The 55,745-nt window shown below is 71.1% G+C and carries 52 protein-coding genes (2 of these 52 running past the window's edge); 30 read left to right on the forward strand and 22 right to left on the reverse strand.

The annotated features are described in order from the left end of the window. Window positions 1-532, forward strand: partial view of a hypothetical protein gene (locus tag ACZ5XS_RS00830; protein WP_468647034.1) — the 3' portion only. It extends 77 nt beyond the left edge of the window; 532 of the gene's 609 nt are visible here — the last part of the coding sequence; the start codon falls outside the window, past its left edge; its stop codon occupies window positions 530-532. A 38-nt stretch (window positions 533-570) separates the two neighbouring features. On the opposite strand, the gene ACZ5XS_RS00835 is transcribed toward ACZ5XS_RS00830, so the two are convergent. Further along, window positions 571-1,065 carry a DUF1877 family protein gene (locus ACZ5XS_RS00835; RefSeq protein WP_468647036.1) on the reverse strand — a complete coding sequence of 165 codons (495 nt, stop codon included), beginning with the start codon at window positions 1,063-1,065 and terminating at the stop codon, window positions 571-573. A 176-nt stretch (window positions 1,066-1,241) separates the two neighbouring features. On the opposite strand from ACZ5XS_RS00835, the gene ACZ5XS_RS00840 reads away from it, so the two are divergent. Next, entirely contained in the window at window positions 1,242-1,637 is a 396-nt protein-coding gene (locus tag ACZ5XS_RS00840; RefSeq protein ID WP_468647037.1) for a hypothetical protein, read from the forward strand. Window positions 1,638-1,756: 119 nt separating this feature from the next. Here the strand turns inward: ACZ5XS_RS00840 and ACZ5XS_RS00845 are convergent, their stop codons facing one another. Continuing rightward, window positions 1,757-4,432 (reverse strand): N-acetylmuramoyl-L-alanine amidase, encoded by a 2,676-nt coding sequence (locus ACZ5XS_RS00845; RefSeq protein WP_468647039.1) that lies wholly within the window; start codon window positions 4,430-4,432, stop codon window positions 1,757-1,759. A 202-nt stretch (window positions 4,433-4,634) separates the two neighbouring features. Here ACZ5XS_RS00845 and ACZ5XS_RS00850 point away from each other — a divergent pair, with 202 nt between their 5' ends. The 5 genes from ACZ5XS_RS00850 to ACZ5XS_RS00870 all read left to right on the forward strand — a co-directional run bounded on the left by ACZ5XS_RS00850 (window position 4,635) and on the right by ACZ5XS_RS00870 (window position 8,915). Further along, complete coding sequence (locus ACZ5XS_RS00850; protein WP_468647041.1) at window positions 4,635-5,078, forward strand: hypothetical protein; 444 nt, start codon at window positions 4,635-4,637, stop codon at window positions 5,076-5,078. A gap of 160 nt (window positions 5,079-5,238) precedes the next feature. Further along, window positions 5,239-5,868: an RNA polymerase sigma factor gene (locus ACZ5XS_RS00855; RefSeq protein ID WP_468647043.1), complete on the forward strand. Its 630-nt coding sequence runs from the start codon at window positions 5,239-5,241 to the stop codon at window positions 5,866-5,868. After that, a complete protein-coding gene (locus ACZ5XS_RS00860) occupies window positions 5,865-6,692 on the forward strand; it encodes a hypothetical protein (protein ID WP_468647045.1) in 828 nt (275 codons plus the stop codon). Before ACZ5XS_RS00855 ends, ACZ5XS_RS00860 begins: the two co-directional genes overlap by 4 nt. A gap of 385 nt (window positions 6,693-7,077) precedes the next feature. Then, window positions 7,078-7,740: an RNA polymerase sigma factor gene (locus tag ACZ5XS_RS00865; RefSeq protein WP_468647047.1), complete on the forward strand. Its 663-nt coding sequence runs from the start codon at window positions 7,078-7,080 to the stop codon at window positions 7,738-7,740. After that, window positions 7,740-8,915, forward strand: a complete 1,176-nt coding sequence (locus tag ACZ5XS_RS00870; RefSeq protein ID WP_468647048.1) for a hypothetical protein — start codon at window positions 7,740-7,742, stop codon at window positions 8,913-8,915. Before ACZ5XS_RS00865 ends, ACZ5XS_RS00870 begins: the two co-directional genes overlap by 1 nt. Window positions 8,916-9,203: 288 nt before the next feature. Here the strand turns inward: ACZ5XS_RS00870 and ACZ5XS_RS00875 are convergent, their stop codons facing one another. Beyond that, complete coding sequence (locus tag ACZ5XS_RS00875; protein ID WP_468647050.1) at window positions 9,204-10,022, reverse strand: L,D-transpeptidase family protein; 819 nt, start codon at window positions 10,020-10,022, stop codon at window positions 9,204-9,206. Between the two features lie 246 nt (window positions 10,023-10,268). On the opposite strand from ACZ5XS_RS00875, the gene ACZ5XS_RS00880 reads away from it, so the two are divergent. Both ACZ5XS_RS00880 and leuE read left to right on the forward strand, forming a co-directional pair. After that, entirely contained in the window at window positions 10,269-11,849 is a 1,581-nt protein-coding gene (locus tag ACZ5XS_RS00880) for an acyl-CoA mutase large subunit family protein (protein WP_468647052.1), read from the forward strand. Between the two features lie 57 nt (window positions 11,850-11,906). Then, window positions 11,907-12,569 carry a leucine efflux protein LeuE gene (gene leuE / locus ACZ5XS_RS00885; RefSeq protein WP_468647054.1) on the forward strand — a complete coding sequence of 221 codons (663 nt, stop codon included), beginning with the start codon at window positions 11,907-11,909 and terminating at the stop codon, window positions 12,567-12,569. A 50-nt stretch (window positions 12,570-12,619) separates the two neighbouring features. On the opposite strand, the gene ACZ5XS_RS00890 is transcribed toward leuE, so the two are convergent. Beyond that, entirely contained in the window at window positions 12,620-13,735 is a 1,116-nt protein-coding gene (locus ACZ5XS_RS00890; RefSeq protein ID WP_468647501.1) for an acyltransferase family protein, read from the reverse strand. 225 nt (window positions 13,736-13,960) lie between these two features. Here ACZ5XS_RS00890 and ACZ5XS_RS00895 point away from each other — a divergent pair, with 225 nt between their 5' ends. Genes ACZ5XS_RS00895 through ACZ5XS_RS00905 form a run of 3 tightly spaced genes read left to right on the forward strand, consistent with a single transcriptional unit; the run spans window position 13,961 to window position 19,464 of the window. Beyond that, entirely contained in the window at window positions 13,961-15,430 is a 1,470-nt protein-coding gene (locus ACZ5XS_RS00895) for a glycosyltransferase family 29 protein (RefSeq protein WP_468647056.1), read from the forward strand. Then, window positions 15,427-17,760 (forward strand): glycosyltransferase, encoded by a 2,334-nt coding sequence (locus ACZ5XS_RS00900; RefSeq protein ID WP_468647058.1) that lies wholly within the window; start codon window positions 15,427-15,429, stop codon window positions 17,758-17,760. The genes ACZ5XS_RS00895 and ACZ5XS_RS00900 overlap by 4 nt, the downstream gene beginning before the upstream one ends. A gap of 3 nt (window positions 17,761-17,763) precedes the next feature. Continuing rightward, on the forward strand, window positions 17,764-19,464 hold the full coding sequence (locus tag ACZ5XS_RS00905; protein WP_468647060.1) for a hypothetical protein: 1,701 nt from the start codon (window positions 17,764-17,766) through the stop codon (window positions 19,462-19,464). Between the two features lie 9 nt (window positions 19,465-19,473). Here the strand turns inward: ACZ5XS_RS00905 and ACZ5XS_RS00910 are convergent, their stop codons facing one another. The 6 genes from ACZ5XS_RS00910 to ACZ5XS_RS00935 form a co-directional block, all read right to left on the reverse strand. After that, window positions 19,474-20,736 carry an NAD(P)/FAD-dependent oxidoreductase gene (locus ACZ5XS_RS00910; RefSeq protein WP_468647061.1) on the reverse strand — a complete coding sequence of 421 codons (1,263 nt, stop codon included), beginning with the start codon at window positions 20,734-20,736 and terminating at the stop codon, window positions 19,474-19,476. Further along, a complete protein-coding gene (locus ACZ5XS_RS00915) occupies window positions 20,733-21,152 on the reverse strand; it encodes a GtrA family protein (RefSeq protein ID WP_468647063.1) in 420 nt (139 codons plus the stop codon). Before ACZ5XS_RS00915 ends, ACZ5XS_RS00910 begins: the two co-directional genes overlap by 4 nt. Beyond that, on the reverse strand, window positions 21,145-22,170 hold the full coding sequence (locus tag ACZ5XS_RS00920) for a glycosyltransferase family 2 protein (RefSeq protein ID WP_468647065.1): 1,026 nt from the start codon (window positions 22,168-22,170) through the stop codon (window positions 21,145-21,147). The genes ACZ5XS_RS00915 and ACZ5XS_RS00920 overlap by 8 nt, the downstream gene beginning before the upstream one ends. Window positions 22,171-22,307: 137 nt before the next feature. After that, window positions 22,308-23,150 (reverse strand): FkbM family methyltransferase, encoded by an 843-nt coding sequence (locus ACZ5XS_RS00925; protein ID WP_217236872.1) that lies wholly within the window; start codon window positions 23,148-23,150, stop codon window positions 22,308-22,310. 133 nt (window positions 23,151-23,283) lie between these two features. Beyond that, entirely contained in the window at window positions 23,284-24,618 is a 1,335-nt protein-coding gene (locus tag ACZ5XS_RS00930) for an alpha-2,8-polysialyltransferase family protein (RefSeq protein ID WP_468647067.1), read from the reverse strand. After that, the gene (locus ACZ5XS_RS00935; protein WP_468647068.1) at window positions 24,618-25,604 is read right to left on the reverse strand and encodes a glycosyltransferase family 2 protein; all 987 of its coding nucleotides are present in this window, start codon (window positions 25,602-25,604) and stop codon (window positions 24,618-24,620) included. Before ACZ5XS_RS00935 ends, ACZ5XS_RS00930 begins: the two co-directional genes overlap by 1 nt. A 198-nt stretch (window positions 25,605-25,802) precedes the next feature. On the opposite strand from ACZ5XS_RS00935, the gene ACZ5XS_RS00940 reads away from it, so the two are divergent. From ACZ5XS_RS00940 to ACZ5XS_RS00955, 4 genes are read left to right on the forward strand one after another with little or no spacing between them, the layout of a single operon-like run. Then, window positions 25,803-27,161: a DUF6716 putative glycosyltransferase gene (locus ACZ5XS_RS00940; RefSeq protein ID WP_468647070.1), complete on the forward strand. Its 1,359-nt coding sequence runs from the start codon at window positions 25,803-25,805 to the stop codon at window positions 27,159-27,161. Window positions 27,162-27,184: 23 nt separating this feature from the next. Further along, window positions 27,185-28,429 carry a cytidylyltransferase domain-containing protein gene (locus ACZ5XS_RS00945; protein WP_468647072.1) on the forward strand — a complete coding sequence of 415 codons (1,245 nt, stop codon included), beginning with the start codon at window positions 27,185-27,187 and terminating at the stop codon, window positions 28,427-28,429. 14 nt (window positions 28,430-28,443) lie between these two features. Further along, window positions 28,444-29,382 (forward strand): N-acetylneuraminate synthase family protein, encoded by a 939-nt coding sequence (locus ACZ5XS_RS00950; protein WP_468647074.1) that lies wholly within the window; start codon window positions 28,444-28,446, stop codon window positions 29,380-29,382. A 55-nt stretch (window positions 29,383-29,437) separates the two neighbouring features. After that, window positions 29,438-30,535, forward strand: coding sequence for a hypothetical protein (locus ACZ5XS_RS00955; RefSeq protein WP_468647076.1), 1,098 nt, complete (start codon window positions 29,438-29,440; stop codon window positions 30,533-30,535). Between the two features lie 6 nt (window positions 30,536-30,541). On the opposite strand, the gene ACZ5XS_RS00960 is transcribed toward ACZ5XS_RS00955, so the two are convergent. After that, the gene (locus ACZ5XS_RS00960; RefSeq protein ID WP_468647077.1) at window positions 30,542-31,201 is read right to left on the reverse strand and encodes a class I SAM-dependent DNA methyltransferase; all 660 of its coding nucleotides are present in this window, start codon (window positions 31,199-31,201) and stop codon (window positions 30,542-30,544) included. Between the two features lie 267 nt (window positions 31,202-31,468). On the opposite strand from ACZ5XS_RS00960, the gene ACZ5XS_RS00965 reads away from it, so the two are divergent. The 8 genes from ACZ5XS_RS00965 (at window position 31,469) to ACZ5XS_RS01000 (ending at window position 41,436) form a co-directional block, all read left to right on the forward strand. Further along, the gene (locus ACZ5XS_RS00965; protein ID WP_468647079.1) at window positions 31,469-32,701 is read left to right on the forward strand and encodes an amidohydrolase; all 1,233 of its coding nucleotides are present in this window, start codon (window positions 31,469-31,471) and stop codon (window positions 32,699-32,701) included. Between the two features lie 302 nt (window positions 32,702-33,003). Then, complete coding sequence (locus ACZ5XS_RS00970; RefSeq protein ID WP_468647081.1) at window positions 33,004-34,056, forward strand: BMP family lipoprotein; 1,053 nt, start codon at window positions 33,004-33,006, stop codon at window positions 34,054-34,056. Window positions 34,057-34,427: 371 nt separating this feature from the next. Then, the gene (locus ACZ5XS_RS00975; RefSeq protein ID WP_468647083.1) at window positions 34,428-35,483 is read left to right on the forward strand and encodes a BMP family lipoprotein; all 1,056 of its coding nucleotides are present in this window, start codon (window positions 34,428-34,430) and stop codon (window positions 35,481-35,483) included. A 211-nt stretch (window positions 35,484-35,694) separates the two neighbouring features. Beyond that, the gene (locus tag ACZ5XS_RS00980; RefSeq protein WP_468647085.1) at window positions 35,695-37,290 is read left to right on the forward strand and encodes an ABC transporter ATP-binding protein; all 1,596 of its coding nucleotides are present in this window, start codon (window positions 35,695-35,697) and stop codon (window positions 37,288-37,290) included. Beyond that, window positions 37,290-38,414, forward strand: a complete 1,125-nt coding sequence (locus ACZ5XS_RS00985) for an ABC transporter permease (RefSeq protein WP_468647087.1) — start codon at window positions 37,290-37,292, stop codon at window positions 38,412-38,414. The genes ACZ5XS_RS00980 and ACZ5XS_RS00985 overlap by 1 nt, the downstream gene beginning before the upstream one ends. Further along, entirely contained in the window at window positions 38,411-39,676 is a 1,266-nt protein-coding gene (locus tag ACZ5XS_RS00990; protein WP_468647089.1) for an ABC transporter permease, read from the forward strand. The genes ACZ5XS_RS00985 and ACZ5XS_RS00990 overlap by 4 nt, the downstream gene beginning before the upstream one ends. Continuing rightward, window positions 39,673-40,065: a cytidine deaminase gene (locus ACZ5XS_RS00995; protein ID WP_468647091.1), complete on the forward strand. Its 393-nt coding sequence runs from the start codon at window positions 39,673-39,675 to the stop codon at window positions 40,063-40,065. Before ACZ5XS_RS00990 ends, ACZ5XS_RS00995 begins: the two co-directional genes overlap by 4 nt. A 93-nt stretch (window positions 40,066-40,158) precedes the next feature. Further along, window positions 40,159-41,436, forward strand: coding sequence for a thymidine phosphorylase (locus tag ACZ5XS_RS01000; RefSeq protein ID WP_468647502.1), 1,278 nt, complete (start codon window positions 40,159-40,161; stop codon window positions 41,434-41,436). A gap of 94 nt (window positions 41,437-41,530) precedes the next feature. Here ACZ5XS_RS01000 and ACZ5XS_RS01005 read toward each other — a convergent pair whose 3' ends face one another. Beyond that, the gene (locus ACZ5XS_RS01005) at window positions 41,531-42,454 is read right to left on the reverse strand and encodes an AEC family transporter (protein ID WP_217236857.1); all 924 of its coding nucleotides are present in this window, start codon (window positions 42,452-42,454) and stop codon (window positions 41,531-41,533) included. A 183-nt stretch (window positions 42,455-42,637) separates the two neighbouring features. Between ACZ5XS_RS01005 and ACZ5XS_RS01010 the strand changes: the two genes are divergently transcribed. Then, window positions 42,638-42,982 carry an STAS domain-containing protein gene (locus tag ACZ5XS_RS01010; RefSeq protein WP_468647092.1) on the forward strand — a complete coding sequence of 115 codons (345 nt, stop codon included), beginning with the start codon at window positions 42,638-42,640 and terminating at the stop codon, window positions 42,980-42,982. Here the strand turns inward: ACZ5XS_RS01010 and ACZ5XS_RS01015 are convergent. Continuing rightward, window positions 42,866-43,876, reverse strand: coding sequence for a sigma-70 family RNA polymerase sigma factor (locus ACZ5XS_RS01015; protein WP_468647094.1), 1,011 nt, complete (start codon window positions 43,874-43,876; stop codon window positions 42,866-42,868). The genes ACZ5XS_RS01010 and ACZ5XS_RS01015 overlap by 117 nt on opposite strands. A 148-nt stretch (window positions 43,877-44,024) precedes the next feature. Next, window positions 44,025-45,302 (reverse strand): MFS transporter, encoded by a 1,278-nt coding sequence (locus ACZ5XS_RS01020; protein ID WP_468647096.1) that lies wholly within the window; start codon window positions 45,300-45,302, stop codon window positions 44,025-44,027. A gap of 63 nt (window positions 45,303-45,365) precedes the next feature. Here ACZ5XS_RS01020 and ACZ5XS_RS01025 point away from each other — a divergent pair, with 63 nt between their 5' ends. After that, window positions 45,366-46,319 carry a LysR family transcriptional regulator gene (locus ACZ5XS_RS01025; RefSeq protein WP_468647098.1) on the forward strand — a complete coding sequence of 318 codons (954 nt, stop codon included), beginning with the start codon at window positions 45,366-45,368 and terminating at the stop codon, window positions 46,317-46,319. A gap of 86 nt (window positions 46,320-46,405) precedes the next feature. Here the strand turns inward: ACZ5XS_RS01025 and ACZ5XS_RS01030 are convergent, their stop codons facing one another. Further along, window positions 46,406-47,167, reverse strand: a complete 762-nt coding sequence (locus ACZ5XS_RS01030) for a prolyl oligopeptidase family serine peptidase (RefSeq protein ID WP_468647100.1) — start codon at window positions 47,165-47,167, stop codon at window positions 46,406-46,408. Window positions 47,168-47,280: 113 nt separating this feature from the next. On the opposite strand from ACZ5XS_RS01030, the gene ACZ5XS_RS01035 reads away from it, so the two are divergent. Continuing rightward, window positions 47,281-48,444 carry an adenosine deaminase gene (locus tag ACZ5XS_RS01035; protein WP_468647102.1) on the forward strand — a complete coding sequence of 388 codons (1,164 nt, stop codon included), beginning with the start codon at window positions 47,281-47,283 and terminating at the stop codon, window positions 48,442-48,444. A 138-nt stretch (window positions 48,445-48,582) separates the two neighbouring features. Further along, window positions 48,583-48,942: an ATP-binding protein gene (locus ACZ5XS_RS01040; protein ID WP_468647104.1), complete on the forward strand. Its 360-nt coding sequence runs from the start codon at window positions 48,583-48,585 to the stop codon at window positions 48,940-48,942. A gap of 79 nt (window positions 48,943-49,021) precedes the next feature. Here ACZ5XS_RS01040 and ACZ5XS_RS01045 read toward each other — a convergent pair whose 3' ends face one another. From ACZ5XS_RS01045 to afsQ1, 5 genes are all read right to left on the reverse strand, one after another. Further along, a complete protein-coding gene (locus tag ACZ5XS_RS01045) occupies window positions 49,022-49,225 on the reverse strand; it encodes a PspC domain-containing protein (protein WP_468647106.1) in 204 nt (67 codons plus the stop codon). 117 nt (window positions 49,226-49,342) lie between these two features. Further along, a complete protein-coding gene (locus ACZ5XS_RS01050; RefSeq protein WP_468647107.1) occupies window positions 49,343-49,894 on the reverse strand; it encodes a VanZ family protein in 552 nt (183 codons plus the stop codon). An 82-nt stretch (window positions 49,895-49,976) separates the two neighbouring features. Beyond that, window positions 49,977-50,579 (reverse strand): hypothetical protein, encoded by a 603-nt coding sequence (locus ACZ5XS_RS01055; RefSeq protein WP_468647108.1) that lies wholly within the window; start codon window positions 50,577-50,579, stop codon window positions 49,977-49,979. Continuing rightward, window positions 50,579-52,135: an ATP-binding protein gene (locus tag ACZ5XS_RS01060; protein WP_468647110.1), complete on the reverse strand. Its 1,557-nt coding sequence runs from the start codon at window positions 52,133-52,135 to the stop codon at window positions 50,579-50,581. Before ACZ5XS_RS01060 ends, ACZ5XS_RS01055 begins: the two co-directional genes overlap by 1 nt. After that, complete coding sequence (gene afsQ1 / locus ACZ5XS_RS01065; RefSeq protein WP_217236846.1) at window positions 52,132-52,809, reverse strand: two-component system response regulator AfsQ1; 678 nt, start codon at window positions 52,807-52,809, stop codon at window positions 52,132-52,134. Before afsQ1 ends, ACZ5XS_RS01060 begins: the two co-directional genes overlap by 4 nt. A 254-nt stretch (window positions 52,810-53,063) precedes the next feature. On the opposite strand from afsQ1, the gene ACZ5XS_RS01070 reads away from it, so the two are divergent. After that, a complete protein-coding gene (locus ACZ5XS_RS01070) occupies window positions 53,064-53,843 on the forward strand; it encodes a SigE family RNA polymerase sigma factor (protein ID WP_468647112.1) in 780 nt (259 codons plus the stop codon). Between the two features lie 214 nt (window positions 53,844-54,057). On the opposite strand, the gene ACZ5XS_RS01075 is transcribed toward ACZ5XS_RS01070, so the two are convergent. Next, window positions 54,058-54,768: a uridine kinase family protein gene (locus tag ACZ5XS_RS01075; protein WP_468647113.1), complete on the reverse strand. Its 711-nt coding sequence runs from the start codon at window positions 54,766-54,768 to the stop codon at window positions 54,058-54,060. 70 nt (window positions 54,769-54,838) lie between these two features. Here ACZ5XS_RS01075 and ACZ5XS_RS01080 point away from each other — a divergent pair, with 70 nt between their 5' ends. After that, the gene (locus ACZ5XS_RS01080; RefSeq protein WP_468647114.1) at window positions 54,839-55,246 is read left to right on the forward strand and encodes a hypothetical protein; all 408 of its coding nucleotides are present in this window, start codon (window positions 54,839-54,841) and stop codon (window positions 55,244-55,246) included. A 66-nt stretch (window positions 55,247-55,312) separates the two neighbouring features. On the opposite strand, the gene ACZ5XS_RS01085 is transcribed toward ACZ5XS_RS01080, so the two are convergent. After that, window positions 55,313-55,745, reverse strand: the end of a protein-coding gene (locus ACZ5XS_RS01085) for an aldehyde dehydrogenase family protein (protein ID WP_468647115.1). The gene runs 467 nt beyond the window's last position; the window shows 433 of its 900 coding nt (coding positions 468-900); its start codon lies off the right edge, out of view — the gene reads right to left on this strand; its stop codon occupies window positions 55,313-55,315.

Genomic DNA, 55,745 nt, shown 5'->3' on the forward strand with positions numbered 1-55,745 from the left:
TCTTCCCCTGCTGGGCGGTGACGACGAGGTGCTGCGTCCGCTGTGGGCGGGCCTCGCGGACGGCGGTGACGTCGACGACTGGGCCGCCCGCATCGCAGAGGTGCGCGGCAAGCTCGGCGACGGCGGTCCCGACGATCCTGCCGTCGCCGGTCCTGCCGACCCCACCGGTCCCGCCGGGTCCCCGGGGGACGAGGCCACGCTGCTGGCCAGACGGATGCTCGCCGCCGCACCGGCCGAGCGGTCCGCCGCCGAGGTGCGGGTGTGGGCCGACGCCTGCTCCGTCGCCTCCCTGCACATCCACCGCCTCCTCGACCCCCTGGCCGGCCGGGCGTCCTCGGTCGACGCCCGCCGCGAGGGCCGTACGGAGGGCATGTCACCCCTCGTCGCCGCCGAACTGCGCCGCCAGATCATCGTCCTGGAACTGCTCGCCGAGCACGGCGCGGGAGGCGTACGCCGGGCGCTGGAGGTGTCCACGGAGGGGCGCCGTGTGCTGCGCGCGGTGGTGGCGCGGCGCTCCCGGCGGCGCACCTGAGGGCCGTTCGTCCGTTCGGACGGGCTGAGCGTCGCCGCTCACCGCACCAGCCACTTCACCACCGCGTCCCCGTACAGGGCCGTCTGCGCGTAGAACGCGGTCAGGTCGCGGTGCGTGGACTCGAACATGCCGCGCGCTCCCGGTTCCGCGCCCGGCCCGCCGTACCTCGGCAGCAGTTCCTCGCGGGCGTCCCGCCACAGCGCCTCGAAGTCGGCCGACGTGAGGTAGTCGGCGACCTTGGCGGTCTGGGCGGCCGTCAGCACCAGGAACGGCGGATCGTCCGGTGCGGTGGCGGACACCGGGCCGCCGCCCAGGACGACGTGGGTCCGCGGGCCGTCCCCGGCGTGGTGCGGGGGAGCGCCGGCGTAGAGGAGTTCGTGACCGAGGTACCCCTTGTCGAGCACCTCCTCACGGCACCGGCCGATCCGTTCCCGCACGGTGTCCCAGTCGTCCTCGAACAGCCGTCGCAGCCAGGTCGCGCTGTTGCGCAGGGCCGAGGGCGGCACCGCGCGGAGATGGAAGTACAGGCTCATCACAGAGAGGAGCGCACGAGGGCGGGGAACTGTCACACCCGCGCCAAACCTCATTCCTGAGCAAGTCCTGTGACCGTGGTGGGGCGGCGGTGGGGCGGTCCTGCACCGGTTGCGGAAACCTCCCGGATCCGGGTGACGAAACGCTGCCCGGACACGCTTTCCCGGATGTGACGACTGTGACGACGCATCAGGAGACCAGGCCTTCGGCCGCGGCGAAGCCCGTGCGGTGGGCGGCGGACGTGGTGGCGACCCTGCGGGAGGGGGCGCGACTGCGGCTCGACTACTCGGCGCAGAGTCTGTGGAGCGTCGACCGGATGATCGACGAGATACGACGGGACGGGGCGCCGTACGCCGCCGTGGACGCGGTGCTGCGCGGGCTCGGGGCGTACGCCGGTGAGGTGATCGCCCGGCAGACCGGCGCCGAGTGGTGGGCGTCGGGCGGCGACCACTGGATCCGCACCCCCGACGGCCGGCTGTGGGACCCGATGGACGAGGCCCGGCGGTGCTTCGCGGGGGACGGGTCGCTGCGGCTGCTGTGCCGGGACGCCACGACGGCGGCGAGCACGTCGTAGCCGCTGACACCGGTGCGGTGACCCGGACCATCGCCGAGTGGGGCGAGGACATCGGCAGGGCGCCCTACCTGGCCTTCGGTTGCTCCGAAGCCGGGTAGAGCGCCCGTTTTCGTGCGGTTCTACGGCGTCAGCGTCTGCCCCAGCCGTCCGTCAGTCGGGGTGCCCAGCGTGGTCTTGCTGTAGATGACGGAGTCGGCGTAGCCGAGGCCCGTGCCGTTGCTCGGCAGGTACAGGAGGATGCCGTCGGTGCCGTCCTCGCCGTCGGCGCCGAACGTCAGGTCCGCGCGGCCGTAGCCGGACAGGTCCGCGAGGGTCGCGGACGAGCCGAGGCGGTCGCCGGTCTCCGTGGCGCCCGGGACGACGGACGTGTCCTGGGAGACGCCGGTCGAGCCGGAGCCGGTGAGGCCGGAGGCGCCGCCCTTGACGAGGATCGCGTCGCCCGCGTCGGCGCGGTTGACGCCGTCACGGGTGAGGTCCTCGCCGGGGGCGCCGGCGAGGGCGTCCGCGTAACCGTCGGCGTTGTGGTCGCCGACCGAGACCGAGGTGCCGAAGGCGTCGCCGGACTCGTTGCCGCCGGGGACGCCCGTCGTGTCCTGGTGGACCGTCGTCATGCCGGTCGTCGTGAAGCCCGTCGACGTGCCCGGGACCATGGTGATCTGGCCGCCCGAGATGCCGCCCGACTCGGAGGCGACCGGCTGGCCGATGACGATGTCGTCGTAGCCGTTGCCGTTGACGTCGCCCGCGGCGAGGGAGCGGCCGCCCTTCACGGAGATCACCCCGGCCTTGGTCAGGCCGGTCGCCGAGCCCGCGAAGCGGACCACGCGGCCGATGCCGCCGGTGTCGCGGTAGTTGAGGGCGACGTCCGCGTAGCCGTCCCGGTTGAAGTCGCCGGTGGCGGCGTCCAGGTAGGCGACCGAGCCGGTGGCGGAGGTGAGCGCGCCGTACTGGTACCTGCCGCTGCCCAGCCGGACGTTCCAGTTGCCGCCCTTGCCGGTGCCGGCCGCGAAGACGTCCGCCTTGCCGTCGGCGTTGAAGTCGCCGACGGTGACCGTGGAGCCGAGTCTGGCGCCGGCCGCCGTGATCCCCGAGGTGCTGTAGGAGAAGCCGGTGTCGAGGGCCGGGCCGTACATGACGGCGACCTGGCCGCGGTCGGTGCCGCTGGTGTCGTCCTCGCCGGGGGAGCCGACGGCGAGGTCGGCGTAGCCGTCGCCGTTGACGTCGCCCCATGCGGTGGAGGTGCCGAAGGCGTCACCGGTCTCGGTGGCGCCGGGGACGCCGGGGCTGTTCTGGGTGAGCGTGATCCTCGCGGCGGGGACCGGCCCGTCGACGCCGCCGGGGATCACCTTCACCGCGTTCGCCTTCGGAACACCCGCCGCCAGGTCGGTGACACCGTCCCGGTTGACGTCGGAGGTGGCCAGGGCGTGTGAGACGCCCGGCGTCTTCGCGAGCGCGGCGATCAGGGAGAGCTTCGGGTAGAGGTTGGCGCCCGGGCAGGCCGTGGCGTTGGTGTCCCGGTGGCCGAAGACGCGCGGCAGCGTGACCTGCCCGCCCAGCGGGATCCTGTTGCCGCTGTAGCCCTGTTCCGCGCCGGAGGTCAGTGTCACCTTGCCGGTCGGGTCGATGCCGTACATCCCGAACTTCCAGGCCACGACCCGGGCGATCGCGTCGAGGGCGGCCCTGCTCGGCTTGGCCGACTCGAAGTTGCCGATGTAGGAGATGCCGAGCGTGTTGGTGTTGAAGCCGGCGTCGTGCGCGCCGATCACCGGCAGGTCCATGCCGCCGCTGCGGCCCTCGAAGATCTGGCCGCACCTGTCGACGACGAAGTTGTAGCCGATGTCGAAGTAGCCGCGGGCGAAGTGGTCCTGCTGGATGGACCGCAGCCGGGCGGCGGACTTCGCGCAGGACAGGGTGTTGTCGCTGTCCACGCCGGTGTGGTGGATGACGGCGGCCTTGATCTCGGCGCCGTACTCCGGCGTGCCGTCGTAGTCCGTCGAGGCGCCCCACTGGGCCTGCGTGATGACCGGCGGCTTGACGACGGTCGAGGGGCGGGGGGCCGGGACCGTGGAGGTGGGGGTCGGGGAGGCCGTCACCGACGGGGAGGCCGAGGCCGAGGCCGACGCCGAGGTCGAGGTCGATGCCGACGCCGACGGGGACGTGGAGTCGGTGGGTGTGACGGTCGCCGTCGGCGTCGGGGAATCTGTCGGCGTCGGCGTCGTGGTCTCCGCCGCGAAAGCGGCCGGCTCCAGTTCGGAGCCCGCGGTCCGCTCCGGACCGGTCCCGGGATCCAGCAGCCTGACGTCCATGCCGGCCGGCTGCCCGCCCGCCTCCGTGCCGTCCGCCGTCACGACGCGCACCTCGATGCCGTCGGCGTCACCGGTCCACATCGATTCCGTGCCGCCGCGCAGGACCGCCCGCTCGCCCTCCGCGCCGTCCGCCTGGCTCGGCTCGACCGTCAGCTTCTGCCAGCCGGACCACGTGCCGGTCGTCAGGTCCCGGGTGCGCACCTCGGGCGTGCCCTTGGCGCCGGCCTCCGGGTCGTCCCAGGTCACCAGGACCGCGCTGAACCGGTCCGTCCCCCGCTTGGCCAGGCCCTTGCGGCCCCCGCCCTCGCTCCTGAGCTTCAGGGTGTGGACGGCCGGTGCACGGCCCTGGCCCTTGGCGTCGGACCGCGCGGGCGGGTCGGCCATCGCGTACGTGACGACGCCCGCACCGCTCAGCAGGACGGCTCCGACCGTCAGCCAGGCTCTTCGGCGAAGACTCAGCGGTCTGTACGCATGGGTCTTGCGAGGACTCAACTACCCCACCCCTACACAAAAATGGACACGAAAAAGGCACCTGTCACACAGGTCGCACTCACTCAGCGCACAGATCCCGTCGGACGTCACCGAACAGGCGAGACGGAAGAGGTCAGTGATGTTTGTGAGGCGGTATCCGCTGGGTCAATCGGGGGGAGTGGCCGGAGGCGGGAGCTCCCGAGACCGACCGAAGGGGGCCGACATGGACAAGAGAACGGACACGACGGACGAACCCGGGCCGTGCGCGCGGGAGATGCGGCCGTACGCGACGGCCTTCGTCGCCCGCGTCACCGCACGCAACCGACTGCCGCTGGACTACTCCGTGGCCAGCCTGCGCGTCGTCGACTTCCTGATCGACGGGCTGCGCAAGGGCGGCGCCGACCGGGAGCGGGCGCGCGGGACGCTGCTCGGGCTCGGGGCGTACGTCGGTGAGGTGCTGGTGCGTCGCGCGGGGGCGGTGTGGGTGGACCTGGACGCCGACCAGCGCGGGTACTTCGCCCAGCCGGTCGGCGTACGCATGCCGGACGGGCGGGTCTGGAACCCGCTCGGCAAGGTCCACAACCGTTTCGACACCGGCGGTCCCGAGGAGTCGCTGCGGACCTTCTACCTCACGCTGCACGGCCGGCCACGGCGGGTCGTGGCGTGACATGCCCGCACCACCTGGGCCGCTGAGGGCCGTGGGGCGCGGGGGCGGCTGTGACACTTCGGTGCGGCCCGGCGCTGATCACCGTGGGGGGCAGGTACAAGGGCGGCCGGACCGGCTCCATACGGATCCGCCGCCGACCGGGTACGGACGAGGACGGTTCTTGGGCCAAGGAGGGGAACCCCGCCGGGTGCAGGCATACGACGGGGAACTGGGCGCGGCCGTCGCGCGGGCCCAGCAGGGTGACGAGGCCGCCTTCGCGGTCGCCTACCGGCTGGTCCAGCCCGGCCTGCTCGGGTATGTGCGCGGTCTCGTCGGCGACGACGCCGAGGACGTGGCGTCCGACGCCTGGCTGGAGATCTCTAGGGACCTCGGCCGGTTCAAGGGCGACGGGGCCGGGTTCCGCGGCTGGAGCGCGACCATCGCCCGGCACCGGGCACTGGACCATCTGCGCCGCCAGAAGGTACGGCCCCGGCCGTCGGCGCTCGAGCAGGACGTACTGGATCTGCCCGGTCCGCACAGCACCCACGACCAGGCGCTGGAGTCCATCTCCACGGAGTACGCCCTGGAACTGGTCCGAGGGCTGCCGCGCGACCAGGCCGAGGCCGTACTGCTGCGGGTCGTCGTCGGACTCGACGGCCCCGCGGCCGCCCGCGTCCTCGGCAAACGCCCCGGCGCGGTGCGCACCGCCGCCTACCGGGGGCTGAAGCGGCTGGCCCGCCAGCTGGGCGGCGAGGACGCGGGCGAAGGTGTGACGGATGACGGGCCCCGGACGCTGGGGGAGTCGACATGACGGGCGACGGTGACAACAAGGCGCCGGACGGCCCGAACCGGTGGGACGGTCCGGGCGGACCGGACGGGAACGGACACGGTATGGGTGAGCGGCAGAACGGCAGCGGGGTCCCCGACCGCCGACGCGTACGCCCTGGCGATCGGGTTCCGGACGGCCCTACGGCAGACACCGCCGCGCTGGAGACCCTGCTCGCCACCACCATGCGTGCGGGCGCGGTCGACGCCGACGCCGAGCAGCGGGCCGTGATCGCCTTCCGGGCGGCCCGGGACGCGGGTGTGCACCGGGCGCGTACCCGGCGCCGGGACGACTGGCGGCCCCGGGAGCAGCGGAGTGCGGCGCGTTCGCTGAGGACCACGCTGTCGGTGTTCCTCGCCAGCCTCGCGCTGGGCGGTGTCGCGGTCGCCGCGATCGGCACGGCCGGTTCCTCCTCGGGCGGCTCCGATGACGACCGCGGTCGTGCCCCCGCCACCGCGAGCACCGGGGCCCGGCCGGGCGGTCCGTCCGCCGCACCGGGTTCCGGCCCGGAGGACCGCCCGGACACCGCGGCGGACACCGAGGCCCACTGCCGTGCGTACGAGCGCGTCGCGGGCCGGGGCGCGGCACTCGACTCGGCGGCCTGGCAGCGGCTGGTCACGGCCGCGGGCGGGGAGGCGAACGTACGTGCCTACTGCGCCGAGCAGTTGGCGCGGGCGAAGGACGAGAGCAAGCCGGGCAAGACGGTCGGGCCGGGCAGGACCGCGAAGCCCGACGAGCGCGGCAGGCCGGATGAAGATCCCGGCAGAAGTCAGGAAAAGGCCGACGAGGCCCAGGGGAAGAAGAACTAGGGCCTGTCCGGCGGATCAGGTCACAGGACATGCGCGGCGCCTCATCGACGCAGATCGGCGTGCCGGGCCTCGCGTCTGCGGCATGATCCGCCGGACAGGCCCTGGCCGCCGCGGCAACGGCCGGGGCCGCCACCCCCCACAGGAGAGGCCCCGGCCGTCGCGCGGCACGGGCCGCGCGGCGGCCCGTATTTCCTACAGCGCCGGTCGTGCGTTTTCTGTCACACCCCGCCGGGTCCCTCACGGCATCGGAGGGTGGTTGCATTTTGTACGGACATGGACGAGCAGTGGTTTCAGGTCGTAACGTGCCTTTCGCGCCGGGCGCGGAGTTGCATGATCATCGCAACCATCGGCGGCTCGAAGCCGCGACCATCGACTGAGGAACACTGTGCTGGGGGACGACGCGGAGCTGACGGCCGCCGTGCTTGCTGCACAGGACGGGAACGAGACCGCGTTCCGGACTGTGTATCGCACGGTGCACCCGCGCCTGCTCGGGTACGTGCGGACGCTGGTCGGCGATCCCGACGCCGAGGACGTGGCGTCCGAGGCATGGCTGCAGATAGCCCGAGACCTGGAGCGGTTCAGCGGCGACGCGGACCGTTTCCGCGGCTGGGCCGCCCGGATAGCGAGAAACCGCGCGCTGGACCACATCCGCATGCGCGGCCGCCGCCCCGCCGTCGGCGGCGACGAGACCGAGCTGACCGGCAGGCCCGCCGAATCCGACACCGCGGGCGAGGCCATGGAGGCCCTGGCCACCGACAGCACCCTCTCCCTCATCGCCCGGCTCCCGCAGGACCAGGCCGAGGCGGTCGTCCTGCGGGTGGTCGTGGGCCTGGACGCCAAGACCGCCGCCGAGACGCTCGGCAAGCGGCCGGGAGCCGTCCGGACGGCCGCGCACCGCGGTCTGAAACGGCTCGCCGAACTCCTCGACGGCGATCCGGAATCCTCGGGCGCGCTCGACGCCCTGCCGCCCCAGCGAGAACCGCACGGACGCGCGGTGACGTCCGCGAGTGTGACGGATACGCGTACGCGGACGCAGAAGGACATGTGATGGCCGACGAGCGCTGTGTCTTCCCGGAGGACGCGGATTCCTCCAGCGGCTCCGCCGAGGCCCGGACCCCCGACCGGTGGCTGGACCACGAAACGGCGGAGCTTCTGCTGCGCGGAGAGTCCCTCGACGCCGTCGACGTGGCCGACCGCGACCAGGCCGAACGGCTCGCCAAGACCCTCGGCGCGCTCTGTGCGGACGCGCCCGCCGATACCGAACTGCCTGGTGAGGCCGCCGCGTTGGCGGCCTTCCGCGAGGCGCGCACGGACCGCGCGGACGACCGGGCCGGTGAGCGGGCCGGTGAAACGGCCGGAGGCGGGGCCGAGGGGCGGGCCTCACGGGGCCGGCGCTCCCGCGGCCGTGGCTCCGACGCCGGGCTCGTCCGCATCGGCGGGCCGGGACCGGACGCGCCGCCCCGCCGACGAGCCCGCCCGGTGCACTTCGGGATGGCCGCCGCGCTGGCCGTCGGCATGATCGGCGGAGTCGCCTTCGCGGCCGGAACCGGAGCGCTGCCGTTCGGCGAGTCGGAACCGGAACCCGCCGCCTCCGTCTCGGCCGCGGTGACACCGGACCACCCGAGGGCGACGCCCTCGCCGAGCGCGCGCGGGAGCGAGCCCGCCCCGGACGGCGCCACCGGCGACACCGGTCAGGGCTCCCCGCGTGACACCGCGCGCGGCGGCTCGGCCACGCCGGACGACGGAACCGGCGCCGACGGCCGGAAGGGCGGCTCCGGCGACTCGTGGAGCGGGGCCGCTTCGGCGTGCCGTGCCGTGCGCGACGGCAAGGAGCTCAGCGCCGACCGCAGGCGCACCCTGGAGGGCGAGGCCGGCGGCTCCGCCCGGGTGTGGAAGTACTGCAAGGGCGTGCTGACCGCCGGCTCCTCGGACGAGGACGCCGGCAACGGCGGCAAGGGCGCCACGGACGACCAGCACGGCGAGGACGGCCGGAACGGCCGGGAAGACAACGAAGTCAAGGACGACCGGGGCGGCAAGGGCGAGGGCGACACCGGCAGCCGGAACGGTTCCGGCGACGCCTCCTCCGGCGGCAACCACCACGACGCGAACGGCGGCTTCGGCACGCCGTCGGCATCCGCGTCCACCGCGCCCCTCGCAGCGCAGCGGGCGCCGGCCTCGTACGGGCCGGCGCCCGGCCCGAGTCCGACGTACACCGCGCTCTGACCGGGACGAGCCAACCGGGACGAACCGACCGGTACGAACTGCCTGGTGCCTGCCTGCCATCCCCTGCTGACCTGGGGTTTCGCCGGCCGCGCGGACTCCGTCGAAATTCTTCCGCGGTGAGTGTGACGTTTTCGGCCGCCACAGCGCAGTAATGAGTGTGCCGACTGGTCATCGGCCGTAGCACAGAGCCGGGGTTCCCCCCGTACTCACGGCTCGTGCACCTTGGCGCGGGCGGGACACGTTCCCCCGGTCCCGCCCGCGCCCCGCACGTATCTCTCTCCCCGCGCGTCACCAGTGGACGACGACCTTGTCGCCGTTCCTCACCTGCGCGAACAGATCCGCGATGGCCGGTTCGTCCCGTACGTTGACGCAGCCGTGCGAGGCACCCGCGTATCCGCGGGCCGCGAAGTCGGACGAGTAGTGCACCGCCTGGCCGCCGCTGAAGAACATCGCGTACGGCATCGGGGAGTCGTACAGCGTCGACACGTGGTGGCGGGACTTCCAGTAGACGCTGAAGACGCCTTCGCGGGTGGGCGTGTACTGCGAGCCGAAGCGAACCGAGACCGTGCTGACCGTCCGCCCGTCGATCATCCAGCGCAGGGTCCGGCTCGTCTTGCTGATGCACAGCACCCGCCCGGTCAGGCAGCGCGGATCCGGGGTGTCGGCCGGCTGGCCGCCCATCAGGTACAGGTCCCACCGGCCCGGCTCGCGCGTCATCTTCAGCAGCCGCTGCCAGGTGACCGTGTCGGTCTCGCCGGTCTTCGGCAGCCCGCGCTTGCCCTGGAAGCCCGTGACCGCCTGTTCGGTCAGATCGTCGTAGGACCCCGTCGGCCCGTCGAAGAGCCAGGCCACCTGCCGCAGCCGGGCCTGGAGCTCACGCACGTCCCGGCCGGAGTCGCCCCTGGACCACAGGACCACGGGGGCCGGCTCGCTCTTCTTCGGCGTGGGCGTCGAGCTCGGCTTGTCGTCCGCGGGGGCGGACGAGGGGCTCTTGCCGGGGAGCTCGACACGCACCGGCGAGCGCTGCTCGCCCTCCCCGTCGGCGGCCTGCACCGTGCAACCGCTCAGCGCGGCCACGGCCAGCAGCGCGGCGATCCGTCTCCCCATGCCCTCAGTACGCATTCCGACCCCCGTCGTCTCACGGATGTGCACCGATGCCACCTGAGATGTCTGCCCCCGGATGACTGGTTGCGAACGGCGCGGCATTGTTGTGACCGGGACCTCGAAAGGGCTGTGAGCAAGGTCCCAGCGTGCTTCCCTCCACGGGGTGCACGCCCGCCGCTACAGTCCGTCGAAGGGTCGGACCGTACCAGCTGGTAACCGGCGAGTAACCTCAGCGGGAGGCAACACACCATGGCGCGCGAGTCGGAATCGGGACTGCCCATCGAGCCGGTGTACGGGCCGGAGGCCCTGGCGGGCTGGGACCCGGCCGAGAAGCTGGGGGAGCCGGGGTCGTACCCCTTCACCCGCGGTGTCTACCCGTCGATGTACACCGGCCGCCCGTGGACGATGCGCCAGTACGCCGGTTTCGGTACGGCCGCCGAGTCCAACGCCCGCTACAAGCAGCTGATCGCCAACGGCACCATGGGTCTGTCGGTCGCCTTCGACCTGCCCACCCAGATGGGCCACGACTCCGACGCGCCGATCGCGAGCGGCGAGGTCGGCAAGGTGGGCGTGGCGATCGACTCGGTCGAGGACATGCGGCTGCTGTTCGGCGGGATCCCGCTGGACAAGGTGTCGACGTCGATGACGATCAACGCCCCCGCGGCCCTGCTGCTGCTCATGTACCAGCTGGTGGGCGAGGAGCAGGGCGTCACCGCCTCCCAGCTCACGGGCACGATCCAGAACGACGTGCTGAAGGAGTACATCGCCCGCGGGACGTACATCTTCCCGCCGAAGCCGTCCCTGCGCCTGATCGCGGACATCTTCAAGTACTGCCAGGCCGAGATCCCGAAGTGGAACACCATCTCGATCTCCGGCTACCACATGGCCGAGGCGGGCGCCACGCCCGCGCAGGAGATCGCCTTCACCCTCGCGGACGGCATCGAGTACGTGCGCACGGCGGTCGCGGCGGGCATGGACGTCGACGACTTCGCGCCCCGCCTGTCCTTCTTCTTCGTGGCCCGTACGACCATCCTGGAGGAGGTCGCCAAGTTCCGTGCCGCGCGGCGGATCTGGGCGAAGGTGATGCGGGAGGAGTTCGGCGCGAAGAACCCCAAGTCGCTGATGCTGCGCTTCCACACCCAGACGGCCGGTGTCCAGCTGACGGCCCAGCAGCCCGAGGTGAACCTGGTCCGCGTCGCCGTCCAGGGCCTGGCCGCGGTGCTGGGCGGCACGCAGTCGCTGCACACCAACTCCTTCGACGAGGCCATCGCGCTGCCGACCGACAAGAGCGCGCGGCTGGCGCTGCGCACCCAGCAGGTCCTCGCCTACGAGACCGACGTCACGGCGACGGTCGACCCCTTCGCCGGGTCGTACGTCGTGGAGAAGATGACCGACGAGGTGGAGGCGGTGGCCATCGAGCTGATGGCCAAGGTCGAGGAGCTCGGCGGCGCGGTCTCGGCCATCGAACACGGCTTCCAGAAGGGCGAGATCGAGCGCAGCGCCTACCGCATCGCCCAGGAGACCGACTCCGGCGAGCGGGTCGTCGTCGGCGTCAACCGCTACCAGCTCGACATCGAGGAGCCGTACGAGCCCCTGCGCGTCGACCCCGCCATCGAGGCCCAGCAGGCCGAGCGGCTGGCGAAGCTGCGGGCCGAGCGGGACCAGGCGGCGGTGGACTCGGCCCTTGCTGCCCTGAAGAAGGCGGCCGAGGGCGAGGACAACGTCCTCTACCCGATGAAGGACGCGCTGCGGGCCCGGGCGACGGTCGGCGAGGTGTGCAACGCGCTGCGGGAGATCTGGGGGACCTACGTGCCGTCGGACGCCTTCTGAACAGCGGTTTCACCATGGACTGAGGGAGTGTCGTACCCGCGTGCGACACTCCTTTTCATGTTCGGAGTCATCGATCTCTCCACCTATCTGGCAGGACTCGTCCTGATCGTCCTGCTGCCGGGTCCCAACTCCCTGTACGTCCTGTCCGTCGCCGCCCGGCGCGGGGTGCGGGCCGGGTACACGGCCGCGGCCGGGGTCTGGTGCGGGGACGCCGTGCTGATGACCCTGTCGGCCGCCGGGGTCGCCTCGCTGCTCCAGGCGAACGCCGTGCTGTTCGGGATCGTGAAGTACGCCGGGGCCGGGTACCTGACCTGGCTGGCGATCGGGATGCTGCGGGCCGCGTGGGGGATGTGGCGGGACCGACGGGAGCGGGCCGGCGTCGAGGAGACCTCCGCCTCCGCCTCCGCCTCAGCCGCCGACGAGCGGCCGTATCGGCGGGCGCTGGTCATCAGCCTGTTCAACCCGAAGGCGATCCTGTTCTTCGTCGCCTTCTTCGTGCAGTTCGTCGACCCGGGATACGCCTACCCGGCGCTCTCCTTCGTGGTCCTCGGCACGTTCGCCCAGCTGGCCAGCTTCCTGTATCTCAGCGCGCTGATATTCAGCGGTACGAAACTGGCGGCGGCGTTCCGGCGTCGCAGGCGGCTGTCGGCGGGGGCCACTTCGGCGGCGGGGGCGTTGTTCCTGGGGTTCGCGGTGAAGCTGTCCTTGGCGAGTTCGTGAGGCGGTGGGGCCCCGTGCCGCGGTACGCCACCGCGCGTACGAAGCGGAGTTCAGCGCACCCGGGCCAGCGCCGCCCGCAGTCTGGGCGTCAACGGCTTCTCCACGTACCGGTTCAGCAGCCAGGCCAGCAGCAGCATCGAGGCGACGGTCAGCAGGAAGGTCTCCGCCGACGGCAGGCCGAGGCTGATGTGCAGGGCATGGATCACCACCCAGCCGAGGTGCTCGTGGACCAGGTAGAACGGGTACGTCAGCGCCCCGGCCACCGTCAGCCAGCGCCAGTCGGCCCAGTTCAGCCAGCCGAGCGCGATCGCCGCGACCGCCAGGAACCCGACGGCGACGACGAGGACGATGCCGAGTGAGGAGCGGTGGGCGAAGGCGTTCGGGTCGGACGCGTTCCACAGGCTGCGTACCGCGTAGTGCTGCCCGATCAGGAAGCTCACCGCCACGATGCCCCAGCCGTAGACGTCCCGCCGGTCGCGGTGGACGAGGTAGAGGCCGACTCCGCCGATGAAGAAGGGGGCGTACTCCGGCATCAGCACGACGTCGAGCAGCGGTTGGCGGGCGGCCTGCGCGAGCGCCGCCGCCAGCGTCCAGCCCGCGCAGAACAGGATCACGCGCCGCCGCGAAGCCCCGGGCAGGACGACACACAGCGCGAACAGCGCGTAGAAGCGGACCTCCGCCCACAGCGTCCAGCACACGCCCAGCACCCGGTCGACGCCCAACGGCTGTTGCAGCATGGTCAGGTTGACCAGGGTGTCGCTCGGTGACAGCGCCTCGTAGGCGACCATCGGCAGCGCGAACACGGCCGACACGATCAGGACCGCCGCCCAGTAGGCGGGCAGCAGCCGTGCGGCGCGGGACGCGAAGAACGACTTCAGGGGACGGCCCCAGCCGCTCATGCAGATCACGAATCCGCTGATCACGAAAAAGACCTGGACGCCGAGGCAGCCGTAAGCGAAATAGCCGTGCAGGGTGGGGAACTGCTCTTTCGGTGAACTTCCCCAGGCCCGGGTGATCTCGCCGCCCCGGCCGCCGTAGTGATAGGCCGCCACCATCAGCGCCGCGATCAGCCGCAGTCCGTCGAGAGCGCGCAGCCGGGATTCGCGGCGGGCCGGCCGGTCCGGCCGAGGAGGTGCGGGCGCGTCGGGCACCGGCCGGACGGTCATGCTGGTCACGAAATTCCCCTTGGTCGACGCGCGGCACTCCTGCGGTACTCGCGGCACATTAGTCCGAATCACAGGGAGGTCCCGGGCTGCGGGGAGACGGTTGTCCAGGTGGTCTCTGCGAATTCATCTGGAATTTTCCTTCGTTTCCTAACTTTCTCTCGACCTCCCCCCACGTGCTAATAAAGAGCAATCGCGCAACACAGCTGCGGCAAAATCAGGAGTGCCATGACGAGGGTCCAGAACAGACGGGCACGTGTGCGCGGAGGGGGGCTGGACGACTGCTTGCGCGCCTGCGCGGCGCACAGCGGCAAACTCGTCGGCAGCATCGACCGCCGCCGCGTCGAACTCGCCGAGCAGCTGCGGAAGTTGCTGGTCGTGTGGGGCACCACCGCGGCCGTCGCCCCCGCACCCGCCCCGGCCGGCGCCACCGCCCTGCTCAAGCGGGCGGTCAAGGGCGCCGCGGCCCCCTCCGCCGGCCTCGGCAACGAACTCCTCGACGCCCTGCTCGCCGTCGCCAACAAGGCCCTGGAGTGCGGCTACGACGACGAGTTGAACCTCGCGCTCGTCATCAGCGACACCGTCCTCGCCCAGCGCAAGAACTCCCGGGCCGGCTGGCGCCTGCGCGCCCGCCTCCTGGAGGCCCTCGGTGAGGACAAGGAGGCAGTGGAGGCGTACGAGCGGTATCTCGCCCTCACCGACGACGACGGCTTCGGCGTCCGCGCCCGGATCACCGGTATGCGCGCGGCGGCGGAGAAGGCGCGGGAGCTGCTGAGCCTGCTCCGGAGGCAGTGCCCGCGCGCCGAGCAGTACGCCCGCGGCCCCGCCACCGACACATGGGCCGAAGGCCTTGCCGCGCACGCCGTCGGTGACTGGCAGGCCGCCGAACCCCGGCTCGTGGGAGCGCTCCTGTGCCTCGCCGCCGAGGACGCCCCGGCCACCGACCGGCAGGAACTCCTCAGCCAGTACCTCGACCTGCGCACCGCCGAGGCCACCGCGAGCGGGGACCTGCCCGCGCTCACCGAGGCGATCGCCCTCTACGCCGAGCAGCGCCGCACCCGGATGCGCGGCCCGGTCGACGACCCCACCGTCGGCGGGGTGCAGTGGATCAGCCTCGGCGAGTTCCGCAACCGGATCGCCGGCAAGTCGGTCTGCATGATCGCCAACTCCGGCCGGGCCGGCGCCAGTTCGCTGGGCGCGGAGATCGACGCGTACGACCTCGTGGTGCGCTTCAACTCGTACAGGATCGAGCCGAAGCACACCGGCAGCCGTACCGACATCCACGCCACGATCCACAAGCACGGCTTCAACTGGGACAAGCCGGTCGACACCCGGCTCGTCTTCGGCGGTGTCTCGGGCGACTGGAAGCACTCACTGCGCAACCGCCTGGTCCCCGGCGCGCAGACCCACCTCGGGGACGAGTCCCTGCGCTGGCCCGTACGCAACATCGGCAAGCTCGGCACCGACGTCTGGTCCGGCATCCCGACCACCGGCTTCAACATGCTGTTCCTGCTGGACTTCCTCGACGTCAGCCCGACCCTCGACCTGATCGGCTTCGACTTCTACGAGAGTGGCGCCTACCGCGTCCAGGAAGCGATGAAGCTGCCCATCACGTCCGTGCACGAATACACCAGCGAGAAGGCATGGGTCATGCAGCGGGCCCAGAGCGTGACCGACCTGAGGATATCCCTGCGATGACCACGACCTCCCCGGCCCCGGCCGCCGCCCCCCAGGCCCCGGCGACCGACGCGCACGCCCTCACCGGCAAGCGCCGCATCGCCTTCGCCAGCTACGTCGACGAGAACTACCTGCCCGGCTTCCTCGTCCTGCTGCGCAGCCTGGCCCTGTCCAACCCCGGCGTGTGCGAGGACTTCGTCGTTCTCTACGACGACCTGCGCCCCGGTTCGATCGCCAAGATCCGTGACCTGCACCCGCGGATCGTGCTGCGCCGGGTGAACGCCGAGCACTACGACGCGTACAAGAAGGGCGACCAGGACAACTACCTGGTCCGCAAGGCGTACTTCATCCTCGACGTCTTCCGGCTGCGCGAGTACGACACCGTCATCACCCTCGACACCGACATGGTCGTCCTCGGTGATCTCGGCGAACTGCTGCGGCTGCGTGAGGGGCTCGCGGCCGTGTCGCAGTTCTTCTACGGGCAGCACAAGCTCAACTCCGGTCTGCTGGTCATCCAGCGCGAGTACCTGAGCGACGAGTTCTGCGCCAAGCTGGACCGTTGTGGCCGCAGCGGCGACTACGAGCTCGACAAGCACGACCAGGGCATCCTGAACGCGGTCCTCGACGGCGACTTCATCCGCCTCGACGCGCGCTACAACTTCGTCAAGCGGCGCCTGTCCGGCGACCTCCCGGTCCCCGAGGACACCGCGATCCTGCACTTCACCGGCCGCCACAAGCCCTGGCAGGGCGGCGAGGCCGGCTACAGCCAGGCCGAGGACCGCTGGCGCGAGTTCGAGCTGGACGACGCCGACTTCCACGCCGCGTACCTCTCGAAGTCGGGCGGCCTCCACCACGACCTGCTCGTCCACTTCGGCACCCCGCACGTGAGGCGCACCGGTGACGTCGAGGCCGCCCGCAAGGTCGCCGCCGCGCACATCTCGACCGGCGACTACCAGGACGCCGTCGACATCCTCAGCAGTGTGAAGATCCCGCTGGACGCGGCCTGGCCGCACGAGGTGCTCGGCCACGCCCTGATGAGCGTCTCGCGCCACGACGAGGCCAAGGCCCAGCTGCTGCTCGCCACCGCCGCCCCCAACCGGGCCGCCACCGCCTACGCCCGCCTCGCCCAGATGGCCTGGGTGCACGGCGACAACACCGCGGCCCACAAGTACGCCACCGCCGGCCTGTCCGTCGACATCACCCACCGCTCCAGCCGGCTGTGGGCGCAGCGCGCCTCCGGCCTGCCCGCCCAGGAGCAGGGCGCCGCCGAGGAACAGCTCGCGCACGTCGCCTTCTACATGGACCGGCAGGGCAACGCGGGCGACAAACTCCTCCCGGAGACCGTCCGCCTCGCCTTCGACCCCGACACCGGCTCCCGCCGCTGGCACTCCGTACACGCCCACCGCCTGTTCGACGAGGCGGCCCTGGAACGCGTGAACGCCCGGCGCGGCCTGGTCATCGGCGGCGGCGGCCTGTTCATCCCGGACACCATGCCCAACGGCAACAGCGCCTGGCAGTGGAACGTCCCGGACGAACTGCTGAATCGTATCGACGTGCCGATCGCGGTCTTCGCCGTGGGCTTCAACGCCTTCGACGGCCAGTCGTACCGGGCGGGCCGGTTCCGGGAGTCGCTGCGTCTGCTGGTCGAGAAGTCCTCCTTCTTCGGGCTGCGCAACCACGGTTCGATCGAGAAGGTGCGGGCCATGATCCCGGCGCACCTGCACGACAGGGTGCGCTTCCAGCCGTGTCCCACCACGGTGATGCGCCAGCTCGTCGACGGCTGGCATGACCCGCTGACGCGCGACGACACCATCCTGGTCAACGCCGCCTACGACCGCGCGGGCCTGCGCTTCGGCCACGACTACGACTACTTCCTGGCCCAGATGGCCCAGGCGGTACGCGACCTCGGCGAGCTCGCCGAGGTGAAGTGCGTGGCGCACTCGCTCGACGACGAGAAGATCGCCTTCGACCTGCGGCGCGAGCACGGCATCTCGATGCCCGTCATCCCGATGTACGACTTCGACAACGACGAGATCCGCGAGCTGTACGCCCGCACCAAGCTGGTGATCGGCATGCGCGGCCACGCCGGCATGATCCCGTTCGGCGTCGGCACGCCCATCATCAGCCTGATCTCGCACCCGAAGATGGCGTACTTCCTGCGCGACATCGAGCGCCCCGAGTGGGGCGTCTCCGTGCACGACCGGCACCTCGCCGCCCGTCTGGTGGAGCGCGCGAAGGACCTCCTCGCGGACCACGCCAAGACCGTCGCCGACGTGCACGGCCGGCAGCAGGAGCTGTGGAAGGTCACCGAGGCGAACGCGGCCGACCTGCGCGTCCTCCTGGGTGGCTGACGGATGGCGACCGTCCTGGCCGACGAGGCCGCCCCGGCGGCACAGCCGCGCCGGGGCGGCCGCCGGTCACCGTACTGGTGGCCGCTGGTCGCCCTGCCCGCCGCGGCCGTCGTGGTGTACACCGTGCTCACCCGGCGCCTCACCGGCGACCTGCACTACGTCCTCGGCGCGCTGCGCACCGGCCGCGCGGCAGGCTACTCACCGTCGGAGATCTTCACCCACCGGCCGTACTTCTACCGGTGGTTCATCGCCGGCCTCGACCGGCTCACCTTCGGCGGGACGACGGTCCGCGAGGCCCTGATGGGAGCGGTGGGCGTCCTGCTCGCCGCCGCGGCCGCCCACACGCTGTACGTCGTGCTCCGGCGACGGCTCACCGGCCGTGAGGCGGCCCTCACCGCGGGCGCCACCGGGCTCGCCCTGGCCCTGGCACCCCGCAACGACTTCCTCCAGCCGGAGTGGGCGGCCGTGGTCCTGACGGTGTTCGCCGTCGCCGCCGCGCTCGGCCCGTCCCGGCCCTGGCCGGCGGCCCTGCTCGCCGCGCTGCCCTTCGGGCTCGCGGTCATGATGAAGTACTCCACCGCCGCCACGGCCGCCATCGGCGTCCTGCTCGTGTACGCCGCCGACCGGGGCCGGGCCGTACGGCTCGCCCTCGTCGGGGTGCCCGCCGCGGTGGCCCTGTTCGGGCTGAGTCTGCTCGGCGGGTCGCACGAGTGGCAGTGGACCGAGGACATGCCGCAGATCAACCAGTCGGCGCTGAGCCGCACCGGCATCCACCCGTCCTTCATCCTCGACCGCTCCGTGGAGTTCCTGGCCGACCGGGCCGTGCAGAGCCCGGTCCTGCTCCTGCTACCGGGCGCGCTGCTGCTGGTCCTGTCCCGGGTCCAGGGGCGCGGCCGACGGCTCGAACTGCTCCTGGTCGCCCTGACCATCGGCTTCGGCGCCCAGGCGGTCGTGGTCGTGCAGGGCAACTGGTTCCTCTACCACGGCGCCCAGATGCCCGTCCTCGCCGCCATGCTGTGGGGCCTCGCCGTGGGCGGCGCCCGGCGCTCGCCGCCGTGGTGCTTCGGGGCCGTGTCACTGCTGTACGGCGCGCTGCCCGTGCTGTACGCGCAGGCGCCGGTGGACTGGCAGCGTACGTATGTGGCATGGGTGTTCGGGCTGGTGGCCCTGCTCGCCGCCGTGGTGGACGTCCTGCGCGCGCCGGCCACGGCAGGGCATCCGGCGCGGCTGCTGTGGCCGGTCGCCCTGGCCGGTGTGGTGTGCCTGGCCGCGAGCATCTGGCCCGGCTCCCCGCACCTCGTCCAGTACGGCAAGGTCAGGATGACCGGCACCGAGTACCTGGCCGGGATGCGGAACAGCGAGGCGGAGGCCGACCGGCTGCGGGCGCGGATGCCGGCCGGTGCACCCGTGCTGTACCTCGCCTTCGGCGACACCACGTACTACGTCGACCACCCGGCCCGCTGCCGCTACCCGATCGCCACGTTCCTCCAGCGCACCCGCTACCTCGCGGACGTCACCGAGCTGAAGTCCTACCGTGAGAACGCCGACTGCATCGACCACGGCACCGCCCCGTACGCGATCCTCGACCGGGCCTGGTTCCGGCCCGCCAAGGTCGACCCGGCACTGTGGCGGCGTATCACCGCCGCCTACGACTGCCCGCCGTCGAGCGCCGGCACGATGACGGTGCTGTGCCGGCGCAAGTAGGGCCGAGGGTCACCGCAGCCCGAGTGCCGCGGTGACCTTCCTGGCCAGCGCCACCGAGTAGCTCTGCCCCCGGTCCTGCGGGTAGATCTGCGCCATCGTCACCAGCGTGACCCGGCTCATCGGCGTCTCGTGGGGCGGGATCAGCGCCCGGTACTCGGGCGTCACGACGGGCTGCGCGAACCCGGCCTTCGAGAAGTGCCAGTCCTTGATCCAGGACTCGTCGAAGTCCGGATTGACCCGCCGCAGATACGGCAGGAACTTCCGCAGCAGCTCGGCCGGTTCGGTGGTGAACCGCCAGTCCTCGCGCTCCACGTAGTTGCCGACGTAGAGGACGTGCCGGCCGCCGTACACCGACGGGTCGATCATCTTCGTGTGCTCGACCACGGCGAGGAACGGGAAGTCCGGCTCGTTGATGTTGAGCCAGTAGTACGGGATCACGCTGCGGTCCAGTTCCAGCACGAAGCAGGTCGCGCCCAGGTACTGGTTCCTCCACACCGTGTCCTCGGACGGCAGCCCGGCCGCCTTGGCGAAGGCGGGCTGCGGAGTGGTGACGAGCAGCCGGTCGAACGCGTACGTCGAACCGTCCGCGCACCGAACCACCGCCTCGTCGCCGTCCTGCCGGATCGACTCGACCGCCTTGCCGAACTCCACCTTGCCGCCGCGCTCCTCGACACCGTCCCGCAGCGCCGCGTACACCCGCTCGAACCCGCCGTCCACATAGCCGAGCTCGAACGTCCGGCAGTGGATACGGGCCCACAGCCAGGCCATCGACACCTGCTCGGCCCGGTCGCCGAACTTGCCCCGCAGCAGCGGCTCCCAGATCGCGCCGGTCGCCTTCCTGCCCGCCCAGCGGCGCAACCAGGCGAGCGCGGTCAGGTCGCTGAACCGCTCGCCGTTGCGGATCGCCTTCAGCGCCGCCGACGATCCGGCGAACCGCACCGCGTCGACGGGGGAGAACTCCGGGAAGCGCAGCATGTCGATCGGGGTGGTGAAGTCGATGAGCCTCCCGCCCCGGTAGATGCCCGTGGTCGGCTTGTGGAAGCGCAGCGCGTCGCCGAGGCCCAGCTCCTCGATCAGGGCGATCATCGCCTTGTCGCTGCGGAAGATGTGGTGGTAGAAGCGCTCCAGCGGAACGCCTCCCACCTCCAGCGAGGCGGCGAGGCCGCCCAGTTCGTCGGCCGCCTCCAGGACGGTGACCCGGTGGCCGGCGCGTACGGCGTCCCAGGCGGCGGTGAGGCCGGTGGCACCCGCGCCGATGATGCCGAGGTTCATGCGAAGCTCCACTTTCTGTTGAGCACGAACTGGAGCGCCAGGACCAGCGGCAGCGAACCCGCCTTGACCAGGTTGGCGTCGATCCCCAGTCCGTCGGTGAAGACGAGGAAGAGCAGGTTGGTCAGGACGATGCCGGTCAGCCCTACGGCGTAGAAGCGCAGGAAGCGCAGGACGATCCGGTCACGCCGCTCGAAGGTGAACAGCGCGTTGAGCACGAAGTTGTTGGCGATGCCGAGGGTGGTGCTGAGCGCGTTGGCGAGCTGCTCGTCCATCCCGGTGAGGTTGTGCAGGAGCAGGAAGACGACGAAGTCGAGGGCGACACCGCTGCCGCCGATGAGGGTGTAGCTCAGAAGCTGGCGCAGGGTGCGGTGCTGCTTTTCGGGAGCGGCGCCGATCGTGGCGGTGGTCTCAGTCATCGTCGCCCGGACCGCCTGTCACCTCGCGCACCAGGTACAGCGGCCGCCCCTGCGTCTCGCTGTATATCCGCCCTATGTACGCCCCGATCACGCCCAGCGACAGCATCTGGGTGCCGCCGAGGAACAGCACGACACACATCAGCATCGTCCAGCCGGAAACGGTGATGTCGGGCCGGAAGAACTTCATCGCCAGGGCGTAGAGGATGCCGACGAGCGACAGCGCGAGCACCACGAAACCGAGCCGGGTGATCATCTTCAGGGGTGCGGTGGAGAAGCTGGTGACCCCGTCGACGGCCAGCCGGGCCATCTTGCGCAGCGGGTACTTGGTCTCGCCCGCGAACCGTTCGTCGCGGTCGAAGGCCACCTCGGTCTGCCGGTAGCCCATCGAGGCGACGATGCCGCGGACGAAGCGACTGCGCTCACGGTATCGGCGCAGTTCGGCGGCGACCTTGCGGTCCAGCAGCCGGAAGTCGCCGGTGTCCAGCGGGATGTCCACGTCGGTGGAGGCGCGCAGCACGCGGTAGTACAGGTGCGCGGTGGCCCGCTTGAACGCGCTGTCCTGCCGGCTGCGCCGGCGCGCGTGCACGATGTCGGCGCCCTCGCGCCAGGCGTCCACCAGTTCCAGGCTGACCTGGGGCGGGTCCTGGAGGTCGGTGTCCATCACGATCACCGCGTCGCCCCCGGCGACGTCGAGCCCGGCCGTGATGGCGATCTGGTGCCCGAAGTTACGGGCGAGGTCGACCACCCGGACGCGCGGATCCTGGCGTGCGAGGCCCGTGAGGATCGCGAACGACCCGTCGCTGGACCCGTCGTTGACGTACACCAGCTCGAAGTCGAGCTCGGGGCGCCCGGCGAGGGCGGCGGTCAGCTCGGCGTGGAAGGCGGCGATGCCGTCCCGCTCGTTGTAGACCGGGAGCACATACGAGATCAACGGCCGGCGGGCCGGTCCCGGCTCGACCGCCGCGGGCGCGACGGGAGCCGGGACGTGGGCGGGCGGCCGGGTGTCCTGCTGGGTCATCTCCGCCGGCCCCCGGCGCCGTACGGGATGAACGTGAACGCTGTTGGCAGCATTTGGGGAAGCTATGCGCGTTCAGTGAACCCGCCCCGAACGCGTCGCGTCCGGGAGCTGTCTTCCCCGTTTCGCTTGAACCCGGCTCACTCGTGCGGAGTGAAGAGCAGATTCCGTGTCCTGGGCGGACGAGGCGCGTACCACGGGAGAAGAGTCCCGTCGTGTTCGGTGACCCAGTGGCAGTCGTAGCCGAGGGGGTCGAACTCGGCGAGGAGGGTGTCCAGCGGCGCGTCCCGCAGCGCTTCGAGCATCACGGTCGGCCGGTCGCGCTTGAGCACCTGCCGGGCCCCTTGCAGGACCGCCATCTCGTGGCCCTCGACGTCGATCTTGACGAGGTCCAGCCTGGTGTCGGCGAAGACCTCGTCGAGGGGCAGCAGTTGGATGCGCTTCAGCTGGGCGTCGGCGGCGGCGTGCTCCAGGGTCGAACCGGTCGAGAGCAGGTTTCCCGAGAAGCGGACGCTGATGTCGGCCCAGCCGGCGCTGCTGGACACCCCGGCCTGGTAGAGCCGCACGTTCTGGACGTTGTTCGAGCGGATGTTCACCGAGAGACGGGCGTGGACCTGGTCCACCGGCTCGAAGGCGTGCACCTTGGCGTTCGGGTTGGCGAGCGCCGCGATCAGCGAGAAGTACCCGACGTGCGCGCCGACGTCGGCGATGGTCGCGCTGTTCGCGGCGAGGCGGGCCCAGGTGCCGAGGCTGCCGGGCTCGTAGCCGAACGCCCCGTTCCACAGGGTGTCGAGGGCGACCGCGTCGTCGTTCACGCAGAACATGACGAACGGCGGGCCGTAGGGGGAGTCGATCTCGGCGAAGCCCCGGTACGGGAACTTCTTGCGGTGGGTGCGGATGATGTCGCCCGTGGAGACCGGCCGGACGGATGGTGCGTGGGCCAGCATGCGGGCATTGGCTTGTTCGAGCTGGGGGATACGCATCACGCGATGGTAGAGCCGCGGTCATGGCCTGTCACAGGTTCCGCACCTCCCGGAAAGACCAGATCGCAGGCGTGTGACCTGGCCTTTCCCGGAGGGACACCACCAGGTACCCCCTGGTTCACCCCTGCTTCGCTCAGCGCTTCACGGCCTTCTTCAGCGCCCGTGCCCGCCGCACCACCCGGCGTGCCGTCGCACTGTGCGGCAGGAACGCCAGCCGCTCCGGAATGCCGCCGGGAAGCCCGAGCGAGGTGAGCCGCTTGCGCTTGAAGTACCGGCGGGTGCGCGGGCCGAAGTGCTTGGCGAGGTAGCGCTCCGCGGCCGGGCGCAGGCCCGGGTGGATCTGCGGCTGCATGGTGAAGCCGACGGCGGTGACCAGGCCGTTCAGGTCCCCGGTGGGGACCGGGTCCTCGCCGCCGCGCGACTCCACGTCCGGCAGCACCGCGTCGGCCAGCACCGCCGGGACCCGGTTGCTGTTCTGGTACGGCGTCAGCCGGTCCAGCAGCGGCTCGGTGCCGATGCGGGCGACGGGAAGGTCGTAGAACGCGGACGCCGTGAACAGGGCCGTGGAGAAGCAGCCGACGACCAGGGCCGGTCGCGCCTTCTCGAACAGCACCTCGGCGAGGACGGGCGTGTCCAGCACCGTGAGGTCCACGCCCAGCTTTCCGGCCTCCGCCTCCAGGGCACGGCTGTAGCGGGCCGGCGCGGTGGGGTGCGGTTTGAAGACGACCGTGCGGTGCCCGCGCTCGACCGCGCCCCGCATCATCCGTACGTGCAGGTCCTCCTCCTCGGCGGGGGAGAGGATGTTCAGCGCGGACAGGTACTGGCCGAGCAGCAGTGCCGAACCGTCCGGCAGTACCGGCAACCCGGGCACCGACACGGCGAGTTCGTTCATCACCTTCAGGAAGGCCGACGTCGGCACCACCTGCGCCGGCACCTCGAACTCGGTCAGCAGCATCGGCGTGAGCCCCGGCACCAGGTCCAGGTGCAGCAGCCGGCGCACCCGGGTGCCGACCAGCGGGTCGAGCTTGTTGCGGGTGGGGCCGTAACTCATCAGCCCGTCCGCGTAGACGTCGACGGGCGCGCCGGTGAACAGCTGGGCCACCGTGAGGGCCGGGGTGACCTGGATGGACTCCAGGACCAGCTCCACGCGGTCGTCGCCGAGACCCCACAGCAGCCGCAGATAGCGCTCGAACAGCGGGACGTCGTCGGGGCGCGGGGTCCAGGAACCCGGGTGGAAGGGGCTGATGGCCTCGTTCCAGGACAGGACGTCGTCGAAGTGGCTGCGCAGCGGCTCGAAGCCCGGCATCTCGTCGAGCGCCGGCGTGGTCTCCGGGTTGGTCGAGTTGTTGAAGACCAGCAGCACCCGGCGGTCCGGCTCGGCGAACAGGTCGGAGTCGACCGCGGCGGCCAGGGTGGCGGCGCCGTACAGCGTCGAGGCGCAGAAGATCTGCACGGTACGGGAGGACATCAGGCGGCCGCCTTCGCTGTGGTGACCCGGCGCCGCAGCCGCCGCAGCGCGGAGGAGCGGCGCATGTCCATGGTCTCGAGTACGTCACCGAGCGCGTCCTGCGGCATGCGCTGTATCGCCGCCGCGCTCATCGCCCGCAGCTGCTTGGCCACGGCCGGCTCCCACTTGGACTCGTCCGAGAGATGGTGGGCGATGATCGCGCAGTAGGTGCGCACCGCCTTCGGGAGCAGCCGGTCGGCGTCCGGGTCCGCCGCCGTCTCCTCGATCACCTGGTCGAAGGCGCGGATGAAGTCGAGCTGCCGGGCGTCGCCGATCTGGGTCAGCGAGGAGGCGACCCCGCGCCGGTAGAACACGCCCAGCAGGCTCACCACGGCGAACGACTCGGCCTCGCGGTGCAGTTTCCAGATCCACGGCCGGTCCTCGGCCGTGCGCAGCCCGTCGGTGAAGTGCAGCAGCCCCTTGTCGAGCAGACGGCGGTGGTACGCGCCGGCCCAGGCGTAGGCGTAGTCCACCGAGGTCGTCCGGTCCGCGGGCAGGATCGCCTCACGCGGGTCCAGCGCCTCGCCGCGTCTGCCGACCGGGGCCCGGTGCACGGTCCGGGCGCGGGCGGTGGCCTGCACATGGTCGGTGCGGACGAAGTCGCAGCCCGACCCCTCGATCGCCGACACCAGTTCGGTGAGGTAACCGCGGGCCAGCCAGTCGTCGCCGTCCAGGAACGTCAGATACTCGCCCTGCGCGGCATCCAGGCCGGTGTTGCGCGCGGTGGCGAGCCCGCCGTTTCGTTCATGTCGGATATAACGCACCTCGGCGACATCCGAGAGCTGGTCGGCAGCGCGTTCGAGAATGGCCGGGGTTTCGTCCGTCGATTTGTCGTCGACCAGCACGAACTCGAAGTCGGGCCGGGCGTTCATTCGAAGGCTTCTGAGAGTGTCCGGGGCGAATTGCTGGACGTTGTAGAACGGCACGATCACGGAAAGCTTTGGCACCTGCAAAACCCTAGGAGCCGGTCCGGCAGCAGAACCGTACGGTGCACGTACGGGGGGTGAACTCCATGTGTCGGAATGGTGCATCCCCGCTACTTTTCCCTATTCCACGGGCCAGTTCGGCTCTCGGTGGGCTGTTGTTAACTTTTCGTTGATTCCCGGTTGGGCCGCACCTAGAAATTGCTTCCTAGCGTCTTCCTCGTGCCACCACGTACAAGGAACACCCCGCGAATCGCCGTCCTCGCGGACTCGGACACCCGCTGGAAATGGGGTGCGCTGACCGCGGACCGCATCACGCCGGGTCCGTCCATGGAAGCCGCATCGCGCGACGACGCGCAAGCCGGCCCCGCCCTGAGCGGATTCCTGCTGCGCGGCCGGGCCACGCCCACGCCCCGCCAGCTGGAGGAAGTGGGGGTGCGCGCCGACTCGCTGCGCGAGGTCACCGCGGTCGAGTTCCTGCGCGCCATGGCCGAGGAGGAGTACGACGTCGTCGTCATCGCCCTCGTCGGCGGCGGCGTCCAGGCGATGCTGCATGGCCTGGGGCGGGTCTGGGAGGGCCGGGAGAAGCGTCCCGTCGTCGTCACCGGCTACGTCGGTGTCGTCTACGAGAAGCTCGCCGACGGCCTCCTGCTGCGGCACGGCGCCGACCTCGTCCTCGCCAACTCCCGCCAGGACGCCGAGCGTTTCCGCGCGGTGTACGAGGGCGTGGGCGCCGACGCCTCGTCGGTGACCGAGGTGGCACTCCCGTTCCTCGGCGGAGCCCCCTACACGGGCGAGCACGACCCCTACACCGTGGTCTTCGCCGCCCAGCCCTCCGTCCCGGACAGCCGCAAGGACCGTACGTACCTGCTGGACCGGCTCGTCCGGCACGCCCGGACGCATCCCGACCGCGAGGTGGTGCTGAAGCTGCGCTCCAAGCCGGGCGAACACACCACGCACCTCGAGGAGTTGCCGTACCAGAAGCTGGCGCAGCGCACCGGCCTGCCGCCCAACTTCCGTCTGGTCTACGGCCACATGGGCGAAGTGCTCGACCGCACCGACCTGCTGGTCACCGTCAGCTCGACCGCCGCCCTGGAATCACTGCACCGCCGCATCCCCACCGTGGTGCTCACCGACCTCGGCGTCCGCGAAGTGCTCGGCAACCACCACTTCGTCGGCTCCGGCTGCCTCGCCTCCTGGGACCAGCTCGACGCCGGCCACCGCCCGGCGCCCGACGAGGAGTGGGTGGCCCGGCAGGGCGTCGCGGCCGCGGATTCCTCCGGGGCCGGCTCGTACGCCCACGCCTTCGACGCGGCGCGGGAGCGGATCGCCAAGCTGCTGGCCGCGCCCGAACTGCCCCCGCTGACCCCGTACTACACCCCCGCGACCGCGCCCGGCTACCTGCCCGGCATCCTCGCCCGCCACCACCTCGGCCCGGACGGCAGCCCGTTGCCCGGCGCGCCGGCCGCCGACAAGGAGCCGGGCCCGGTCCGGCAGATCGTGCGCCGGGCGGCGCGCGGCGCCTACCGGCACGGGGTGCAGCGGGTGGCTCCCGTCATCCGGCGGATGGGGGAGCTGTGACCTCTCTTCAAGGAGTAGACCCCATGTCCCACCCGGCAGCGGGCCAAGGCGCCTCGGTGCGCCGCGTGCTCGCGGTGATCCCCGCGCGCGGCGGCTCCAAGGGCGTGCCCGCGAAGAACCTCGCCCCCGTCGGCGGTGTCCCGCTGGTGGCGCGAGCGGTGCGCGAGTGCCGTGCGACCCGGCTGGTCACGGACGTGGTCGTCTCCACCGACGACCAGGCCATCGCGGCCGCCGCCCGCCAGGCCGGTGCGGAGGTCGTGCTGCGGCCGGCCGCCATCGCCGGTGACCTGGCCACCTCGGAGGCCGCGGTCCTGCACGCGATGGAGGCCCACGAGGCCCTGCACGGCGCCGCCGTCGAGGTGGTCCTGCTCGTGCAGTGCACCAGCCCGTTCATCACCCGCGAGGACGTCGAGGGCGTCGCCGCCGCCGTCGTCGAGAACGGGGCGGACACCGCGGTGACCGTGGCGCCGTTCCACGGGTTCGTCTGGCGCGAAGCGGACCAGGCGGCCGGCTCCGCCGACGGGAGCGGCGGTCACGGCGTCAACCACGACAAGTCCTACCGCCCTCGCCGCCAGGACCGTCCCCAGGACTTCCTGGAGACGGGCGCCGCCTACGCGATGGACGCGGCGGGCTTCCGCAAGCACCGGCACCGCTTCTTCGGCCACACCGAACTGGTCCGCACGGACCCGGCCCGCGTGCTGGAGATCGACGACCCGCACGACCTGGCCCGCGCCCGCGCGCTGGCCCCCCTCTTCGACGCGGACCGTCCCGGCGCCCTTCCCGCCGCCGACGACATCGACGCGGTCGTACTGGACTTCGACGGCACCCAGACCGACGACCGGGTGCTGATCGACGCCGATGGAAAGGAGTTCGTCTCCGTGCACCGCGGAGACGGCCTCGGCATCGCCGCGCTGCACAACAGCGGCCTGAAGATGTTGATCCTCTCCACGGAGCAGAACCCGGTCGTCGCCGCCCGGGCCCGGAAGCTCAAGATCCCGGTCCTGCACGGCATCGACCGCAAGGACCTCGCACTGAAGCAGTGGTGCGAGGAGCAGGGCATCGCGCCCGAGCGCGTGCTCTACGTCGGCAACGACGTCAACGACCTCCCGTGCTTCGCCCTCGTGGGCTGGCCCGTGGCGGTCGCGAGCGCCCACGACGTGGTGCGCGGCGCCGCACGCGCGGTCACCACCGTCCCCGGTGGCGACGGCGCGATCCGAGAGATCGCCAGCTGGATCCTCGGCCCTTCTCTCGACTCCCTCAACAGTTAAGGAACGTTCCTGCCATGAGCACCAACTCCCGTCTGCGCACGTTCGGTTCGAAGACCGCCGGCCCGGGGCACCCCGTCTACATCACCGGCGAGATCGGCATCAACCACAACGGCGAGCTGGAGAACGCCTTCAAGCTCATCGACGCCGCCGCCGAAGCCGGCTGCGACGCGGTCAAGTTCCAGAAGCGCACCCCCGAGATCTGCACCCCGCGCGACCAGTGGGACATCGAGCGCGACACGCCCTGGGGCCGGATGACGTACATCGACTACCGCCACCGCGTGGAGTTCGGCGAGGACGAGTACCGCCAGATCGACGAGTACTGCAAGACCAAGAACATCGACTGGTTCGCCTCCCCGTGGGACAACGAGGCCGTCGCCTTCCTGGAGAAGTTCGACGTCCCCGCCCACAAGGTGGCCTCCGCCTCCCTGACCGACGACGAACTGCTGCGCGAGCTGCGCGCCACCGGCCGCACCGTCATCCTCTCCACCGGCATGTCCACCCCGAAGCAGATCCGCCACGCGGTCGAGGTCCTCGGCTCGGACAACATCCTGCTGTGCCACGCCACCTCGACCTACCCGGCGAAGGCCGAGGAGCTCAACCTCCGGGTGATCAACACCCTGGAGAAGGAGTACCCGAACGTCCCGATCGGCTACTCCGGCCACGAGACCGGCCTGCAGACCACCCTCGCAGCCGTCGCCCTCGGCGCCGCCTTCGTCGAGCGCCACATCACCCTCGACCGCGCGATGTGGGGCTCCGACCAGGCCGCCTCCGTCGAGCCGCAGGGCCTCACCCGCCTCGTCCGTGACATCCGCACCATCGAGGCCTCGCTGGGCGACGGCGTCAAGAAGGTCTACGAGTCCGAGCTCGGCCCGATGAAGAAGCTGCGCCGCGTCAGCGGTGTCGTCGCCGAGGCGGAGATCGCGGCGGCGGCGGGCGAGCCGGTCTCGGTCTGAGCCCCGGCACCCACACCCCCCACAGAATCAGTTACGACGGGACGGTCGTACGTAGATGAGCCGCCGCGCCGGGTCCGCCGGCCCCCGCACTCTCGCCTTCGTGGAGAGTCCGGTACAGCTGCTGAACGTGCTGGAGTGGGCGCACACGCGTGTGCGGACCCCCGGGCACGACGAGCACGAGCAGGCGCCCGGCGCGGGGCTCACCCTCGTCGTCCTGTCCCCGATCGACCCCATGACCCGCGGCCAGCTGCGCCGCATGTCCGAGCTCGCCCGCGAGGAGGGCCACCAGGTCCGCTGGGAGGAGGCGCGGGGCGGTCCCATGGCCCCGTTCCAGACCATAGGCGGCCTCACCGGGATGCTCCGCCGGGCCGACCGGGTGGTCCTCGGCGACCCCTTCTCGCGGTACGTGCAACTGCTGCTGACCATCACCCGGGCCCGTGACCTCGTCGTCGTCGACGACGGCACCGCCACGATGGAGTTCGTCGCCCAGCTCGCCGGCGGCGAACGCCTGGTGCGCTGGCACCGCAAGGGCGGCCGGCCCGGCGCCCGTGACCTGGTCTTCGCGCCGGTGTCGTCCGTGGCCCGGCGCCGGCTGACGCCGAGCGGGAACCGGACCGTGGAGATCTTCTCCTCCATGCCGATGGAGGAGACCCCGGCGGGCGTCACGGTCACCGCGAACGCCTTCGCCTGGACCCGCTCCCGCTTCGGCCCGCCCCGCATCACCAAGGGCGCCGACCTGGTCGGCACCTCGCTGGTGGAGACGGGCGTCGTCGACGGCGACCGCTACCTGGAGGCCGTCCGCTCCCTGGCCAAGGCCCACGGCGCGACCCGCTACTTCGCCCACCGCCGGGAAGCCACCGACAAACTCCACCGCCTCGCCGTGGAGACCGGCCTGGAGATCGTCCGCCCCGACCTCCCCCTGGAGCTGATCGCCCGCCGCGGCCCGGTCGGCCGTACGATCGTCAGCTTCCCCTCGACCGTCGTCCACACCCTCCCGCTCGCCCTCGTCGGCACGGACGTACGCGTCGCGGTCTGTGACATCGACCCCGAATGGCTCACCCGGAACGCCTCACCACGCGCGCAGGGCTTCCTGTCGGGTGTGACGGGCTCCGCGCCGGACGTGACCCGGCTGTCGGCGGTCACCGCGGTGTGACTTTTCCTACGCCGGCTTTCTTGCCAGCAGGAACGCCCGCGGCCGCGTCTCCTCCTCGTACGGCTCCCGCACCATCCGGACCTGGAGGCGCAGGCCCGCCGCGGTGAGGTGGCCGGCGACCGTCTCCGGCGTACGCCAGTAGTAGTCCAGCGAGATCTCCTGGCCAAACCGCTCCGCCAGGTGCAGCCGCCCCTCCTCCTGTCCGGACTGGAAGGCGAGCAGCACGTGTCCGCCGGGCACCAGCACACGGTGGAACTCGGCGAACGCCGTCGGCAGCTCCTCGTCGGGCACGTGGATGATCGAGTACAGGGCGACGATCCCGCCCACCGTCCCGTCCGGCAGGTCCAGGGACGTGAGGGATCCCACATGGAAGCGCAGACCGGGGTGGGCCCGGCGGGCCAGCTCCACCATCCGGGGCGAGAGGTCGACCCCGAAGACCGGCAGCCCGAGCGCCCGCAGCCGGGCGGTGACATGGCCGGGGCCGCTGCCGAGATCGGCGACCGGCGCGGACCCGTTGCCACGCACCAACTCCGCGAAGGCGGCGACCTGTGCGCGGTCCACCGGTCTGCCGGCGAGGCCGTCGGCGTATCGTTCGCTGTAGACGTCGGCGATCTTGTCGTACGACGTTCGGGTGGCCCGCAGGTGGTCCAGCGTCTCGGCACTCACGCTGCCGCACCCTACTGACCCGGCGTCCCGGCCGTAGGCCGATTCGCCGGTCCGACAGGTGAACAGACCGGCCTCTTCCGGGCAAGGCGTGGTATCCGTGGAGAAGAGGATGGGTGCCAAGCACGTCCGCTCGGCCGGAAAGACCGGCGAGTTTACCCATCTCGAACGGTACATATACGTCCGGCGATCAGATTTTCTTCCCCTTTCGGGTTGATCTTTTGTTGATCGAGGGTCAGCAGACCGTCCGGGCGTCCTACCCTTCAGAGGGTGAAGCAATTGACGTCCCTAGAGTCCGAGGCCGATTCCGCCGGGGAAGCGCTGCTTCCCGGTGTGCTGCCCGAGGCGCTCCGTGCCGAACTCGTCGCCTTCCGCCGCGACCTGCACATGCACCCCGAGCTCGGCAACCAGGAGTTCCGCACCACGGCGGCGATCAAGGAACGGCTCGAGAAGGCCGGCCTGAAGCCGCGCGTGCTCGCCGTCGGCACCGGACTCGTCTGTGACATCGGCGAGTGGGACGGCGGGCGTCCCATGCTCGCCCTGCGCGCCGACATCGACGGCCTGCCCATCCCGGACATGAAGACCGAGTGCTCGTACCGCTCCACCGTGCCGGACCGCGCGCACGCCTGCGGTCACGACGTGCACACCGCCGTGGTGCTGGGCGCCGGGCTCGTCCTCGCCGACCTGCACCGGCAGGGACGGCTCCCCAGGCCCGTACGGCTGGTCTTCCAGCCCGCCGAGGAGGTCCTGCCCGGCGGCGCCGCCGACGCCATCGACTGCGGGGTCCTCGAAGGGGTCGGGCGGATGATCGCCGTGCACTGCGACCCCCGGGTGGACGCCGGGCGGATCGGTCTGCGGCAGGGCGCCATCACCTCCGCCTGCGACCGGCTGGAGATCTCCCTCGACGGCCCCGGCGGCCACACGGCGCGGCCCCACCTGACGACCGACCTCGTCACCGCCGCCGCCCGCGTCGTCACCGACGTGCCCGCCCTCGTCGGCCGCCGCGTCGACACCCGCGCCGGCCTCGCCGTCACCTGGGGCCGGATCGAGTCGGGCCACGCCCCGAACGTGATCCCGCAGCACGCCGAGCTCTCCGGGACCGTACGGTGCCTGGACATCGACGCGTGGCGGCAGGCGCCCGACATCGTGGTCGCCGCGATCGACGAGGTCGCCAACCTGCACCGCGCCAAGTCGGAGATCAACTACGTGCGCGGGGTGCCGCCGGTCGTCAACGACCCGGTGGTCACCGAACTCGTCAGGGAGGCCATGATCGCCCGCCGGGGCGTCGACTCCGTCGAGGGCACCGAGCAGAGCCTGGGCGGTGAGGACTTCTCCTGGTACCTCCAGCACGTCCCCGGCGCCATGGCCCGCCTCGGCGTCCGCACCCCCGGCGAACGCTCCGTACGCGACCTCCATCAGGGCGACTTCGACGCCGACGAGTCGGCGATCACGGTCGGCGTGGAACTGTTCACGGCCGCCGCCCTGATGGACGGCGGTTTCTAGCCGGTCCCCGAAGGCCCCGCTCCGGTTGCGTACCGGGCGGGGCGGAGGGAGTCTGGGCGCGTGGCGTTCCAGCAGGTGCGTCACCACGCTGCATACACCCGGAGGCACGGAGAGTCACGGGACCTGAGGGTGCGGTGTCCCACAGCATCCCATTCGATCCGGTGGTTCACAGGGCCGTAACCGGCCATCGGCACGAATGGATAACGGCCACGCGAAACCCCGTTCCCAGGAGTGTCTACGCGCGTTACTCTGCGCCGAACTCAGCACCCACTGCGGGGCTTTGGAGAATGGGGAACTTCGAGATGCGTCGGATATCCAAACTGACCCGTGTCGCGGTGGGGGTCGCGTCGCTCGCGCTCGCCGCATCCGCCTGTGGCGGTACCAGCACTGACGACAGCGGCAGCGACAGCGAGAGCAAGGGCACGCTGGGCCTCGCCATCGCGTACGACATCGGCGGCAAGGGCGACCAGTCCTTCAACGACGCCGCGTACGCCGGCCTGGAGAAGGCCCAGAAGGAGTTCGGTTACAAGACCGCCGACGTCGAGCCCACCGAGGGTGAGACCGACGCCGACAAGGAACAGCGGCTGTCCTCGCTGGCCAAGCAGGGCTACAACCCGGTCATCGGCGTCGGCTTCGCCTACGGCCCCGCGTTGGAGGCCGCGGCCGCGAAGTACCCGAAGACCACCTTCGGCATCGTCGACTCCGTGGTCGAGGCCAAGAACGTCGCGTCCCTCGTCTTCGCCGAGGAGCAGGCCTCCTACCTCGCCGGCGTCGCCGCGGCCAAGGCCACCAAGACCAACACGGTCGGCTTCGTGGGCGGTGTGGACATCCCGCTGATCCACAAGTTCGAGGCCGGCTACAAGCAGGGCGTCACGGACACCAACTCCAAGGTCAAGGTCATCTCGCAGTACCTGACCCAGACCGCGGAGGAGGGCGGCTTCTCCAGCCCCGACAAGGGCAAGGCCGCCGCCGAGGGCCAGATCGAGAAGAAGGCCGACGTCCTCTACGCGGCCGCCGGTCTCTCCGGCCAGGGCGTGATCGAGGCCGCCGCCAAGGCGAAGGTCTGGGCGATCGGCGTCGACTCCGACCAGTACAACCAGGCCGCGCTGGCGGCGTACAAGGGCTCGATCCTGACCTCCGCGCTCAAGGACGTCGGCGGTTCGGTGTACGCCCTGGCCAAGTCCGTCGAGGACGGCAAGCCGCTGACCGGCGTCCAGACCTTCGACCTGAAGGTGAACGGCGTCGGCCTGTCGGAGAGCAACCCGGAGTTCGCGAAGGTCGCGGGTCTGTCCGCCGCGGTGGCCAAGGCCAAGGAAGAGATCATCGACGGCACCATCAAGGTCAAGACCGAGTAGTTCCGCGCGGTTCCGCCCGAACGGGCGAACGCGGTCGGAACGGTACGAAGCGGGCGGGGACTCCTGAGTCCCCGCCCGCTTCGGCGTGTCGTGCCCGGATCACTCACCGCCACCCTCCCTTCGCGGTCGGCAACCCTGTGAGTCAAGGGTGACTCGCGTTGGGCACGGCCGGATAACAAGGTGGACAGAAGGGGTTTTCAGGCAGGTCTACGCGCGTTAATCTGCGGCGAAGCCAGCGTCGATGTTGAACCATCCCCGGCGCTGAGCGACCCCGGGGCAGTGCGAGCGACGCCCCCGCGCCGCCCGGCAGGCACCCTCGCCGGAACGCACACGCACTTCTCCGGACCCGCTATACGACAGGAGCACCACACATGCGCCGGATTTCCCGGATCACGGTCGCAGGCGCAGCGACCGCCTCTCTGGCCCTCGCCCTCTCCGCCTGTGGCGGTACCTCGACCTCGACGTCGGGCTCGTCCTCGGACGCGAAGGGCGACAAGGGTCTCGCCATCGCGTACGACGTCGGCGGCAAGGGCGACCAGTCCTTCAACGACGCGGCGTACGCGGGCCTGGAAGAGGCGAAGAAGGAGTTCTCCTACGACACGGCCGACCTCGAGCCCACCGAGGGCGAGACGGACGCCGACAAGCAGCAGCGTCTGGAGTCGCTGGCCAAGCAGGGGTACGACCCGGTCATCGGCATCGGCTACGCGTACGCGCCGGCCGTCAAGGAGGCCGCGGCCAAGTTCCCGGACACCACCTTCGGCATCGTGGACGACTCCACGGTCGAGGCGGACAACGTGGCGGACCTCGTCTTCTCCGAGGAGGAGGCCTCCTACCTCGCCGGTGTCGCCGCGGCCAGGAGCACCAAGACGAACGTGGTCGGCTTCGTGGGCGGTGTGGACATCCCGCTGATCCACAAGTTCCAGGCGGGCTTCGCGCAGGGCGTCAAGGACACGGACCCCAAGGTCAAGGTCCTCTCGCAGTACCTCACCCAGACGGCCGACGAGGGCGGCTTCTCCAGCCCGGACAAGGGCAAGACGGCGGCCGAGGGCCAGATCGAGAAGAAGGCCGACGTCGTCTACGCGGCCGCCGGTCTCTCCGGCCAGGGTGTGATCGAGGCGGCCGCCGCCAACAAGGTCTGGGCGATCGGCGTCGACTCCGACCAGTACCGGCAGGAAGCCCTCGCGAAGTACAAGGACTCCATCCTCACCTCGGCGATGAAGGACGTCGCCAAGGCGGTGTACAACCTGGCGAAGTCGGTCGAGGACGGGAAGCCCGAGACCGGTATCGTCAGGGGCGATCTGAAGACCGGCGAGGTCGGCCTGTCGAACTCCAACCCGAAGTTCGCGGACAACACCGAGCTGCAGGACGCCATCAAGACGGCCAAGGAGAAGATCGTCAGCGGCGAGATCAAGGTCAAGAGCAGCTGACTGAGCAATACCCTGAGCAGCGTGTAACCGCGGGGTTACGTCCGCTCAACGGGGTACGGGGAGGCTGTCTCCCCGTACCCCGTTGTCACGGGCGCCGGGCCCCTTTTCGATGCCGTAGGGGCGCTACGCGCGTAGACGACCCCCGTCCCCAGGAGAGTGCGCCATCAACGCGTCCAGCAGCCCTCCGGCCGGAGCGGCGGTCAAAGGTCAAGTGACCGCCGTCGAGCTCGCCGGGATCACCAAGCGTTTCCCGGGCGTCGTGGCCAACCACGACATCCATCTCACCGTCCGCAAGGGCACCGTCCACGCCCTCGTCGGTGAGAACGGCGCCGGCAAGTCGACGCTGATGAAGATCCTCTACGGCATGCAGAAGCCGGACGAGGGCACCATCGCGATCGACGGTGAGCCGGTCACCTTCTCCTCCCCGGCCGACGCCATCGTCCGCGGCATCGGCATGGTCCACCAGCACTTCATGCTGGCCGACAACCTCACGGTGCTCGAGAACGTGGTGCTGGGCAGCGAGAAGCTCCACGGCATCGGCGCCAAGGCCCGCCGCAAGATCAAGGAGATCTCCGAGCGCTACGGCCTCGGCGTGCGACCCGACGTCCTCGTCGAGGAACTCGGCGTCGCCGCCCGCCAGCGCGTGGAGATCCTCAAGGTCCTCTACCGCGGCGCCCGCACGCTGATCCTGGACGAGCCGACGGCCGTGCTGGTGCCCCAGGAGGTGGACGCGCTCTTCGACAACCTCCGCGAGCTCAGGGCCGAGGGCCTGTCGGTCATCTTCATCTCCCACAAGCTGGGCGAGGTCCTCTCCGTCGCCGACGAGATCACCGTCATCCGCCGCGGCACGACCGTCGGCACCGCGGTCCCCGCCGAGACCACCCCGCGTCAGCTCGCCGAGATGATGGTCGGCAGCGAGCTGCCCACCCCCGAGACCGCCGAGTCGACCGTCACCGACCGCCCGGTCATCACCGTCGACAAACTGCGTCTGGAGGCGGTCGGCGGCAAGGCCCTCCTCGACGACATCAGCTTCACGATCCACGCGGGCGAGGTCCTGGGCATCGCCGGCGTCGAGGGCAACGGCCAGACCGAGCTGGTCGACGCGCTCATCGGCCTCAAGAGCGCCGACTCCGGCACGATCTCGCTGATCGAAGAGGACATGACCGGCTGGCCCACCCGCAAGCGCCGCGAGCAGGGCATCGGCTACATCCCCGAGGACCGCCACCGCCACGGCCTGCTCCTGGAGGCCCCCCTCTGGGAGAACCGCATCCTCGGCCACGTCACCGAGAAGCCCAACGCCAAGGGCGTCTGGCTGGACCCCAAAGCGGCCCAGGAGGACACCCGCCGGATCGTCGCCGACTACGACGTGCGCACCCCCGGCATCGACGTCACCGCCGCCTCCCTGTCCGGCGGCAACCAGCAGAAGCTGATCGTCGGCCGCGAGATGAGCAGCAAGCCGCGCTTCCTGATCGCCGCCCACCCCACCCGGGGTGTGGACGTCGGCGCACAGGCCGCGATCTGGGACCACATCCGCGAGGCCCGCCGCGAGGGCCTGGCCGTGCTGCTGATCTCCGCCGACCTCGACGAGCTGATCGGCCTGTCCGACACCCTCCGCGTGATCTACAACGGCAAACTGGTCGCCGACGCCGACCCGGCCACCATCACCCCGGAGGAGCTCGGCTCGGCCATGACCGGTGCCGTCACCGGGCACCTCGAACACGAAGAGACCCCCGAGACCCCGGCAGACACCCCCGAGACCCCCGAGATCCGCAAGTCTCCCGAGTCTCCGGAAGACGAGGCCCGCTGATGAAGAAGTTCGACAAGGAGCGCGTGCTCCTCGCGGTGGCCGGACCGGTCATCGCGCTCGCCGTGGCCTTCGTGCTGAGCGCGATCGTGCTGGTCGCCTCCGGCAAGAACCCGGTCGAGCCCTTCTCGATCATGTTCGAGCAGGCCTCGTTCTCCGACGTCCAGGTCCGCATCATCAACCAGGCGTCGATGTACTACATCGCGGCGCTCGCGGTGGCCATCGGCTTCCGGATGAACCTGTTCAACATCGGCGTCGACGGCCAGTACCAGCTCGCCGCCATGATGGCCGCGATCGTCGGCGCCCACGCGAACCTGCCGGCGGTCCTGCAGATCCCGCTGCTCCTGCTGACCGCAGTCTGCACCGGCGCCTTCTGGTCCGGCATCGCCGGTGTCCTCAAGGTCACCCGCGGGGTCAGCGAGGTCGTCGCGACGATCATGCTCAACGCGATCGCGGTCTCCGTGATCGCCTACCTGTGGCTGCCCAACGTCTTCGGCGTCAAGGTCGGCAACAACAACACCACCGGCGAGATGCACGAGTCGGGCTGGGTGCCCGGCATCGACATGGGCGCGGCCGGCGAGATCTACGGTCTGGTGGTCCTCGCCGCGATCCTCGGCATCGGCTACTGGGTCGTCCTCAACCGCACCCGCTTCGGCTTCGACCTGCGCGCCTCCGGCGCCTCGGAGTCCGCGGCGGCGGCCAGCGGTGTCGACCCCAAGCGCATGGTCCTCACCGCGATGCTGATCTCCGGCGGTCTCGCCGGTCTCGCGGGCCTGCCGATCCTGCTCGGCGACTCGCACACCTACAACCTCAACTTCCCCACCGGCATCGGCTTTCTCGGCATCGGCATCGCCCTGCTCGGCCGTAACAACCCCACCGGTATCGCCTTCGCCGCCCTGCTGTGGGCCTGGCTCGACAAGGCCTCGCCCGAGCTGGACTTCCACGACTACGACAAGGAGATCGCGGTCATCATGCAGGGCCTGATCGTGCTCTCGGTCGTCGTCTCGTACGAGGCCGTACGCGAGTGGGGCCTGCGCCGCCAGCAGCGCCGGGTCGGCGCGGAACTCGCCGCCGGAAACGTCCTCGGCGCCGACAACAACGTGAAGAAGGAGGTGGCGGGCCGATGACCACCGTGACCGACCTCAACCAGCCCACGCTGCAGCCCACGGCGCCGACAGGGCGCCGCATGTCATGGCCCGTCCTGCTGCTGGTCATCGCCGGAGCCCTCGCGCTGACGTCGATCGTCCGCATCATCACCGGCGCCGACGGCATCACCAACGTCAGCCAGATGTCCACCGCGCTCCAGCTCGCCGTCCCGATCGGCCTCGCCGGCCTCGGCGGTCTGTGGGCCGAGCGGGCGGGCGTCGTCAACATCGGCCTCGAGGGCATGATGATCCTCGGCACCTGGTTCGGTGCCTGGGCCGGCTTCCAGTGGGGCCCGTGGACGGGCGTCCTGGTCGGCATCCTCGGCGGCGCGATCGGCGGCCTGCTGCACGCGATCGTCACCGTCTCCTTCAACGTCAACCACATCGTCTCCGGTGTGGCCATCAACATCCTCGCCCTCGGCGCCACCCGCTACCTCGCCCCGCTCGCCTTCGAGGGCCACACGGGCGGCTCGGCCAAGCAGTCCCCGCCGGTGGAGTCCCTCGGCAACTTCACGGTGCCCGGGCTGTCGGACGCGCTGACCGACCTGAACGCCAAGGGCTGGTTCTTCATCTCCGACATCGCCGGTCTGCTCGGCGGTCTGATCACCAACGTGTCCTGGCTGACCCTGATCGCCATCGCGCTGATCCCCGGCACCTGGTGGATCCTGTGGCGCACCGCGTTCGGTCTGCGGCTGCGGTCCTGCGGCGAGAATCCGATCGCGGCCGAGTCGCTCGGCGTGAACGTCTACAAGTACAAGTACATCGCCGTGATCATCTCCGGCGGTCTGGCCGGCCTCGGCGGTGCCTTCCTCTCCATCGTCGCCAACCCCTTCTACCTGGAGGGCCAGACCAGCGGCCGCGGCTACATCGGTCTCGCCGCGATGATCTTCGGCAACTGGATGCCGGGCGGACTCGCCATCGGCGCCGGGCTGTTCGGCTACACCGACAGCCTCAACCTGCGCGGCGGCTCCGAGAACGTCCACGCGCTGCTCCTGCTCGGCGCGCTGCTGCTGATCATCGGCTCCATCTGGCTGGCGTTCCGGAAGAAGTACACCTCGTCCGCGATCACCCTGCTCGTCGGCGGTCTGGTGCTCGCCTGGTACCTGGGCACCAACGAGGTCCCGAACCAGGTCGTGTCCGCCACGCCGTACGTCATCACGCTCGTCGTCCTCGCCCTGTCGGCCCAGCGCCTCAGGATGCCGAAGGCGGACGGCATGCCGTACCGGAAGGGACAGGGCAAGTGACCGACGTCGACTGGGACATGCTGCGGGCGGTGGCCCGGGACGCCATGTCGCGGGCGTACGCCCCGTACTCCGGCTACCCGGTCGGCGTGGCGGCCCTGGTCGACGACGGGCGTACGGTCTCCGGCTGCAACGTCGAGAACGCCTCGTACGGCCTCGGCCTGTGCGCCGAGTGCGGGCTCGTCTCGGAGCTGCACAACACCGGCGGCGGCCGCCTCACGCACTTCACCTGCGTCGACGGCGACGGCGCGATCCTCGTCCCGTGCGGCCGCTGCCGGCAGCTGCTGTACGAGTTCGGCGGTCCCGACCTGCTGCTGGAGACCCCGGAGGGCGTCCTGCCGCTGTCGAAGATGCTGCCGCAGGCCTTCGGGCCGGGGCATCTCACCAAGTAATTCCCGTGCGGCCCCTTCGAGTTGCCGGCTTCGGCCACTCGGGGGGCCGCGCGGTTTCCGCATGCTTTTCACAAGGAAGGCCACGCCATGGCCATGGACGCCATCTCCGTCATCCGCACCAAGCGGGAGCGCGGTGAGCTCAGCGACCGGCAGATCGACTGGGTCATCGACGCGTACACCCGCGGGGAGGTCGCCGACGAGCAGATGTCCGCGCTCGCGATGGCCATCCTGCTCAACGGCATGAACCGCCGCGAGATCGCCCGCTGGACGGCCGCGATGATCGCCTCCGGCGAGCGCATGGACTTCTCGTCCCTGTCCCGGCCGACGGCGGACAAGCACTCCACGGGCGGCGTCGGCGACAAGATCACCCTGCCGCTCGCCCCGCTGGTCGCGGCCTGCGGCGCGGCCGTCCCGCAGCTGTCGGGCCGCGGCCTCGGCCACACCGGCGGCACCCTGGACAAGCTGGAGTCGATCCCCGGCTGGCGGGCCCTGCTCTCCAACGAGGAGATGCTGTCCGTGCTCGACGGCACCGGCGCGGTGATCTGCGCGGCGGGCGACGGCCTGGCCCCTGCCGACAAGAAGCTGTACGCCCTGCGGGACGTGACCGGCACGGTGGAGGCGATCCCGCTGATCGCCTCCTCGATCATGTCGAAGAAGATCGCCGAGGGCACCGGCTCCCTGGTCCTGGACGTGAAGGTGGGCACCGGCGCCTTCATGAAGACCATCGAGGACGCGCGCGAACTGGCCTCCACGATGGTGGGCCTGGGCACGGACCACGGGGTGAAGACGGTCGCGCTGCTCACGGACATGTCCACCCCCCTGGGCCTGACGGCGGGCAACGCGCTGGAGGTCCGCGAGTCGGTGGAGGTCCTGGCGGGCGGCGGCCCGGCGGACGTCGTCGAGCTGACCATCGCCCTGGCCCGCGAGATGCTCGACGCGGCCGGCGTGAAGGACGCCGACCCGGCGAAGGCCCTCGCCGACGGCTCGGCCATGGACGTCTGGCGCCGCATGATCGCGGCCCAGGGCGGCGACCCGGACGCGGAGCTGCCGGTGGCCCGCGAGCAGCACGTGATCAAGGCCCCGTCCTCGGGCGTCCTGACCCGTCTCGACGCCTACGGCATCGGCGTCGCCGCCTGGCGCCTGGGCGCCGGCCGCGCCCGCAAGGAGGACCCGGTGCAGGCGGGCGCGGGCGTCGAGCTGCACGCCAGGCCCGGCGACCCGGTGACGGAGGGCCAGCCCCTGCTGACCCTGCACACGGACACCCCCGAGCGCTTCGCGTACGCCCTCGAGTCCGTGGAGGGCGCGTACGACATCGCGGCGGCGGGCACCGAATTCACGGCGTCACCCGTGGTGCTGGAGCGGATCGCCTGAGCGGATCGCCTGACGCGGGGGAGGACCGGGCCCGGGGCCGGGGCTGTCGAAGCCCCGGCCCCTTTGCCGGTCCGTCCGGGGCGCTGCCCCGGGCTCAGCCGAGCAGAGCCGCGACCACGACCAGCACCGGCACGGACAGCACCGTCGACACCAGGATCGAGTCCCGGGCCAGTCGCTCGCCCACGCCGTAGCTGGAGGCGTAGGTGAAGAGGTTCTGCGCCGCCGGGAGCGCCGAGGTCACCACCACGTCGAGCAGTGGCGCCCCGCGCAGTCCGAACACCCCCACCGCCAGCGCCCAGGCCACCGTCGGCTGCCCCACCGTCTTCAACGCGACCGAGAGCAGCACGAGCGGGCGGTCCGGGCCCCGGCCCGGCATCGCGCTGCCGCACAGGGAGATGCCGAAGGCGAGCAGGACCGCCGGGACGGACATGTTGCCGATCAGGGTGACGGGGTCCATGACGAAGGACGGGATGCCGATTCCGGATGCCGAGACCGCCACTCCGGCCAGCGACCCCACCGCGATCGGATTGCGCAGCGGTGTGAGCAGCCGGTGCCACAGCGGGCCCTTCTCGCCGTCCCTGCCCGACAGGTCCAGGACCGTCAGCGCGACCGGCGTCAGGAGGAGCAGCTGGAACAGCAGGACCGGTGCCACCAGGGAGGCGTCGCCGAGCACGTAGACGGCGATCGGGATGCCGAGGTTGCCCGAGTTGACGTAGCCGGAGCACAGGGCGCCGATCGTCGTACGGCCGACTCCCCAGCCGCGTACGACACCCACCGCGACGAAGACGCCCGCCGCGGCAGCCGTGCTCAGCGCGGTCACGAGCAGGCGGCTGGAGAAGATCATCGACAGGTCGGTGGGAGCCAGCGTGGTGAACAGCAGAGCGGGTGTGGCCACGTGGAACGCGAGCTTGGTCAGGACGTCACGGCCGTGTTCGCCGAGGTGACCGCCCCGCCCGAGCGCATAGCCGACGCCGATGACGACGGCGATGACCGCGAAGCCGGTCAGCACCCCCTGCACGGAGCCTCCTCACAGGTGAGGAAGGCGTGCGGTCTCCGGGGCGGCGCCGATATGTGGGGCATACAGGCAACCCTCCGGGGAAGGAGGGCGGCGGGTCAATGTGATCCCGGTCGGCGGACAGCGGGGAAGACGCCGGCCGCGATGAGTTACGCCCGCCCCGTCGGTCTACCGCTCGTGGACGCCATGACACCCGCAGTACTCGTGCTGACCGGCCCCGTCACCAGGGACGAGGTGACCGGGCTGTGCGACGAGGTGCGGGCGCTGCTGGAGGCCGGTGGGGCCAGGACCGTGGTGTGCGATGTCGGAGGACTCGGGCCGCCGGGGCTCGGCACCGTCGACCTGCTGGCGCGCCTGGAGCTCGCCGCCAAGCGGGCCGGGGGCCGGATCCGGCTGCGGGACCCGGACCCGGGCTTACCTGCCCTGCTCGACCTGGTCGGCCTCCGCCTCGAGACGGAGGGGCAGCCCGAACAGCGGGAACCAGCGCTGCGTGTCGAGGAAGCAGTGGAACCCGGTGATCTCGCCCTCTGAGATTTCGAGGACCTGCACGGCCCACGGGACGAAGCCGCCCTTGTCCGGGTCCGGCTTGTACTGGGCGAAGCCCGGCAGGCCGTTGACCTGGACCGGCACCAGGCGCGAGCCCGCGCAGGGGGCGCCGAGCGTCGTCATGAAGCCGGTGATGTCCGCCGGGCCGGTCAGCCACAGGTCGAACGGCGGCATCGTCATGACGGCGTCCTCGTGCAGCAGGGCCGTCAGAGCGGTCATGTCATAGCCCTCGAACGCCGCCACATAGCGGTCCAGGAGCTTTTGCTGCTCGTCGTCCAGCGGGTCGGACACGGCCGCGTCCGCGCCGCGCTGCTCCCGCTCGGCGAGCGTCGCCCGGGCCCGCTGCAGTGCGCTGTTGACCGACGCGACCGAGGTGTCCAGCAGTTCGGCGACCTCGCTCGCCTTCCACGCCAGCACCTCGCGCAGGATCAGCACCGCGCGCTGCTTGGCCGGGAGCTGCTGGAGGGCGGCCATGAAGGCGAGCCGCACGGACTCCTTGGCGACGGCCGCCTCCGCCGGGTCCTCGGTCGTGGGCAGCACGCGTCCGTCCGGCATCGGCTCCAGCCAGGTGTTGTCCGGGCGGGGGGACAGGGCGGCCCGGGCGAGGGGGGTGGACTCGGTGAGATCCATCGGCCTGGCGCGCTTGTTGCCGGCCGTCAGCATGTCCAGGCACACGTTCGTCGCGATGCGGTACAGCCAGGAACGGAGGCTGGAGCGGCCCTCGAACTTGTCGTAACTCCGCCAGGCCCGGACCATCGTGTCCTGCACCGCGTCCTCGGCCTCGAAGGAGGAGCCGAGCATGCGATAGCAGTACCCCGTCAGCTCGGTCCGGTGTTTCTCCAGCCTGACGTCAAGATCCGTCGTCACCGTGTCACTCATCGTCGTCCACCCACCCCTGTGGCGTTCCTGTCGCGCGCCTTCGCGCCCAGCACTTCGGAAGCTACCGCAGGCCACTGACAATGGCCTGGGGAGTGGGGAAAAGTGCAGGTCGGGGGTCCAGGGGGCGGAGCTCCCTGGTACGGCGCCGTCAGTGGGCCGGCACTGCCACCCGCCGCGCGGCGACCCGCGCCGCCCGCGACCCGAAGACCGTGATCGTCACGACGCCGAGCACCGCCAGCAGGCCGACGCCCACCGTCCCGGCCCAGCCGCCCGCGTGGAAGGCGACCGCGCCGACCGTACTGCCCGCGCTGGAGCCGACGTAGTAGGACGACTGGTAGAGGGCCGAGGCCTGCGCCCGCCCCTTCGTCGCCGTCTTGCTGACCGCCGACGAGGCGACCGCGTGTCCCGCGAAGAAGCCCGCGGTGATCAGCACCAGTCCGAGCAGGACCAGCGGAAGGGAGTCGGCCAGGGACATCACCAGACCCGCGGTCGTCGTACCGCCCGCCGCGTACAGCGCGCCCCGGCGGCCGAGGCGCCCGACCAGCCGCCCGGCCGTGGACGCCGACACCGTGCCCACCAGGTAGACCAGGAAGATCGACCCGATGATGCCCTGGGGCAGGCCGAACGGCGCCTCCGTCAGCCGGTACCCGATCACCGTGTAGACGCCGCCGAACACCGTCATGAACAGCGCGCCGATCGCGTACAGCCGGCGCAGCAGCGGGTCGGAGAGGTGGTCGCGGACCGTGCGGGCCAGTACCCGGGGCCGCAGCGAACCGGGTACGAAGTTCTTCGGCGCCGGCAGCAGCAACCGGAAGGCCACCGCGCAGCCGACCGCGATCACGCCGATCACGCCGACCGCGACCCGCCAGCCCCACTCCTGCGCGACCCAGCCGGTGATGACCCGGCCGCTCATCCCGCCGACGCTGTTGCCGGCGACGAACAGGCCGATCGCGGTGATCAGCGCCTTGGGCGTGACCTCCTCCGCGAGGTAGGCCGTCGCCGAGGCCGGCAGACCCGCCAGCGCCGCGCCCTGCACCGCCCGCAGCACGATCAGCGCGGTCAGCGAGGGCGCGAAGGGGACCAGGAGGCCGACGGTCACCGCGACCGCCAGCGAGGCGGTCATCACCGTACGCCGGCCGAACCGTTCCGACAGGGCGCTCATCGGCAGGACGAACAGCGCCAGTCCGCCGGTCGCGGCCGCCACCGTCCAGCTCGCCTCGCTCGCCGCCACCCCGAAGTCGGTGGAGATCAGCGGCAGCAGAGCCTGGGTGGAGTAGAGAAGAGCGAAGGTCGCCACGCCGGCGAGGAAGAGGGCGAAGCTCATCCGGCGGTAACCGGGACCACCCGGGGCCACACGGGAATCGACGACAGGGGCTGGAGCAGCGGCGCCCACGACGGTGGACGCCCCGGTACTGGCGGGAGACATGCCTCGAAACTACGTACGCTCCCGGTCATCCGTCCAATGCATGGAATCGGCATAATCGTTCCCATGGAGCATCAGCAGAGGTCACAGGCGCGTCTGTCACCATCCAGTGACACAGAAGACATGGTGATGTTGCTGGCCCCGCGCCTCGCGTACTTCGCCGGCGTCGCCCGCACCGAGCACGTCACCCGCGCCGCCCAGGAGATGCAGGTCCCGCAGTCCACCCTGTCGCGAGCCATGGTCCGGCTCGAACAGGATCTGGGCGTCGACCTGTTCGCCCGCCGCGGCCGCACGGTCTCCCTCACTCCCGCCGGACGCACCTTCCTCGGCTCCGTCGAGCGCGCCCTGGCCGAGATCGAGCGTGCCGCCGACGAGGTTCGCGCCGACGCCGACCCGGCCACCGGCAAGGTCGCCTTCGGCTTCCTGCACACCATGGGCGCCGAGACCGTGCCGGGCCTGCTGCAGGCCTTCCGCGCCGACCATCCCCGCGTCCGCTTCAGCCTCGTCCAGAACTACGGCGAGGCGATGATCGAGCGGCTGCGCGCGGGCGAGCTGGACCTGTGCCTGACCTCTCCGGTACCGGACGCCCCCGACCTCGTCGCCCGCCGCCTCGACGAGCAGAAGCTCCGCCTGGTCGTCCCCGCCGACCACCGCCTCGCCGCCCGCCGGCGCATCCGCCTGGCCGAGGCCGCCGACGAAACCTTCGTCACCCTCGAACCCGGCTACGGCCTGCGCCGCATCACCGACGACCTCTGCCAGGAGGCGGGCTTCAAGCCCCGGGTCGCGTTCGAGGGCGAGGAGGCGGAGACGCTGAGGGGTCTGGTGGCGGCGGGCCTGGGGGTAGCCCTCCTGCCCCCGCCCGTCTTCCCCCGCCCGGGAGTCGTGGAACTGACGGTCACGGCCCCGAGGGCGGCCAGAGAAATCGGCGTGGCCTGGCTCGACGGCCACCCGGACACGCCGCCGGTAGCGGCCTTCAAAAGGTTCCTGCTCTCCAAACGAGGCAATCTGCTGCCAACCTGAGGGGCGCGGGGCTGTGTCGACATGCGGCTCCGCCGCGTGGGCGCGATCACCCCCCATAACCCGCACACCCCCACCGAACCCAAGCCTCAACGGCGCAGGGACCGCCCGAAGCCGGAGGCGAGCGGCATCCGCAATCCCAACGGCGGCGGCGCCGCCAGCGCATCGCGGACCGGCCGCGACAGCGCCCGCCCGAACAGCGTTCCCATCACGAAGTCCTCGGTCAGCGCGTGGACTTCGTTCCGGTGCTGGTGCAGCCCGTGTCCGTCGGAGTGCACTTCGAACCGGCACACGTCCCGGTTGGCCTTCTTCGCCCGTGCCGCCAGCCGGAACGACAGCTCCGGATCCGTCCGTTCGTCGTTCGTGCCGTGCACGATCAGCACCTGGCGTCCCACGAGCTGCTTCACCGGTTCGGGTGGAGCGGCCACGTCCTCCTCGGGCAGCCAAGGGGCGAGTGCCACCACGGAGTTGACGGTCTCGTGCCCGCTCGCGTGCAGCGCCGCGCGCCCGCCCATGTCGACGCCGACGAGGCAGACGGAGACGTCGCCGTAGCGCCGTACGACCTCCTCGACCGCCCAGGACGTGTCGCGCGCCGGATGGGCCTCGCTGCCGTTCCAGCCGCGATAGCGGTAGTGGACGACATGGGTGACCAGGCCGTCGTCACGCCCCGTACGCGCGAGTCGGCGCCCCAACGTGCGTACGGACGCGGTCGCCAACAAGGGGGACGGTCTGCGGCCGGAGACCTCGTCGCCGCCGGGGAGCAGCAGCACCACCCCGCTCACCGCCGTCGGCTCCGGTCCCAGTGCCCGCCCGAGCCGGGCCGTACGAACCGGCGTCGCTTGCTGTGCCATGACAGAACAGTGTCAGAAGCGCGGGTGTACGCCACTAGTACGTGCGGTCACCGTTACGTATCGACGATTTCGTACACCGCACGATCTACGCGCGTAGGCGTTAGAGTGCGAAAATGACGAGCCAGACTGCCCCGAAAGGAACCACCCCGAGCTCGGACCAGATCCGCCGGGCGCCCAAGGTTCTGCTGCACGACCACCTCGACGGCGGGCTGCGCCCCGGCACGATCGTCGAACTCGCCCGGGAGACCGGGTACTCCCACCTCCCCGAGAACGACCCCGAAAAGCTCGGCGTCTGGTTCCGCGAGGCCGCCGACTCCGGTTCCCTGGAGCGGTACCTGGAGACCTTCTCGCACACCGTCGGCGTGATGCAGACCCGGGACGCGCTCGTCCGGGTCGCCGCCGAGTGCGCCGAGGACCTCGCCGAGGACGGGGTGGTGTACGCGGAGGTGCGGTACGCCCCCGAGCAGCACCTGTCCGGCGGCCTGAGCCTCGAAGAGGTCGTCGAGGCCGTCAACGAGGGCTTCCGGGAAGGCGAACGCCGTGCCCGTGCCGGCGGCCACCGCATCCGCGTCGGCGCCCTGCTCACCGCCATGCGGCACGCGGCCCGTGCCCTGGAGATCGCCGAACTCGCCAACCGGTACCGCGACCTGGGCGTGGTCGGCTTCGACATCGCCGGCGCCGAGGCCGGGTTCCCGCCCACCCGGCACCTCGACGCCTTCGAGTACCTCAAGCGCGAGAACAACCACTTCACCATCCACGCCGGCGAGGCCTTCGGGCTGCCGTCCATCTGGCAGGCCCTGCAGTGGTGCGGCGCCGACCGGCTCGGCCACGGCGTGCGCATCATCGACGACATCCAGGTCCACGAGGACGGCTCGGTCCAGCTCGGGCGGCTCGCCTCCTACGTACGGGACAAGCGGATCCCCCTGGAGCTGTGCCCCAGCTCCAACCTCCAGACCGGGGCAGCGGCCTCGTACGCCGAGCACCCGATCGGGCTGCTGCGCCGGCTGCACTTCCGGGCGACCGTGAACACGGACAACCGGCTGATGTCCGGCACCAGCATGAGCCGGGAATTCGAGCATCTTGTCGAGGCGTTCGGTTACACACTCGAAGACATGCAGTGGTTCTCCGTCAATGCGATGAAATCAGCGTTCATTCCTTTCGATGAACGACTCGCGATGATCAATGACGTGGTCAAGCCCGGATATGCCGAGCTGAAGTCCGAATGGCTGTTCCAGCAGACCGCCTCCACCAGCGGTTCTGTGGGTGCGGAGGGCTGACCGGGGAAATCCGGTGACCCGGAATGCGGGCGGGCTTTCACCATCCGTCCGCATTTCGATGTTTGCGGAGGGCGGTGTGGCGTGTTTACGGTCGTGAACCGCTCACATCACCGTCATCCCATTCAAGGACGCGTTTACATGAAGCAGTCTGCTGCCAAGACCCTCGGTGTCGCCGCTCTCGGTGCCGCCTTCGCCGCCGCCGGTGCGGGCGCCGCGAACGCCGCCCCGGCCGTCCCGGACGCCACCGGGGCGCTGGGCGGCGTCACCCAGACGCTGCCGGCGGAAGGCGTCACCAAGTCGCTGCCGGGGGCCGGTGACGCGCTGTCCCAGGCGCAGCCGGCGCTCGCCACCAGCCTGGCCGCCGTGCAGCCGGTCGCGCAGCAGGTGCTCTCCCAGGGCCCGACCGCGCCGGTCGCCGGTCTGCTCGGCGGGCTGCCGGTCGGTGGCGCCGGGCTGCCCACGCAGGGCCTGCCGGTGAACGGGCTCCCGCTCGGCTGATCCGCACCGCCTCCGAACGCGCCGGTGGGGCGCACCCTTGGACACGGGGTGCGCCCCACCGGCGTGCGCGTATCCGCGCTCACCAGGCCGTGCGCGCGGCCTTGTTCTCCGACGGGAACAGGATCCACAGCGCGGCGTAGAGCAGGAACTGCGGGCCGGGCAGCAGGCACGAGACGAGGAAGATCACCCGCATCGTGGTGGCGGAGGTGCCGAAGCGCTGCGCCAGCGCGGCACACACTCCGCCGATCATGCGGCCGTTGGTGGGGCGGGCGAGGCGGTTCATTGCGGCTCTCCTTCGATCGGGTCGTTCCCCTACGGGCGCGTCAGCGTCCCTGCGTCGGCTGGTCGCTCCGTCCATCTGCCTTCCAAGCTACGGGCACGAAGCGGACGAAGCGTCGCTCTACGGTGCGATCCCGACCCTGGGAATCGTCGGGGTCCGACCCTGAGGAGCGTCCTCCTGACGGACCGGGCGGCTGCCGACGTGCTCGGTCCTGCGGCGGAGCCAGGCGCGGGCCGCGGGCACGAGCGCCGCGTGGGTGAGGGCGACGCCCGCCGTGTTCAGGAGCAGCGAGTCGATGTCGACGACCTGCCCTGGCACCGCGGTCTGGAGCAGTTCGATGCCCAGCGAGATCAGGGCGCCGGCGGCCATCGTCCGGAGCAGGGAGGCGAGCGGCGAGACCGTGAGCCTGCCGTGCGCCATCGGGAGCAGCACGCCCAGCGGGGCCAGCAGCGCGAGCCCTTCGCCGATGCGCCGGACACCCTCCTGCCAGCCGAGCGCCGCATCCGCCCGGATACCGGCCAGCGGACGCAGATTGGGTGGCATCACCCAGGGGACGTCCAGCGGTCGCAGCGTGAACCAGGCGACGAACACGAGGTGTGCGACGAGGAGGACGCCTCCCGTCACACGGATGCGAATCGCGGCACTGCCGCCGATGGAGCCTTGACGCTGCACGCCCCCCTAGACGCGGCCTCCGGCACGAACGGTTCCGGGACACCCAGAGGTACGTGCATGAGGCTTGCGCCACACCCGTACGTCAGCCGCCCGTCACCTCGGCCGACGGCGGCTCCTTGCTGCCCGGGCGGGAACGGACCTCGTCGGTGCACTCGTAGCGGCGCAGCGGCGCGCTGTCGGGGCCGCCGAGGATGACGGAGCCGTCGCCCTCCGCGGCCGCCGAGTCGGAGAAGGTGCAGACGAGCTGGGCGAGGGAGTAGGAGGTCAGGTCGCCGGGCGGGGCGCTCAGGCGCAGGGCGTCCTCGGGATCCGTGGGGCGCGGTCCGCTCACCGCCATGCCGCCGCGCACGTCGGTGGTGTACCCGGCCTCCTTCTCCGCGGCCGACGGCGTCGCGGCGAGTTCGTCCAGCAGCCCCTGCGCGACCAGCACCCGCCGCCGGGAGTCGGCCGTACCGTCCGGCACGCGCACGGTCCGGTCGACGGTCACCAGTGACGAACCGCACAGCAGGAACACCTGCACCGGCAGCCCGCCCGAGGCCTGCGTGGAGACGTCCGGCTCGGACAGGGAGCAGCGCACCCGGGAGGGCGCGGGGCCGAAGTCGGTGGGCACCTCGGTGGCCCGGATGCCGCAGCCGGCGAGGAGCAGGGCGAGCGCGGGGAGCGCCAGCAGACGTCGTACGTTCATCAGGCGTCCCCCTGGCCCTTCTCACCTTCGTCGGCCTCTTCGGTGAGCGGCGACGAGTCCCGCGGCAGCCGCAGCGTGAACACCGCACCGCCCTCGGCGGAGTTGGCTGCCGTGATCTCGCCGCCGTGGATGTGGGCGTTCTCCAGGGCGATGGACAGGCCCAGGCCGCTGCCCTCGGAGCGCGGCCGGGAGGCGCTGGCCTTGTAGAACCGGTCGAAGACGTGCGGCAGGACGTCCTCGGGGATGCCCGGTCCGTGGTCCCGCACCTCGATGACGACCTCCTCGTCGGCCGCCCGCACGGCGACCCGCACCGGCGACCCCCCGTGCTTGAGCGCGTTGCCGACCAGATTCGCCAGGATCACGTCCAGGCGGCGCGGGTCGAGACGGGCGTGGATGCCGCGCTCGGCGTCCAGCTCCACCGCGTCCAGCCAGGCCCGCGCGTCGATGCAGGCGGTGATCTGGTCGACGACGTCCACGTCGTCGACGACCAGCCGCGCGGTACCGGCGTCGAAGCGGGTGACCTCCATGAGGTTCTCCACGAGGTCGTTGAGCCGCCGCGTCTCGCTGACCACGAGCCGCACCGCCGGATCGACCATCGGATCGATGCCGCCGGACTCCAGCTCCTCCTCCAGCACCTCCGTGACGGCGGTGATGGCGGTCAGCGGCGTACGCAGCTCGTGCGACATGTCCGCCACGAACCGCCGGGACGCGTCCTCCCGCGCGGCCATGTCGTCCACCCGTTTCTCCAGCGCCGCGGCCGCGTTGTTGAACGTCCGCGACAGATCGGCGAGCTCGTCGGTCCCGGACACCCGCAGCCGTGTGTCCAGTTTCCCCTCCCCGAGCCGCCGGGCGGCGACCCCGAGCCGGTGCACCGGCTTCAGTACGGTCGTGGCGGCGGCCTGCGCGAGCAGCGCGGAGCCGATCAGCGCCAGGCCGGTGGCGATACCGAGCGACCAGGCAAGGGAGTTGAGGTCCTTGGCCTCCGGCTCCAGCGACTTGAGCATGTAACCGGTCGGCCCGCCGCCGATCACCTTCGTACCGGCCACCAGATAGGGGGTTCCGTCGCTGACTATCCGCTGCCAGTACAGGTGGTACGCGTACTTGTTGGCCGAGTTGACCTTCTGCTCCCTGTTCACCGCCTCGCGCAGGGAGGCGGGCACGTCCTGGAGCGAGAAGCCGTCCAGCGCGCCGGAGTTGCCGTACACCGTCGTGCCGCCCGCGTCCTGGGCGACCAGCAGGACGCTGAAGCGCTGGCTGCTGTTCGCCATCTGCCCCGCCGTGTGCTGCAGTTCGTCCTGGGTGGGGGTCTGGGGCAGCGAGCCCGCGCGGTTCTGCATCTCCTGCTCGAAGTCGCGCAGCACCGCGTCCTGGGTACGCGTGAGCACGGCCTCCCGGTTGAGCCAGTAGGCGATGCCGGACGCGGACACGGCGGCGGTCAGCGCCACCAGACCGAACACGACGACCAGCCGCAGCCGCAGACTGGTGAAACGCAGCCGTGACCAGGTTCCCTTGCGAGCCGCGGCCCAGCCGCGGACCCCCCCTTGCGCTTCGGTCACTGAGGACTGTCCAGCCGATAACCCACGCCACGCACGGTACGGATCAGCGTCGGGGACGACGGCACGTCCTCGACCTTGGCGCGCAGCCGCTGCACACAGGCGTCCACCAGCCGCGAGTCGCCGAGATAGTCGTGCTCCCACACCAGGCGCAGCAACTGCTGACGCGACAGGGCCTGCCCGGGCCGCCGGCTCAGTTCGAGCAGCAGCCTGAGCTCGGTCGGGGTGAGCTGGAGGTCCTCGCCGTCCTTGGTCACGGTCATGGCCGCGCGGTCGATGACCAGCGAACCGAACGTGGCCGCGTCGTTCGCCTCCCGCTCACCGCGCCGCAGCACGGCCCGGATCCGGGCGTCGAGGACACGCCCCTGCACGGGCTTGACGACATAGTCGTCGGCACCGGACTCCAGTCCGACGACCACGTCGATGTCGTCGCTGCGCGCGGTCAGCAGGATGATCGGCAACTGGTCCGTGCGCCGGATGCGCCGGCACACCTCGAACCCGTCGATGCCGGGCAGCATCACGTCCAGCACGATCAGATCAGGCCGCTGCTCGCGCAGCAGCTGCAGGCCGTCCTCGCCGGTGGCAGCGGTGGCAACCCGGTGTCCCTGGCGCGTCAGAGACAGCTCCAGGGCCGTACGGATGGCGTCGTCGTCCTCGATCAGCAACAGGGAAGGCACGGGGGTCATTCTGACCCATGGGGGGCCAGGGCTGCGACACCTGTATGGCTCAGGCCTGAACCTGTATTTCTACGCGCCGGTAGCGCTCTTGTCCGTGGGGGGACTGTGCCACGTCCGGGAGCGGTATCAGAGGGGGGCCCTGTGACAGGTCTGTGACAGTCGGCGGACACGGCCATGAAGTGGTCCGGGCAAGCTTCTCGGCACAGGCAAGGAAGCACGGCGAAACACCGGAAGTCCACGACGGGGGGCGCGAGATGAACACGCTGCACGGCAACGGCACGAGCGCAGTGATCACGCGTCTGCACGACGTGAACGGGGGCCGGGGTTCAGAGAAGTCCGGGGCCGATGGGGGTCCCTCCCGCGCGAGCGGATTCGAGCGTGGGGGAGGGCGGGGGTGCGCTCGCGGCACCGGGCGTCAGCACACCGGATACATGACGGTGGTTGACGGTTTCACGGGGGAAGCACACGGGGGAAGCGCGTACAGGGAGGACACGGGGGAGCGTCGTTCGCTGTCGGAGGCGGAGTTCACCGCCTACGTCCAGGAGCGCCGCGCCTCCCTGTACGCCACCGCCTATCACCTCACCGGCGACCGCTTCGAGGCCGAGGACCTGCTGCAGAGCGCGCTGTTCTCGACGTACCGGGCGTGGGAGCGGATCAGTGACAAGGCCGCGGTCGGGGGCTACCTCCGCCGCACCATGACCAACCTGCACATCAGCGCGTGGCGCCGCCGCAAGCTGAACGAGTACCCGACCGAGGAACTGCCGGAGACGCCCGGCGACACGGACGCGATGCGCGGCACGGAACTGCGCGCGGTCCTGTGGCAGGCGCTCGCCCGGCTGCCCGAACTCCAGCGCACCATGCTGGTCCTGCGCTACTACGAGGGCCGCACGGACCCGGAGATCGCGGAGATCCTCGACATCAGTGTCGGCACGGTGAAGTCCAGCATCTGGCGGTCGCTCCGCCGGCTGCGCGAGGACGAGGTCCTCAGCTTCGGCCGTGACGAGGAAAGCGCCTTCGGGGAGCTCGTCGCCTGAAGGTCGGGGGGAAGCAAGTAACGGGGGAGCAGTAACGGGGGAGGGGCCTACGGGGGTCACGGGGGACCAACGGGCCCATGGGGGGAGCACGGGGGAAGCACGGGGGAGCACCAAGGGAGCGGGACTGGGAGGGCCGGGGGGCCCGTCCAGTCCCGGTTTCGTGTGTGCGGCGGGCAGCGTGTCCGGCCGTCAGCGGGCGGTCAGAGGGCCGCGATCAGCCCTGGGAGGCCGACGTCGCGGCCGGGCGGGGGCCCGCAGCGGCCGCGGCCAGCCGGCCCAGGGCCTCGTCCTTGTCGCAGGCGTGGGCGCCGAGGGCCCTCTGTCGGGCGACGATGGAGCGTTCGGAGCGCATCAGGCGCCAGCCGCGGCGGAGCAGGAAGGGGACGGACTTACGGCCCTCCCGCAGGTCGCGCAGGAAGCGGCGGCGGAAGGTCCGGAGCGGGCCCCGGCTCAGGCACAGGGCGTCGGCGAGGACGCCGAGTTCCCGGCACCGGGTGACGATCTCGGCGGCGAAGATGCCCTCCGCGATGAACAGCGGGGTGCGGCCCACCTCGACCGACTCCTCGCCGGTGCGGGCGCTCAGCGAGATGTCGTAGACGGGGATCTTCGTCCGGCCCGTGCGGCACAGGTCCACGATCGCGGCGATCGCCGTGTCCGCGTCCCACGAGTCGGGGTGGTCCCAGTCGATGTCGGAGCTACCCGCCACCAGCGGCAGCGTCGGGTCGTCGCCCTCCTTGTAGAAGTCGTCGAGCCGCAGGACCGGCAGGCCGGAGCGGGCGGCGAGGAGGGACTTGCCGGAGCCGGAGGGGCCGCAGAGCAGCACGACTCGCGTCGGTATGGGTGGAGGGGAGCTCACGGGACACCAGTGTGAGGCATCAGGCGGCCCCGGTACGACCCCGCGGGTCGGCTTTGAAGCGCGCGTCACACCTCAACTACCCTTCGTGTCGACCTCATTACCGTGTGCAAGTCGAAGCAAGCAGAAGGTGGCAGAAACGATGGCCCGACACGCGTCCTCCCATAACCCGACCGCCCAGCGCGCCCTGGTCGCCCTCGCGACCGCGGGCGTGGCCCTGGGAGCAGGGGCGGCGTCGGCCTCCGCCGACACCGAGCCGGTCGTCGACGTGATGCGCTCCCGCCCCACCTCGCTCGGCAACGTGGACCCGCAGGCAGGTCTCCAGGCCCTCACCGGCACCGTCGGCTACGTCACCGGCCCGGTCGCCGGCCTCAAGCCGAACCCGCTCGCCGGTACCGGCGTCGACCCCCTGGACAACGGCATCGGCACCCAGGGCGCCGGCTTCAAGCCGCTCACCTCGCAGGCGCTGACCCAGCCGATCGCGCAGGCGCAGTCCATCGGGAGCATGCCGGTGGTCGGGCAGGTGGCGGGGCTGCTGGGCAACGGCTGAGCACGGCGGAGAGCCGCGCCTGCCCCGGACGGAGGGGAGGCGCGGCTCTCCGGTCTTCGGCGGCGGTCAGTACGCGGAGCCGGACGCGCCCAGCGAACCCGTCGGGTGCCAGACCGTCTTCGTCTCCAGGAACGCCGTCATGCGGTCGAGGCCGGGGGTCGCCGACCAGTTGTCCACAGGCTGTGGACGCAGGACGCGCTTCAGGTTGTCCGCCGCCGCGATCTCCAGGTCCTTCGCCAGTTCGCCGTCGGCGCCCGCCAGGTCGATCGCGTTGACGTCCTGGTGCGCCGCGAGGGGCGCCGCGATCTCCGCCGTACGGCCGGAGAGGATGTTGACCACGCCGCCGGGCAGGTCGGAGGTGGCCAGGACCTCGCCCAGGGACAGGGCCGGGAGCGGGGAGTTCTCGCTCGCGATCACGATGGCCGTGTTGCCGGTCGCGATCACCGGGGCGAGGACCGAGACCAGGCCCAGGAAGGACGACTCCTGCGGGGCGAGGACC

It is taken from the genome of Streptomyces sp. NPDC033131, assembly GCF_055578365.1.

What these genes read in the sequence shown, in the direction of transcription:
- ACZ5XS_RS00835 (WP_468647036.1), bottom strand. Translation starts at nt 1,065, where the DNA reads ATGAGCCTGTACTTCCATCTCCGCGCGGTGCCGCCCTCGGCCCTGCGC.
- ACZ5XS_RS00850 (WP_468647041.1), top strand. Translation starts at nt 4,635, where the DNA reads ATGGACAAGAGAACGGACACGACGGACGAACCCGGGCCGTGCGCGCGG.
- ACZ5XS_RS00860 (WP_468647045.1), top strand. Translation starts at nt 5,865, where the DNA reads ATGACGGGCGACGGTGACAACAAGGCGCCGGACGGCCCGAACCGGTGG.
- ACZ5XS_RS00870 (WP_468647048.1), top strand. Translation starts at nt 7,740, where the DNA reads ATGGCCGACGAGCGCTGTGTCTTCCCGGAGGACGCGGATTCCTCCAGC.
- ACZ5XS_RS00875 (WP_468647050.1), bottom strand. Translation starts at nt 10,022, where the DNA reads ATGGGGAGACGGATCGCCGCGCTGCTGGCCGTGGCCGCGCTGAGCGGT.
- ACZ5XS_RS00880 (WP_468647052.1), top strand. Translation starts at nt 10,269, where the DNA reads ATGGCGCGCGAGTCGGAATCGGGACTGCCCATCGAGCCGGTGTACGGG.
- leuE (WP_468647054.1), top strand. Translation starts at nt 11,907, where the DNA reads ATGTTCGGAGTCATCGATCTCTCCACCTATCTGGCAGGACTCGTCCTG.
- ACZ5XS_RS00890 (WP_468647501.1), bottom strand. Translation starts at nt 13,735, where the DNA reads ATGACCGTCCGGCCGGTGCCCGACGCGCCCGCACCTCCTCGGCCGGAC.
- ACZ5XS_RS00895 (WP_468647056.1), top strand. Translation starts at nt 13,961, where the DNA reads ATGACGAGGGTCCAGAACAGACGGGCACGTGTGCGCGGAGGGGGGCTG.
- ACZ5XS_RS00900 (WP_468647058.1), top strand. Translation starts at nt 15,427, where the DNA reads ATGACCACGACCTCCCCGGCCCCGGCCGCCGCCCCCCAGGCCCCGGCG.
- ACZ5XS_RS00905 (WP_468647060.1), top strand. Translation starts at nt 17,764, where the DNA reads ATGGCGACCGTCCTGGCCGACGAGGCCGCCCCGGCGGCACAGCCGCGC.
- ACZ5XS_RS00910 (WP_468647061.1), bottom strand. Translation starts at nt 20,736, where the DNA reads ATGAACCTCGGCATCATCGGCGCGGGTGCCACCGGCCTCACCGCCGCC.
- ACZ5XS_RS00915 (WP_468647063.1), bottom strand. Translation starts at nt 21,152, where the DNA reads ATGACTGAGACCACCGCCACGATCGGCGCCGCTCCCGAAAAGCAGCAC.
- ACZ5XS_RS00920 (WP_468647065.1), bottom strand. Translation starts at nt 22,170, where the DNA reads ATGACCCAGCAGGACACCCGGCCGCCCGCCCACGTCCCGGCTCCCGTC.
- ACZ5XS_RS00925 (WP_217236872.1), bottom strand. Translation starts at nt 23,150, where the DNA reads ATGCGTATCCCCCAGCTCGAACAAGCCAATGCCCGCATGCTGGCCCAC.
- ACZ5XS_RS00930 (WP_468647067.1), bottom strand. Translation starts at nt 24,618, where the DNA reads ATGTCCTCCCGTACCGTGCAGATCTTCTGCGCCTCGACGCTGTACGGC.
- ACZ5XS_RS00945 (WP_468647072.1), top strand. Translation starts at nt 27,185, where the DNA reads ATGTCCCACCCGGCAGCGGGCCAAGGCGCCTCGGTGCGCCGCGTGCTC.
- ACZ5XS_RS00950 (WP_468647074.1), top strand. Translation starts at nt 28,444, where the DNA reads ATGAGCACCAACTCCCGTCTGCGCACGTTCGGTTCGAAGACCGCCGGC.
- ACZ5XS_RS00955 (WP_468647076.1), top strand. Translation starts at nt 29,438, where the DNA reads ATGAGCCGCCGCGCCGGGTCCGCCGGCCCCCGCACTCTCGCCTTCGTG.
- ACZ5XS_RS00970 (WP_468647081.1), top strand. Translation starts at nt 33,004, where the DNA reads ATGCGTCGGATATCCAAACTGACCCGTGTCGCGGTGGGGGTCGCGTCG.
- ACZ5XS_RS00975 (WP_468647083.1), top strand. Translation starts at nt 34,428, where the DNA reads ATGCGCCGGATTTCCCGGATCACGGTCGCAGGCGCAGCGACCGCCTCT.
- ACZ5XS_RS00985 (WP_468647087.1), top strand. Translation starts at nt 37,290, where the DNA reads ATGAAGAAGTTCGACAAGGAGCGCGTGCTCCTCGCGGTGGCCGGACCG.
- ACZ5XS_RS00990 (WP_468647089.1), top strand. Translation starts at nt 38,411, where the DNA reads ATGACCACCGTGACCGACCTCAACCAGCCCACGCTGCAGCCCACGGCG.
- ACZ5XS_RS01000 (WP_468647502.1), top strand. Translation starts at nt 40,159, where the DNA reads ATGGACGCCATCTCCGTCATCCGCACCAAGCGGGAGCGCGGTGAGCTC.
- ACZ5XS_RS01010 (WP_468647092.1), top strand. Translation starts at nt 42,638, where the DNA reads ATGACACCCGCAGTACTCGTGCTGACCGGCCCCGTCACCAGGGACGAG.
- ACZ5XS_RS01015 (WP_468647094.1), bottom strand. Translation starts at nt 43,876, where the DNA reads ATGAGTGACACGGTGACGACGGATCTTGACGTCAGGCTGGAGAAACAC.
- ACZ5XS_RS01020 (WP_468647096.1), bottom strand. Translation starts at nt 45,302, where the DNA reads ATGTCTCCCGCCAGTACCGGGGCGTCCACCGTCGTGGGCGCCGCTGCT.
- ACZ5XS_RS01025 (WP_468647098.1), top strand. Translation starts at nt 45,366, where the DNA reads ATGGAGCATCAGCAGAGGTCACAGGCGCGTCTGTCACCATCCAGTGAC.
- ACZ5XS_RS01030 (WP_468647100.1), bottom strand. Translation starts at nt 47,167, where the DNA reads ATGGCACAGCAAGCGACGCCGGTTCGTACGGCCCGGCTCGGGCGGGCA.
- ACZ5XS_RS01035 (WP_468647102.1), top strand. Translation starts at nt 47,281, where the DNA reads ATGACGAGCCAGACTGCCCCGAAAGGAACCACCCCGAGCTCGGACCAG.
- ACZ5XS_RS01040 (WP_468647104.1), top strand. Translation starts at nt 48,583, where the DNA reads ATGAAGCAGTCTGCTGCCAAGACCCTCGGTGTCGCCGCTCTCGGTGCC.
- ACZ5XS_RS01045 (WP_468647106.1), bottom strand. Translation starts at nt 49,225, where the DNA reads ATGAACCGCCTCGCCCGCCCCACCAACGGCCGCATGATCGGCGGAGTG.
- ACZ5XS_RS01055 (WP_468647108.1), bottom strand. Translation starts at nt 50,579, where the DNA reads ATGAACGTACGACGTCTGCTGGCGCTCCCCGCGCTCGCCCTGCTCCTC.
- ACZ5XS_RS01070 (WP_468647112.1), top strand. Translation starts at nt 53,064, where the DNA reads ATGAACACGCTGCACGGCAACGGCACGAGCGCAGTGATCACGCGTCTG.
- ACZ5XS_RS01080 (WP_468647114.1), top strand. Translation starts at nt 54,839, where the DNA reads ATGGCCCGACACGCGTCCTCCCATAACCCGACCGCCCAGCGCGCCCTG.